The organism is Trebonia sp. (genome assembly GCF_030042015.1).
In the GTDB taxonomy this organism is placed as follows: Bacteria; Actinomycetota; Actinomycetes; order Streptosporangiales; family Streptosporangiaceae; genus Trebonia.
In genome coordinates this window covers 1-46,885 of sequence record NZ_JASIAL010000241.1, presented here as the reverse complement: position 1 = coordinate 46,885, position 46,885 = coordinate 1, and the positions used below count along the sequence as shown (strand labels likewise).

Below are 46,885 nucleotides of genomic sequence, written 5' to 3'. Positions count from 1 at the left end.
TGGGAGCGGCGCGGGGTGGGGGTGTCCGGCCAGGTCGGGTTTGTGGTAGGTACAGTTCAGTGAACCGCGATGCTTGTGGTTCCCCCTCTTCCCTTCCTGCCCGGCTCGGAGGTAAGCAAGGAAGCTAGGAAGCTCGGGGTTGAGCAAGGCAAGCGGGAAAGGAAGCACGGAGGGCAGGCAGCGACGATGACGGGCATGTGCGACGCCTCCCTCCCCGGGCCTGAGCTGATCGCGGTCACTGACCACATCCGCCTCATCCGGGCCGCCGCGACGGCCCGCCACATCTCGCTGGGGGCTTCGCTGTGATCATCGACTGTCACGGGCACTACACGACCGCTCCGGCGGCGCACACGCAGTGGCGGGAAAGCCAGCTCGAGGCGTTCCGCGCGGGCCGCCAGGCGCCGCCCTACCCGGCCATCTCCGACGACGAGATCCGCGAGTCGATCGAGGCCAACCAGCTGCGGATGCTGCGCGAGCGCGGCGCCGACATGACGATCTTCTCGCCGCGGGCGTCCGCCATGGGCCACCACGAGGGCGACGAGCGGGTCAGCGTCGAGTGGTCCCGGGCGTGCAACGACCTCATCGCGCGCGTGGTCGGGCTGTTTCCCGGCACGTTCATCGGCGTCTGCCAGCTGCCGCAGTCGCCAGGCGCCGACCTGAAGGCCTCCATCGCCGAGCTCGAGCGCTGCGTGCTCGAGCTCGGGTTCGTCGGCTGCAACCTCAGCCCGGACCCGAGCGGCGGCAGGTGGACAAGCCCGCCGCTGACCGGCCAGTACTGGTACCCCATCTACGAGAAGATGATCGAGCTCGGCGTGCCCGCGATGGTGCACGTCTCGGCCAGCGCCAACCCCGTGTTCCACGCGACAGGCGCGCACTACATCAACGCCGACACGACCGCGTTCATGCAGTTCATCCAGGGCGACCTGTTCGCGGACTTCCCCGGCCTGCGGCTGGTGATCCCGCACGGGGGCGGCGCGGTCCCCTACCACTGGGGCCGGTACCGCGGGCTGGCCGACATGCTGAACAAGCCGCCGCTGAGCGAGCACGTGATGCGGAACGTGTTCTTCGACACGTGCGTCTACCACCAGCCAGGCATCGACCTGCTCGTCAACGTCATCGACACCGGCAACATCCTGTTCGGATCGGAGATGGTGGGCGCCGTGCGGGGCATCGACCCGCAGACCGGCTACTACTTCGACGACACCAAGCGGTACATCGACGCGGCGGGCCTGTCCGAGGCCGACATGGCCAAGGTTTACGCTGGCAACGCCCGGCGCGTGTACCCGCGCCTTGATGCCGCGCTGCGCGCGCGGGGACTGTGACGGACGACAGATGAAAGGCCGCCGATGACCGTCACCTTCGAGCCGGACGCCGACTGGCTCGTCTACCTGGCGAACCCCCGCAAGCCGGACTACGTGCTGCCGACGGGCGCGGTGGACGCGCACTGCCACGTGTTCGGCCCGGGGAGCGTCTTCCCGTACGCCCCGGAGCGGAAGTACACGCCGGTGGACGCCCCCAAGGACAAGCTGTTCGCGCTGCGCGACTTCCTCGGCTTCGAGCGCAACGTGATCGTCCAGGCGACCTGCCACGGCGCGGACAACCGCGCCCTGGTGGACGCCCTGCTCGCGGCGGGCGACAGGGCCCGCGGCGTGGCCACGATCAGGCCGGGCGTCACCAGGGCCGAGCTCGCCGACATGCACGCGGCAGGCGTGCGGGGCATCCGCTTCAACTTCGTCAGGCGGCTGGCCGACCCCAAGCCGGACGCGTACTACCGGGGCCTGGTCGACCTGATCGCCGAGTTCGGCTGGCACATCGTCATCTACTTCGAAGCCCCCGACCTGGCCGAGCGCTGGGACCTGTTCACCCACCTGCCCACGACGATCGTCGTCGACCACGTGGGCCGGCCCGACGTGACACAGCCGGTCGACGGCCCCGGCTTCGCGCTCTTCCGCAGGCTCATGCACGAGCATGAGAACGTGTGGGCCAAGCTGAGCGGCGCCGAACGGCTGTCGGTCTCCGGACCGCCGGGGTACGACGACTTCGTCCCGTTCGCCAGGCACATCGCGCGAACGTTCCCCGACCGGGTGATCTGGGGCACCGACTGGCCGCACCCGAACATGAAGAGCCACATGCCCGACGAGGGCGACCTCGTCGACCTGATTCCGCGGATCGCGCCCACCGATGACCTGCAGCGCCGGCTGCTCGTCGGCAACCCGATGCGCCTGTACTGGGAAAGAGATGCCTCATGACGTCATACACCGCAGAGTTCGACGACATCCCTGGCACCCGGGTGTTCACGGCGGAGCGCGCGAAAAAGGGCTACGAGCTGAACCAGTTCTGCATGAGCCTGATGAAGGAAGCCAACCGCGAGCGGTTCAAGGCCGGCGAGCGCGCCTACCTCGATCAGACGAAGATGTCGGAGGAGCAGAAGCAGGCGGTGCTCGACCGCGACTACAACAAGATGATCGACCTCGGCGGCCAGATCTACTTCCTCGCGAAGATCTTCGCCACGGACGGGCTGAGCTACCTGCAGGCGGTCAGCACGATGACCGGGATGAACATCGACGACTACCAGCAGATGATGCTGCACGGCGGCCGTTCCCCGCAGGGCTGGCGCTCGATTAAGGACGGTGACTGAGCATGGCTCGCATCACGCACGGGCTGACCACGAGCCACATCCCGGCGGTCGGCGCCGCGATCGACCTCGGCAAGACCCAGGAGCCGTACTGGAAGCCGCTCTTCGACGGCTACGAGTGGACGAAGGCGTGGGCGAAGGAGAACGTGCCCGACGTCATCATCCTGGTCTACAACGACCACGCGTCGGCGTTCACCCCTGAGGTCGTGCCGACGTTCGCGCTCGGCTGCGCCGACGAGTTCCCGCCGGCCGACGAGGGGTACGGGCCCCGCCCGGTGCCGGTCGTGCAGGGCCGCGCCGACCTGGCGGCCCACCTGGCCGAAGGGCTCATCCTCGACGAGTTCGACCTCACGCTGATGTACGCCATGGAGGTCGACCACGGCCTGACCGTCCCGCTGTCGCTCGTCTACGGCCAGCCCGCCGCCTGGCCGGCCCGGGTCATCCCGTTCGCGGTGAACGTGGTGCAGTACCCGCCGCCCACCGCCCACCGCTGCTTCATGCTCGGCAAGGCGATCCGCCGGGCCGTGGAGCGGTTCGACGAGAACCTCAACGTGCACATCTGGGGCACCGGCGGCATGAGCCACCAGCTGCAAGGCCCGCGGGCCGGCTTCATCAACACGCCGTGGGACACCGCGTTCCTCGACCGGCTGGTCAAGGACCCGGACAGCCTCGCGCAGGTCAAGCACCTGGAGTTCGTGCGCGAAGCGGGCGCGGAGGGCATCGAGCTGGTCATGTGGCTGATCATGCGCGGCGCGCTCGGCCCGGAGTCGGAGGAGCTGTACCGCTTCTACCACGTCCCCGGCTCCAACACCGCGGTCGGGCACATCGTGCTGCAGTCCGCCGAGACCCCCCTGTAGGAGGCGCCGAGATGAGGATCGCGCTCGCCGGGACCGGTGCCTTCGGCATCAAGCACCTGGACGGCCTGGCCAACATCGACGGCGTGACCGTCACGGCCCTGGTCAGCCGCCGGCTTGAGCAGGCCGAGGAGGTCGCGAACAAGTACCAGGTCGCTTACGCCACGACCGACCTGGACGAGGTCCTCGCCCGCGACGACGTCGACGCGGTCATCTTGTGCACGCCGACCCAGCTGCACGCGCGGCAGTCGATCGCCGCGATGCGCGCGGGCAAGCACGTGCAGGTGGAGATCCCGGTCGCCGACAGCTGGCCGGACGCGCAGGAGGTCGCGCGCGTGCAGCAGGAGACCGGCCTGGTCTGCATGGTCGGGCACACCCGCCGGTTCAACCCCTCGCACCAGTGGGTGCGGCGGCGCATCCTGGCGGGCGAGCTGGCCATCCAGCAGATGGACGTGCAGACCTACTTCTTCCGCCGGACGAACATGAACGCCGCGGGCCAGCCGCGCAGCTGGACCGATCACCTGCTCTGGCACCACGCCGCGCACACCGTCGACCTGTTCCAGTACCAGACCGGCGAGCAGACGCAGATCGCCCACGCCGTGCAGGGGCCGATCCACCCCGAGCTCGGCATCGCGATGGACATGTCGATCCAGCTGCGGACCCCCTCGGCGAAGATCTGCACGCTCTCGCTCAGCTTCAACAACGACGGGCCGCTCGGCAGCTTCTTCCGCTACATCTGCGACAACGGGACCTACATCGCCAGGTACGACGACCTGGTGACCGGCCGCGAGGAGCCGATCGACGTGTCGCACGTCGACGTGTCCACCAACGGCATCGAGCTGCAGGACAGGGAGTTCGTCGCGGCGATCGGCCAGGGCCGCGAGCCGAACTCGAGCATCGCCAGCGTGCTCGGCTGCTACCGGGTGCTCGGCGAGCTGCAGACCCAGCTCGCCAGCCAGCGGTAACCGGCGGCGTCCCGCGGCCCGCGTGGACAGCGCCGCGCTCCGGGCGGAGCTGCTGGCCGGCATCGCCAGCCGCCGCCGGGAGTTCGAGGCCGCCGGTGAGCAGGCCGAAGAGCTGCGCACGCTGCCGCCGCAGACCGTGCGGACGCTGCGCGAGATGGGCGTGTTCTGGCTGAAGACGCCCGCCGAGCTGGGCGGGACGCCGCTGACGCCGCTGGAGTTCTGCGACGTGATGGAGGAACTGGGCTACGCCGACAGCGCGACGGCCTGGACCGCCATGGTCGGGAACGGCGGCACGGGGACGGCCGCCGGCTGGCTGCCTGACGCCGGGGCACGCCGCGTGTTCGCGCCCGGCCGCCCGCGCCCGCTCATCGTCGGGACCCCGGGGCCGCGCGGCACGGGACGGCCGGTGGCCGGCGGCTACGTGGTGAGCGGGCGGTGGGGGTTCGCCAGCGCGATCGCGCAGTCCGACTGGCTGATCGGGGGCTTCCGGGTGGCCGGGGACGAGGACCGCATGATGGTCTGCGTCGTCCCGACGCAAGCCGCCGAGGTCATCGACAACTGGCGGGTGGCGGGCCTGCAGGGCAGCGGCAGCTTCGATTTCCGGCTGGACGGCGTCTTCGTCCCCGCGGAGCTGACCTTCGAGCGGGCCGCCGGCGCCTGCCGCGGCGGCGCGCTGTTCCACCAGGAAGCGCACGTGTTCCTGTCCAACGAAGTGCCGCCGCTGTGCGTCGGCATCGCCCGCCGGGCGCTCGACCAGGTGACCGGCCTGGCCGCCCGGACGGCGCGGCTCCCCGGCGGCGCCACGCTCAGCGAGCGCGCGGTCTTCCATCAGGAGCTCGGCCGGGCGGACACCAGGATCCGGGCGGCCAGGCTGGTGCACCGCGACGCCGTCGAGGCCTCCTGGGCGGCCGCGCGCGCGGGAGACGCCACGCCCGACCGCGTGCACGCCGCCGTGGCCGCGGCTTCGGTCTACGCCGTCGAGACCTGCGCCGCCGTGATCGCCGACCTGTTCAGGTACGGCGGCGGCCGGGTGCTGGCGCTGTCCAGCCCGCTGCAGCGCTACCTGCGCGACGCGCTCGCCGCCCGGCAGCACATCGGGGTCGCCGAGGAGAACTACGAGCGGGCCGGGCGGGAGCGGATCAAGTCGCGGCGCAGCGGGGAATGAAGCGGGGCAGTCCGGGCAGAGCAGGCAGACCGGCCGGACCGGGCAGGCCGGCAGACAGGAGGGCACTAGCGTGTTCAGCGGGCTCGCGGGCAAGGTGGCGATCGTGACCGGGGGCGCCGGCGGGCTCGGGTCCGCGTCGGCCCGCCGGCTGTCAGGGGAAGGCTGCCGCGTGGTCGTCGTGGACCGCGACGGCGACGGGGCGCGCACGGTGGCGGAGAGCCTGCCAGGCGACAGCGCCTGGGTGGCGGCGGACGTCGCGCGCGAACGGGATGTCGACGCGTACCTGGGCGAAGCAGCCCGTGCGTTCGGAAAAATTGATTTTCATCACATCAACGCGGGGATTCCGGGATCGCCAGGCGGATTCCCCGACCTGGACGTCGCCGAGTTCGACCGGGTCATCGCCGTCAACGTGCGCGGGGTGTTCCTCGGGCTGCGCGGCGCGTTCCGCCGCTACCGCGAGCAGGGCACCGCCGGCAACGTCGTGCTCACCGCCTCGATCGCGAGCCTGCGCGGCAGCGCCGACCTGATCGCCTACCAGACGTCCAAGCACGCGGTCCTCGGCCTGCTGCGGGGCGCGGCCATGTACGGCGGGCCGCTCGGGATACGCGTGAACGCGGTCGCCCCTGGCATCGTCCCGACGAACCTGTTCCCGGCGGGCGAGTCCGCCCCCGGTGGCCGGGACGACATGCGGCAGCGGGCGGCCACCAGCCCGCTGCGCCGCGCCGGAACCCCGGCCGAGATCGCGTCGGTCGCCGCGTTCCTGCTCAGCGAGGAGTCGGCGTACATGACCGGCGAGGTGGTTTCCGTGGACGGCGGCGCGGCGATCATGAGCACGGTACGCCCCTCCGGCGGGGCCGGGGCGTGGGACTTCGCCTCGCTCGACCGCAGGACCTACCAACCCGGGAAGGAGTAGCACGTGAGCAGAAGACAGGTCGGCTTCGTCGGTCTCGGCAACATGGGCGGGCGGATGACCCGGCGCCTGGTCGGGGCGGGCATCGCGGTCGTCGGGTACGACGTGCGGGACGGCCAGGCCGCCGCCGCCGGCGCTCTCGCCGCCGGCTCGCCCGCGGAGGTCTGCGCCGGGAGCGAGTGCGTGCTGCTGTCGCTGCCGGACAGCACTGTGGTGGAAAGCGTGGTCCTCGGCGACGGGGGCCTTGCCGCCGCGGCCCGCTCCGGGCAGGTGATCATCGACCTCAGCACCGCGGCGCCCGCCTCCACCAGGCGCATCCACGCCGCCCTTGGCGCACTCGGCGTGGAGTACCTGGACGCGGGGATCTCCGGCGGGGCGGCGGCCGCGGAGCAGGGCACGCTCACGATCATGGCCGGCGGGTCCGCCGCCGCCCTGGACGCCATCCGCTGGGTGTTCGAGCCGATCGCGTCGAAGGTCGTGCTGATGGGCGAGTCCGGCGCGGGGCACAGCACCAAGCTGCTCAACAACTTCCTCAACGCGGTCAGCCTGGCGGCCACCGCCGAGGTGATGGTCGCCGCGCGCAAGGCCGGGCTCGACCTGGCGGCGGTCCTCGACGTGATCAACTCAAGCAGCGGGGTCAACTACGCCACCCTCAACCGCTTCCCCCGCATCATCAAGGGCGACTACCTCGAGGGCGGCCTCACCAGCGCGCTGATGACCAAGGACGTCGTGCTGTACGTCGACCACGTCAGGGAACTCGGCGTGCCGTGCCTGAACGCGGCGGGCCCGCTCGCCTCGTTCGGGGCGGCGGGCAACCTCGGCTACGGCGACAAGATCAGCAACCGGGTGGTGGACGCGATCGGCGACCTGGCCGGCGGCGTCCGGCTGTTCTCGCCGGCGGCCGACGGTGCGAAGGACGCGCGATGACCGCCCCGGCGACGGCCGAGCGCGTCGGGTTCGTCGGCCTCGGCAACATGGGCATGCCGATGGCCAGGCACCTGGTCGCGGCCGGGTATCACGTCCAGGGCTTCGACGCCTCGGCCGAGGTCATGCGGGTGATCGCCGGGCTCGACGGGTTCACCGCGGCGCCTGCGCTGACCGCGGTCGGCGCGGGCGCTGGCGCGGTCATCTTGATGCTGCCCGACTCCGACGTGGTCGAGCACGTGCTGCTGCCCGGCGGCCTGCTCGCCAGCCGTCCGCCGGGCAGCATGGTCATCGACATGAGCTCCTCGGACCCGGCGCGGACCAGGGACCTGGCCGAGCGGGCGCTGGCCGCGGGCGTGACGCTGATCGACGCGCCCGTGTCCGGCGGCGTCGCCGGGGCCAGGGCCCGGTCGCTCACGATCATGGTCGGCGGCCCGGAGGAGGCGTTCGCCGCCGCCCGGCCGCTGCTTGCCGCCATCGGCTCCCGTGTGGTGCGCGCCGGCGACGTCGGCGCCGGGCACGCGATCAAGGCGCTGAACAACCTGATGTCCGCGGCGCACCTGGCCGTCAGCTCCGAGGCGCTGATCGCGGGCCGCCGGTTCGGGCTCGACCCGGCGGTCATGCTCGAGATCATCAACGGCTCCAGCGGGCGCAGCGGCTCCACGGAGAACAAGTGGCCCAACTACGTGCTCACCGAGAAGTTCGACGCGGGCTTCAGCATCAAGCTGATGGTCAAGGACATGAAGCTCGCGCTGGCGATCGAGCACGCCACGGGCACCCCCGCCACCGTGAGCGAGGCGGCGACCGCCGCGTGGGAGGCGGCGGCCGCCGAGCTGCCGCCCGACACCGACCACACCGCGATAGCCCGCTGGCTCGACCGTTAGGTCATTATCCCGAACGGACGCGTGGCGCCTGCCGTGCCCTCGGCTCCGTCCGGCGGCCCAAAGCGGCGCGCCGCGGATCGTTGCTGCGCACAGCCGCCCATCGGCATCGGTCGAACAGCCTTGACGCGGCCGGGCGCGCCAGCCGATTCTGGCCTCACACGTGCGGCAGCGGCAGCGGCGTACGGTCGTGCCCGCGCACCCACCCGGGAGGTAAGGACGTTGACGAACGACGCACCGGCGCAGGAGTTCCTCGAGCTCGCCGGGGGCCGCGTCCACCTGTTCCGCGCCGGCGAGGGAGAGCCGCTGCTCTTCCTGCACGCCGCTGGCGGGGCGGGGACGTGGCCCGAGTTCCTCGGGCTGCTCGCGGACAGCGGGTTCGACGTGATCGCGCCGGACCACCCCGGGTTCGGGAAATCCGACGACTTCCCCGAGGTGGATGCGATCGACGACCTCGTCTACCACTACCTCGACGTGCTCGACGCGCTCGGCCTGGACCGGGTGCACGTGGTCGGGGCGTCGTTCGGCGGCTGGATCGCGGCCGAACTCGCCGTCGCCGCGCCGCACCGCACCGGGTCGCTTGTGCTGCTGAGCGCGGCCGGGCTGCGGCTGCCCGACCACCCCGTCGCGGACATCTTCCTCATGCCGCCGGCGGAGCTGGTCGCGACGCTCTTCCACAACCCGCCGCCTGCTCCGCCTGCGGCCGCCGAGCCGGCTGCACCGGACATCGACGCGGTGCTGGCGGCGTACCGGGACGCGACCGCGCTGGCCCGGTTCTCCTGGGTGCCCTACCTGAGCAACCCCAAGCTGGAACGCAGGCTGCACAGGATCGGCGCGCCGACCCTCGTCGTCGCGCCGTCGGACGACAGGCTCATCCCGGTCGCGCACGCCCGCCGGTACGCGACGCTGATCCCGGGCGCGCGCTATGACGAGATCGCCGACTGCGGCCACGCGATGTACTTCGAACGTCCCGCGGAGTTCGCCGGCGTCACGGCGGCCTTCCTGAGCGAGCAGCCCCTGGCCAAGAGCGGAGTCAGCCGGTGAAGTTCAGCTTCTTCCACCTGATGCCCTACCCGTACCTGCCCGACGACTTCGACGAGAAGTACTCCTCATCGTCGCTGACGTACCCGAACGCGAACTTCGACCCCAAGCTCGGCATCGCGCTGTACCACCGCTACCTGGACGAGCTGGAGTACGCGGACAAGCTCGGCTTCGACGGCATCGCCGTCAACGAGCACCACCAGAGCGCCTACGGGCTGATGCCGTCGCCGAACATCATGGCCGCGGCGCTCGCCCGGCGCACCGAGAACGCCAGGATCATGGTGCTTGGCAACGCGATCGGCATCCGCGGCAACCCACTGCGGGTCGCCGAGGAGATCGCGATGCTCGACCTGATCTCCAACGGCCGGGTGGACTCCGGGTTCGTCCGCGGCATCGGCTGGGAGTACTTCGGCCACAGCATCAACCCGACCAAGTCCCGTGCCCGGTTCAACGAGGCGCACGACCTTATCATCAAGGCGTGGACGGCGGAGGAGATGTTCTCCTGGGTGAGCCCGAACTACGAGTACCGGTACGTGAACATCTGGCCCAGGCCGGTGCAGCAGCCGCACCCGCCGATTTACATACCGGGCGCGGGTTCGACCGAGACGATGCGGTTCTGCGCGCTGCACCGCTACACGTTCATGTCGGTGTACGCGCCGACCCGGGTGGTCCGGATCTGGTTCGACGGGTACCGGCGCGCCGCCGCCGAGCTCGGGTACGTGCCGGACCCGGAGAAGATCGCCCTGTCGATCCCGGTCTACGTCGCCGACACCGACGCGCGGGCGCATGCCGAGGCGCGCCCGGCCGTGGAGTTCCTGTTCCGCAAGGCGCTCAAGACGCCCATGGAGATGGTGAACCCGCCCGGGTACGTGTCGCCGGGCTCGCTGCGCGGCATGCTGGCGACCGAGCGGAAGCCGTTTGGCGAACTCAGCTACGAGGAGCTGGTCGCCGACGGGTACGCGGTCGTCGGCAGCCCGGCCACGGTGGCGGCCCGGCTGCGCTCGATGTATGACGACCTCGGCGGCTACGGGCAGCTCATCGGGCTGTTCGCGATCGGCCCGAGCACGCACGAGCAGGTCATGCACAGCGCGGAGCTGTTCGCCGCCGAGGTCATGCCGGTGCTGCGCCCGCTGGGTGTGGCGGACGCGGCGTGAGCGGGGAGGCGGCGGCCGCCGACGGCGGCGCCCGCCGGGCGGAACTGGTTGAGGAGATCCGGCGCCGCCGCAAGGAGTTCGAGGCCGCGGGCGACCGGGCCGAGGAACTGCGCACGCTGCCGCTCGACACCGTCGCCGCGCTGCGCGACATGGGCCTGTTCTGGCTGAAGACGCCCGCGGAACTGGGCGGCACGCCGCTGCCGCCCGTCGACTTCTGCGACGTGATCGAGGAGCTCGCGTACACGGACGTGTCGACGGCCTGGGCGGCCATGATCGGCGCGGGCTGCTGCGGGCTGGCCGGCGGCTGGCTGCCCGAGGCCGGGGCGCGGCGGATGTTCACGCCGGGGACGGCGGGCACGGCGGGCACGGCGGACCGCGGGCTGCCCGTGGTCGCCGGGCAGCTGGCGCCGCGCGGGACCGGCAAGCCCGTGGACGGCGGGTACGTCGTGACCGGCCGCTGGGGCTTTTCCAGCGGGATCCTGCACGCCGACTGGCTGATCGGCGCGTTCACGGCCGAAGGCGCGGACGGCGGGGACGGCGGCGCTGCGGATACCGGCTTCGGCGCGATGGTCGTCTTCACCGTGCCCAAGAGCGACGCCGAGGTCATCGACAACTGGTACGTGGCTGGCCTGCAGGGCACCGGCAGCCTCGACTTCAAGGTCGACGAGCTCTTCGTCCCGCGCGAGCAGACCTATTCACTTGGCGCCGCCGCGGTGCGCGGCGGCGACCTGTTCCGGCTCGGGATGCCCGCCTTCGTCTCCAACGAGGTTCCCCCGCTGTGCGTCGGCCTGGCACGCCGCGCGCTTGACGACATGACCGAACTGGCCACCCGCACGGCCCGGTTCCCCGGCGGCCCGACGGTGAGCGAGCGGGCCGTCTTCCACAAGGAGCTTGGCCGGGCCGAGACGAGGGTACGGGCCGCCAGGCTGGTGCACCGCGACGCCATGCAGGCGTGCTGGGAGACGGCGCGCGCGGGCAGCACGCCGCCGGAAGACCAGCAGCTCGCCGTCACCACGGCGTCCATCTTCGCGGTCGAGACCTGCGCCGACGTGGTGACCGACCTGTTCAGGTACGGCGGCGGCCGGGTGCTTGCGCTGTCCAGCCCCATCCAGCGGCACCTGCGCAACGTGCTGGCCGCCCGCCAGCATCTGGCGCTGTCGGAGGAGAACTACGAGGCCGCCGGCCGCTACCTGATCCGCTCCTCGGCGAGCCGCCAGGCCTGACGGCCGGCCGGCTGCCCCGGATGAGCGGCCCGGCGGGTCCGCCGGCCGCGCGCGAGTTCGGTCGCCAGCGCGTCGAGCGGCTGGGTGAACGGCCCGAGCGGGTCGGCGAGCCGGGCCAGCCATGCCAGGGCGGCGTCGAGCCCGGCTCGATCGAGAGCGTAGATCCGGCGCGTGCCCATGGCGCGCACGCTCACGAGATCCGCCTCGCGCAGCACCTTGAGGTGCTGTGAGACGGCCGGCTGCGAGATCGGCATCCGGGACTGCAGCGCCGAGACAAGCGAACCTGTCGGCTGCTCCCCAGCCGCGAGTAGCTCAAGGATTACCCGGCGGACTGGGTCGCCGAGAGCCTCGAAGACCCCGTGCACCTAGCTTCCGGCCGCCTCGGGCGGGGTCGTGTAGAAGGCCGCCGTGCGCGCGGCCGCCTGCTGCGCCGGGCCGGGCGGGTCGCCGTCTGCTACGGCGGCGCCGGCCCACCCGGCAGCCGCCGACCTGATGAACTCCGCGCCGTCCGGCGAGGAGGAGAAGGCGGCAGTGACGGGCCGCCGGCCTGGTGCGGGCGGGCATCGCGCCCGCCCGCACCAGGCCCGGGACGGCGACTTTGCACACTCCATGACCATTTTTGGGTCCATTATGGGCGTTTTGTCCGTGCATGGAGTGTGCAAAGTGGACGGAAGGTGCCTGTGTGACGAATGATGTCAGGGCCGAGAGGCCGGGCTGGCTATGGGCTCAGTCGAAGTTGTTCTTGCGGCCCTGGCGGACGTAGTCGACGGTGGAGCGGATGTGGCCCGCACCGTGCACGGCGCGCTTCTTGGCGATGTGGCCGAACATCTGGATCCCGAACCCGCCGTCCAGGTCGCCCGCGATCCGCTGCTTCCACGGGCGGCGGACGATCTGCGTGGTCAGCCGGCGGACCGTGCGCGGCTGGGTCATGATGTGGTCGGCGATCTGGTAGGCGCGCGCAATCAGCTGGTCGCGCGGCACCACCTCGTTGACCATCCCCCATTCCAGGGCCTGCTCGGCGCTGATCGCCTCGCCGGTCAGCAGCGCGTAGGCGGCGCGCTTGACCCCGAGCAGCTCCTGGAAGGCGTTGTGGATGCCGTCGGCGGGCACCGAGCCGATGTCGTAGTGCAGGTCGAAGATCGTGGCGCCTTCCGCCGCGAGCGTGATGTCGCACATCAGCACGATCTCGGAGTGGAAGCCCGGCCCGTTCAGCAGCCCGATCGTCGGTATCTCGAGGTCGTTGACGAGGGCGTTCACGTTGATCCTGCCGTCCTTGTACGCGTACTCGTACGCCCAGTACTCCATGTCGGCCTCTTCGAGGGCGAACCCGTCGGGATCCGAGCCCATCATGAACTCCTCGCCCGAGCCGGTGAGGATGAGGATCTCGTTCTCGGGGTCCGCGCCGACCGTCTTCAGCATCTGCCCGAGCGAGCGGTGGTTCTCCACGCTGAGCTGGACGGGGCCGCCCATCGTGTGCGCCTCGACCAGCAGGACGCCGTCCGCGCGGCGGGTCATCGTGTAGAAGTCCCTGAACCGCTCGCTGTACTCCTGCAGGCGGGGCGTGGGGACGAATTCCTGAAGTGACATCGGCGTTCCTCCGGCACGGGTGTAGATACACGCAGGACATTAGCCGCATGGGGGTGGGGTGACGGCGGTGGCGTCCCGTGAGGCGGGTTCGCGATCTCGCGGGGGCGGGCCGCGCGGCGACTTCGATGTGGCTGAATTAGTGCTTTCCCGCAGCGCGCACCGCTGCTAATGTGCGCGATGCCAGGACGAAAAAGGGGTGACCCAGTGGCTGGGATGATCTTCTTTACCGACAATTATCAAGACCGCAGCACTGACGACGGATACCAATTCGAGTTCTTCTGCCGTCACTGCGGGAACGGCTACACGTCGTCGTTCCAGCACTCGGTCACCGGGTTCGGCGGACGGCTGCTGCGGATGGGCGGCGACATGATCGGCGGCAACCTCGGCGACCGGGCGGCCCAGCTCGGCTGGGATTCCGAGTTCATGCGCGACACCACGCGCGGCTCGACCCGCGACAAGGCGCTCGCGAAGGCCGTCGACGAGATGAAGCCGTACTTCAAGCAGTGTCACAACTGCGGGCAGTGGGTCTGCGAGCAGATCTGCTGGAACGCCGAACGCGGCTTGTGCGTGTCCTGCGCGCCCAAGCTCGACCAGGCGATCGCGGGGATGCAGGCACAGGCGCAGATCGACCAGCTCAACCAGAAGATCCAGGCGCAGGACTGGACCAAGGACGTCAATATCCGCGACCAGGGAACGGGCATATGCCCGTCCTGCGGGCAGGAAAGCGGCGGCGGGAAGTTCTGCAAGAACTGCGGCTGCGCGCTTGCCGCGGCGGAATCCGCGAAGAAATTCTGCGGGAACTGCGGAGCCGAGCTGACCGGCGCGAAATTCTGCGGCGAGTGCGGCACGCCGGCGGGTTAGCCACGTGAGCGCCGCCCAGTACCGGATCATTTCCCCGGCCGGGGAGGAGCGGGAGAGCGGAAACGGCGACGCGGCGGTCGCGGACGGGGCGCTGACGCTCACCCCCGCCGCCGGCGCCGTGCTGCGCGTCCCGTTCGCCCACATCGCTTCGGTCAGCGAACCGGAGCCGTTCACCGTGCGCGTCACCCTGGCCGACGGCAACGCCATCGAGCTGAGCCGGCTCGGGACGATGCGCACGCAGCTGCTCGCCGAACTTCGGGACGGGCGGGGGGACGACGCCGCGGCGGCCGCGGCGGCGGTGGGCAACGCCGCCACGTTCTCCGGGTGGGCGGGCGCCGAGCCCGCGGAAATCCGGGTCTACGAGGACGCGCTGATCGTCGTGGCAGGTAGCGCCGCCGAGCGGGTGAGCTTCTCCTTCATCGAATCGGCAGGCGCGCAGGATTACACGGTCACGGTGGCGGTGGCCGGCCGGGCGCCGGTCGTGCTGTCGCGGCTCGGGCGGCGCACCGGGGAGCTGGTGGCGCTGTTGACCGACCGGCTGCACGAGGCGCGCGGGCGGACAGCGGCGTTCCTCGGGGCGCTGCTGCCGGGGCTGGACCCGATGGCGCTGCGTTCGGCGGCCGGGCTCTTGCGGGACGGCGTGGCCGTGCCCGCGCGGGCGCTTGACGCCATCCACCCCGAGCTTTCCGGCACGCTGCTGCGGGTCGCCACGCTGCCTGACCGCGGCGCGGCGGTCGCGGAGCTGGCCAGCCGGACCGACGTGGCGCTCGGGTTCAAGCAGCTGGCCTCGGTGCGCCGGCCCGCGGCCGGCGGGACCCGCTGGCACGACCCCGCGGTCGCGCCGCACATCGGCTCGCACGACAGCCCCGGCGGGCTGTTCCAGCCCGGCCTGGCGGGCGCGATGGCGGCGGAAGTGGCGGAAGGGATGGGACCCGGCGGGGGGTACGGGCCCGGCGGGTTCGGGCCGGGCGGCTTTGGGGGCGGGTACGGGCCGGGCGGGTACGGGGGCGGGTACGGCGGGCCGTTCGGTGAGCTTGGCGGCGGGTATGGCGTGTACGGCGGCTTGTGGGCGCTGCGCGCGCTTGGCGCGGGGATGAACTCGGGCGCTTTCGGCGGTTCCGGCGGCTCCCGCCCGATGACGGCGCGGGCCGGCGTCACGCACGGACTGCTCACGCCGGAGACCGAGGACCTGTCGGCGCTGACCGTGCGCGGCGAGGACCCCACCGTGCTCGCGTTCGCGCTGTGCTGCCGGCCGCCCGGCGCCCCGGGTGGCGGCCGGGTCGCCTATGAGGTGCTCAACGTCGCCGAGCCGATGACCTTCGTCTACCGGACCGGCGGCGACGACAGCGACGGCGGTGATCGCCGCGCGGCGATCAACCGGGCACTCGATGACGCCGGGTTCGACGCGGCGGCCGTGCACGCCGCCGGCCTGACGGCCGCGGCCAGGCCGGATGCCCGCGCGTCCCTGCTCGCCCGGTCGCTGGCCGGGACGGCGGCGCATGACGCGGACTGGCCGCGCCGGATCGCCGAACTGCTTGGCGGCTAGCCACTGCCGGGCGGCAGGGAAAGGAGCACGATGGCGGAGCCAGCCGAGGGCATCCTCGCCTCCGACGCGGACAGGGACGCCGCCGCCGAGGCGCTCGCCGACGCGGTAGCCGCCGGGCGGCTGTCGCTGGCCGACCACAGCGCCCGGCTCGACGCCCTGTTCGCCGCCCGCACCAGGGACCAGGTGGTCGCGCTGACCGCCGACCTGCCCGCGCTCCCCGTCCGGCGCAGCGGGCTTTACCGCGCGGTGGACGCCCACCGGTGCACGGTGATCGGCGGCGCGGCGCAGCGGGCCGGCCGTTTCCCGATCGGCCGGTTCTGCACGGTGACCGCCGTGTTCGGCCAGGTCGACCTCGACCTGCGGGCCGCGGTGCCCAGCCAGCGGGAGATCACCCTGACCGTCTACGGCGTGGCCGGCCGGATCGCGATCACCGTCCCGGCCGGATGGGGGCTGACCAGCCAGGTCCTGGTCCTCGGCGCGAGCCGCACGGTGGCCGGCCACGACGGCGGTCCGCGCGACCCGCTGCTGCGGCTGCGCGGCACCTGCTGCGGCGGCTCGCTGACCGTGACGCGGGACTAAAGCCCTCCTACTCAGGCCGGCCGGCATGCGCTAACGTCGGTTTCGTGCCGCTGGTAGCAGGGATCGACTCCTCCACGCAGTCCACGAAGATCCTGCTCTGCGAGGCAGCAGACGGGACCGTGGTCGCGCAGGCATCGGCGCCGCACCCCGACGGCACCGAGTGCCACCCCGAGCACTGGTGGCAGGCGCTCGGCACGGCAGGACGTGACCTGCTCGACCGCGCGGACGCGGTCGGGGTGGCGGCCCAGCAGCACGGCATGGTCGTGCTCGACGAAGCGGGCGAGGTCATCCGCCCGGCCATGCTGTGGAACGACGTGAAGTCCGCGCCGCAGGCGCGCGAACTCGTGGCCGAGCTCGGCGGGCCCGCGGAGTGGGCGGCGCGCACCGGCAGCGTGCCCACGATGTCGTTCACCGTCACCAAGCTGCGCTGGCTCGCGGAGAACGAACCCGAACACGCGAGCCGGGTGCGCAGCGTGCTGCTCCCCCACGACTGGCTCACCTGGCGCCTGCGCGGCGGGCGGGTTGACATCGAGCCCACCACGGACCGCGGGGACGCCTCGGGCACCGGCTACTTCTCCCCGGCGTCCGACAGCTGGCTGCCCGCTTACGCGCAGGCCGCGCTCGGCAGGCCGGTCGCGCTGCCCCGCGTCGCCGCTCCCGCGGAGGTCGCCGGCCGGACGTCCTGGGGCGCGGCGGTGTCGGCGGGCACCGGGGACAACATGGGCGCGGCGCTCGGGCTCGGCCTCGCCGACGACGACGTGGTGGTGTCGATCGGCACGTCAGGCACCGCCTACGCGGTGACCGCCAAGCCGTCCGCCGACCCCACCGGCGCGGTCGCCGGGTTCGCCGACGCGACCGGGCGGTTCCTGCCGCTTGTGGCCACGGTCAACGCGGCCCGCGTGCTCGACGTCACCGCGCGGATGCTGGGCACAACCGCGGCCGGCCTGTCCGACCTCGCGCTCGCCGCGGCCCCGGGGGCGGGCGGGCTGACCCTGCTGCCCTACCTCGACGGCGAGCGCACCCCGAACCGGCCGACGGCGAACGGGGTGCTGCGCGGGCTCACCACCGCCAACGCGACGCAGGAAAACCTCGCGCGGGCGGCGGTCGAGGCCGTGCTCTGCTCGCTGGCCGACGCGATCGACCGCCTGGAGGCCTGCGGGATCACCCCGGGGCGGGTCGTGCTGATCGGCGGCGCGGCGCGGTCGGCGGCGATCCGGGCGATCGCGCCCGGCGTGTTCGGGGTGCCGGTCACGGTGCCGGAACCCGCCGAGTACGTCGCGCTCGGCGCGGCGCGGCAGGCCGCGTGGGCGCTGGCGGGCCTGGCGACGGGCGGAGGCGACGCGGGCGGCGGGGCGGCCGCCCCGCCGGACTGGCCCGCGCGCCCGGCGCGGATCTATACGGCGGTGCCGGTGCCGCACGTGCGGGAGCAGTACGCCGCGCTGCGCGAGGACGCCGCGGCCTGGCAGCTCGGTTAGCCGGGGGTACCCCGGGTCAGCAGACCCGGTACGCGCTGCCGGCGGGCACGGCGGGGAAGATGTCCGCGCCGGGCAGCGCCGCCAGGACCGCCTGGGCCACCTCGTCAGCCTGGTCCGTCGCGGTCAGCGCGATCGCGCTGCCGCCGAATCCGCCGCCGGTCATCCGCGCACCGTAAGCCCCGCCGCGCAGCGCCGCGGCGACCACGGCGTCGAGCTCCGGGCTCGAGACCTCGTAGTCGTCGCGCAGTGAGAGGTGGGAGGCGGTCAGCAGCTCTCCGGCCGCGCGCAGCCGCAGCCCGGACAGGTCACCGGCGGCGAGCAGGCTGACGAACTTGAGCACGCGCTCGTCTTCGGTGACGACGTGCCGCACCCGGCGTGCCGTCTGCTCGTCGAGCTCCCGCTCGGCGCGGCAGAGGTCCGCGACCGTCAGGTCCCGCAGCGCGGGCACGCCAAGCGTCCGCGCGGCCCGCTCGCACGCGGCCCGCCGGTCCGGATAGCCGGAGGCGCCGAGGTCGTGGTGGACCTTCGTGTCGAGCACAAGCAGGGTCAGGCCCGCCGCCGGCAAGTCAAACGGGTAGGGCGTGACCGCACCGGAGCGGGTGTCGATGAACAGGACCGCGCCGGCGACGCCGAAGGCCGCGGTGAGCTGGTCAAGCGGGCCGCTTGGCACGCCCACGTAGGCGTTCTCTGCGCGCTGCGCCAGGCGGGCCAGCATCGCGGGCGGCAGGTCCGCGCCGGCCAGCGCGGCGAGCGCGAGGCCGGTCGCGCACTCGATTGCCGCCGACGAGGACAGGCCCGCGCCGACCGGCACGGCCGAGGCGAACGCGAGGTCCGCGCCGCCGAACGAGCCGCGGTCAAGCACTCCGCCCTCAAGCAGTGCCCAGGCCACCCCCGCCGGGTACGACACCCAGCCGCGCGTTCTTCCCGGGGACAGCCCGTGCAGCGGCACTTCGGCGACGGGGCCGCGGAAGGCGCCGGCGCCGGAGAGCAGGCGCAGCAGGCCATCAGAACGCGGCGCGGCCGCGACCGCCGTATAGCGGTCGATCGCCATCGGCGCCGCGAACCCCTGGTTGTAGTCGGTGTGCTCGCCGATCACGTTCACCCGACCTGGCGCCGCCCACACGCCGGCCGGCGGTGCGCTGGGGGCGGAGAACCCGGCCGTTCTGAACAGTTCAAGGGCCTGTTGTGCGACGGACCTTGCCGGTGCCGCGGCGGTCATGCCGTCGCCGCCCGCAGCCTTTCAGCCGCCACCTCGGGCGGAATGTCGTCCATGAAGGCGCCCATGCCGGACTCCGTGCCGGCCAGGTACTTGAGCTTGTCGGGGGCGCGGCGGACCGTGAAGACCTCCGCGTGCAGCGCCACGCCCGGCCGCTCCCCCGGCGGGCCAGGGGGTGCCTGATGCCAGGCGGCGATGTACGCAGGCGGCAATCCGGGGAACAGGCGCACGAACCGCCGCAGCAGGTCCAGGTACGCGGCGGGGAACGCGGCCCGCTGTGCGTCGTCGAGCGCGGTGAAGTCGGGCACCCGCCGCTTGGGGTACAGGTGCGCCTCGTAGGGCCAGCGCGCGGCGAACGGGACGAAGGCGGCCCATTCGGCGTTCTCGAACACGACGCGGCCGCTGGCCAGCTCGGCGGAGAGCACGGCGTCGTGCAGGTTCTCACCCGTGCGCGCGAGGTAGTCCGCGCTTGCCGCCACGACCGAGCGCATCTTGGGGGTCAGGTACGGGAAGGCGTAGATCTGCCCGTGCGGGTGGTTGATCGTCACCCCGATTTCCGCGCCGCAGTTCTCGAAGACGTACACCTGCTCGATGCCGGGCAGCGTGGACAGGGTGGCCGTGCGGTCGATCCACGCCTCCAGGATCAGCAGGACCCTGGCGTCGTCAAGCGCGGCGAACGTCGCGTTGTGGTCGTCGGTGAAGCTGACGACCTCACAGCGACCGCCGCCGCCGCGCAGCAGGTGCGGCAGCGGCCCGACAAGCGAATCCCGCGCCGGCAGGCCGCCGCCCGCCAGCGAAGGGAAGCGGTTCTCGAACACCACCACCTCGTAGTCGGGCGCGGGGATCTCGGTGCGCCGCCGCGGCGTGGACGGGCACAGCGGGCACACGTCGGGGCCGGGGTGGTACGGCCGCTCCTGCCGGTTGCCTGCCACCGTGACCCACTCACCGAGCAGCGGGTCGAGGCGGGACTCCCCCGGCGCGGGCCCGCTGCCAAGCGGCCTGGTGTCGGGATAGGCGGCGCGGTCCCGGCCGGATGCGGCCGCTGAGTCGAAATAGATGAGCTCCCTGCCGTCGGCGAGGTGCGTGCTGGTCTTGCGCGCCGTCTGGTATGGCATCAGATCCCGCCGGCCAGCCGGTAATAGGCCGCGTTCCAGCGGATCTCGTTCTCGAACGCCCGCACGGTCGTCGCCTCGTCGATGACGAGCAGTTCCACGCCAGCCATCCTGGCATAGTCCGCGAAGGCCTCGGCGCCCACTGCGGTCGACATGACCGTGTGATGCGCCCCGCCCGCCTGCAGCCAGGCCGTCGCGGCGGTCGGGAAGTCCGGGGCCGGCCGCCACACCGCGCGCCCGACCGGCAGCCTGGGCAGCGGCTGCGAAGGCGGCACCACCTCGACCACGTTGGCGACCATGCGGAACCGGTCCCGCATGTCCGACAGCGCCACCACGATGCCCGGTCCCGGGTCGGCGGTGAAGACCAGCCGCACCGGGTCTTGCCTGTTCCCGATCGCCAGCGGGTGGATCTCCAGCCGCGGCCTGCCCGCGGTCAGCGTCGGGCACACCTCGAGCATGTGCGCGCCCAGGATCCGCTCATCGCCCGGCGTCAGGTCGTACGTGTAGTCCTCCATCAGCGACGCCCCGCCGGGCAGGCCCGCCCCCATCACCTTGGCCGCCCGCACGAGCACGGCGGTCTTCCAGTCCCCTTCCGCGCCGAACCCGTACCCTTCGGCCATCAGCCGCTGCACGCCAAGCCCGGGAAGCTGCTTGAGCGCGCCCAGGTCCTCGAAGTTCGTCGTGAACGCGCCGAAGCCCCCTTGCCCGAGGAAGGAGCGCAGGCCCGCCTCGATGGCCGCGCCGTCGCGGAGCGACTGCTGGCGCTCCCCGCCCGGCCGCAGCTCGGGCGCGACGTCGTACCGCTCCTCGTATTCGGCGATGAGATCGTCGATCTCCGCCTCGGTCACCTCGGCCACGGCCGCGGCGAGGTCGTTGACGCCCCAGGTGTTGACCTGGACGCCGAACACCGCTTCCGCCTCGGTCTTGTCGCCCTCGGTCACCGCCACGAAGCGCATATTGTCCCCGAACCGGGCGAGCCTGAGCGTGCGGGTGGCGGCCCAGCCGGCAGCGGCGCGGGTCCACGTGCCCACCTGGGCTGTCACCCGCGGGTCGGACACGTGGCCAACCACGGTCTTGCGCCGCACCCCAAGCCGGGCCTGGATGTACCCGAACTCCCTGTCGCCGTGCGCGGCCTGGTTCAGGTTCATGAAGTCGAAGTCGATCGCCGCCCACGGCAGCGCCACGTTCGCCTGGGTGTGCAGGTGCAGCAGCGGCTTGTCCAGCGACGCCAGCCCGGCGATCCACATCTTGGCCGGGCTGAACGTGTGCATCCACGCGATCACCCCGATCACGCGATCATCGCCGTTGGCCGCCAGCATCACCCGCCTGATGTCCTCCGGCCGGGTCAGCACCGGCTGCCACACCACCCGCACGGGAATGCCCGGCGACGACGCGAGCACGCCGGCGATTTCCCGGGACTGCTCCGCTACCTGCCGGAGCGTTTCATCGCCGTAGAGATGCTGGCTTCCGGTCAGGAACCAGACCTCAAGGCCATGCAGCGCCTCGGCGCTGTCCAGTGCGGCTGGTGCGGGCATTATTCACACGCTCCTTGGTCGCCGATGTGAGCGCTAACAACATACGGCGGCGGGAACCGTCGCAGTCAATACGCTCCGCCCCCTGGCGAAGTTTCCCGGATCCGCGCCCTAGGCTACGCGGCACGAACCAGGGACAGCGAGATCCCCTGCTTCGCCCGGCCTGGCCGGCGTGTCCGGCCCGCCCGAGCCTGTCCGGCTGCGGCCGGGCGGGCCGTCCGGACGGCCACCGCGGTTTCGAGTGCGGCCCGCCATTGGGAGCCGCCTGATGCGTTAACCGCGGTTGGTAACGCTAATGGCATGCCGCGGATGATAAGAGTGCCTCAGGCGCCTGGGCACGGAGCTTACCGTTAATCACGTTTCCCTATCGCGGCGAATCAGCGGCGATTCGCCGCATTGCCAGGTCCCGTGATCAGTGCTGCCTCGAGGCTATCGGCTATGACGCGATAAGTGCCGCCGCGCTCCGCTAGGCCTGACCATTTGCGTGCCGGCGGAACCCTGACCGGCCGCCAGTGCGGCCGGTCGATAGCCGCGCACTGAACCATGGCCGCTGACGTGCCGTGACGAATTACCGGCGAAGGCGCTCGCGGGGGGCGGGACCGTCGTCATGCGGCGTCAGGTGAGCCTGCGGCCTCATGCGCGGCGCGAATCACCCGCGGCCACCCCTATCCGCGGCCACCCGAAGCTGCTGCTTGGCTTAGCCCCCTCGTAAGGCATGGTTTAGCGCCATCCGGACCGCGCAAAGGCAGGCGATCAGGCGACGGAAAACGCATTCGTCAATGCCGCGCTGCAAACCGCCCAGGTGCCAGGCCGATGACGGCCGGCCGGTGTTCTCGCCGACGGCGGCGACCGGCTGCCGCCCCTGCCGCTGGTGCGCCGATGCCGGGCGGGAAGGCACGGTCTTGTCGCGGGACGTTAACGTTACCGAGACGTTAACCGCAATCGAGCACCTGGGACTTTCGTCCCGTTGACGAGTGAGGAGATCCTGGTTTAGCTTGCACAAGGAGGCTGTTGTTAACGCTCACAACCGGCGGCGTGTTCGGCCCCGTTAGGCCTGGCGAGCGCCTTGCAGCGCCGTGACGCGGGTCCTGCCGACAGGCGGGGCCGGCGGCCGGCGCGCACGGGTGCCCTGGGGCCTTTCCGGGCGGCACCCAGGAGACAGAGGCAAGCATGCACCTAGCTCGGAGGGCGGCGCGAACCCCGCGGCATGGGCGGAAGAGCCCCGTTCGTCCCGGCGGTCAGCATGGTGAACGCGGGCCGAGCCAGCGTCGGCCAGGCGCAACGGCGCGTGACTAGGTAACGATAGATAACCGGAGGTCCGTATGGGCAAGGTTGACCCGAAGGTCGACGAGGCAATCGAGACCCTCAACATGAAAGACGGCCCTACCCGCCGAAGACTGCTCGCCGGCACCGGCCTGGTCAGCGCGACTGCCGCCGCGTCAGCGCTGCTCACCGCGTGCAGTTCGTCGAGCAGCGCGTCCGGCGCGGTGAGCTCAAGCAACCCGTTCCCGTCGGTTCCGTCGTGGCACTTCTGGTTCGTCAACCACGTGACCACGAACAGCTTCTTCGTGCCGACCCAGTACGGGTTCGCCGATGCGGCCAAGCTGCTCGGGCTGCCGACGCCGAACTGGGTCGGCTCGACGAACTCGATCGCCTCGCAGATGGTCGCGCAGATTGACGCCGCGGTGTCGGCTCATGCGTCCGGAATCGCGACGACGCTGATCAACTCCACCTCGTTCACGACCCCGGTCGGGAACGCGATGAGCGCGGGCATCCCCGTGCTCAGCTACAACGCGGACGGCGACATCGTCAACGGCGTGCCCGACATCGGCTGCAACCGGCTGGCCTACGTCGGCCAGGCGCTGTACACCTCGGGCGAGCAGCTGGGCGAGCGGATCAAGTCGCTGGTCACCACCCCGGGCGACGTCGTCATCTTCATCGCCACCCCGGGTCAGGCGAACATCCAGCCGCGGTACGACGGCGCCGCCGCGGTGCTCACGCCGGCCGGCTACACGGTCGCCGAGATCGCGACCGGCGCGGCCACCGACGTCGAAGAAGGAAACATGGTGGCCTACCTGCTCGGGCACAAGTCGACCCTGAAGGGCGCGTTCGCCGTGGACGGCGGCTCGAGCTCGTTCCTCGCCCCGGCGCTCGCGAAGGCCGGGATCACGGGCCTGCCCAACGGCGGCTTCGACACCGAGCCGCTGACGCTGTCCAACATCGCCGCCGGCACCACCGATTTCACCATCTACCAGGACCCGTACCTGCAAGGCTTCCTGCCGACCCTGTACCTGTACCTGTACAACATCTCCGGCGGTACGCTCGTCCCGCCGGACACCGACACCGGCCTGAGCTTCATCACCAAGAGCAACCTGGCCGAATACAACCTAGCCAGCCGCTACCAGGGCTCGGGCACCGCGGAGAAGTACCTGCCGCGGCCGTCCGGCGCGATCTCGAACCCGATCGCCACCACGAGCAGCTGACCTGACATAAGCCGCATCCGGGCCCCCGGGCACGGGAGCGCACAGCCGGCGGCGGGAGACTGTACCTGCGGACAGGCAGGCCAGTCCCCCGCCGTCGGCACGCGACTGAGCGGATGAGGAGAACCGATGTGAGCGAGACAACCCAGCAGACCGGCAGGCTGATCGGTGAGCCAGGCGGCGGTCCCGGCCCGCAGAGCGCCACGATCGACATCCTGCGCGGGTGGCTCGGCATCTTCACCCGCCAGCGCGAGGCCACGATCCTGGTCGTCGCGGTCGCGCTGCTGCTGTACTTCGGCATCCACGACACCTCCGGCTTCGTCTCCCAGGCCAACGCCGTCGACCTGTTCTCGGCCCTCGCGGCGCCGATCATCATCATCGCCATCGGCGAGGTGATGCTGCTGATCTGCGGCGAGATCGACCTGTCGGCCGGCTTTATCTACTGCTTCGCGCCGTTCGTGATGTTCTTCATGAACGAGTACTACGGTGTGCCGGCCGTGCTGGCGATCATCCTCGCCCTGCTCTCCGGGCTGGTGGTCGGGTTCGTCAACGGCTTCTTCACGGTCACGCTCGGGGTTCCGTCGTTCATCACCACGCTCGGCACGGGGTTCATCCTCGCCGGGCTGGCGCTCACCTTGTCGCACGCCGAGCCCAAGGACATCCCGCCCGCCACCGTCACGATCGGGTCGTGGCTCGGCACCGACGCGTGGTCGCAGTTCATCTGGGCCGTCGTCCTTGTCGCGATCTTCCACGTCGTGCTGACCCGGACGCGGTGGGGCCTGTACACGGTCTCCACCGGCGGCAACCAGCTCGGGGCGCGCGAGGCGGGCATCAACGTGGGCCGGATCAAGTACGGCAACTTCATGATCACTGGCGTGCTCAGCGCGCTCGTCGGCCTCCAGGTCGCCTTCTACACCAACACGATCGACCCGCTGGCCGGCCAGTACCTGCCGATGTTCTACAGCGTGACCGCGGCCGTCATCGGCGGCACCGCGATGCTCGGCGGATCGGGCACCATCCTCGGCGCCTTCCTCGGCGCGATCGCGCTGGCCACCCTGATCGACGGCTTCGACGTCGAGGGGATCAACGCGAACTCGGTCCAGATCGTGTTCGGCGCCGCGATCCTCATCGCGATGGTCGCGAACGTGCAGCTAGCCAGGGCGCGCGGGAGAGGGAGGACGTCATGACGTCACAGCCGCTGGATCCGGGACCGGCCGCGCCCGGCGGCGACGGCCAGGCGCCCGGGGGCGACGTGCTGCGCGCCGAGCACATCGCCAAGCGGTTCGGCGCGGTCACCGCCCTCGTGGACATCAACCTGCGGCTCGGCCGCGGCGAGGTGCTCGGCCTGCTTGGCGACAACGGCGCGGGCAAGTCGACGCTGATCAAGATCATCTGCGGATTCCAGCCGCCCGACTCCGGCCGGCTGGTGGTCAACGGCCACGAAGTGGTGCTCAAGTCCGTCGACCAGGCCAGGGCGCTGGGCATCGACGTCGTTTACCAGGATCTCGCGCTGATCAACCAGCTCACCGTCTACCACAACATTTTCCTCAAGCGTGAGCGCATCCGGTGGCCGCTGCTGAACAACCGGTCGATGCGCTCGATCGCACGCCAGTATCTCGACGAAATGGGGATCAGCATCCCGTCGGTGGACGTCCCTGTCGCCAGCCTGTCCGGCGGGCAGCGGCAGGCGATCGCGGTCGCGCGTTCTGTCTACTCGAACGCCAAGATCCTGCTGCTCGACGAGCCGCTTGCCGCGATGGGCGCGAAGGAGGCGGCGATCATCCTGGACCTGGTCCGCGACCTGAAACAGCGGGGCGACGTGTCGGTCATCATGATCGCGCACAACTACGGCCAGGTGCTGGAGATCTGCGACCGGATCAACCTGCTGCAGCACGGCCAGATCACGCTGGACAAGGCCAGCAAGGACACCTCGGTGCAGGAACTCAACGACATCGTGGTGGCCGAGTACCGGCGGGCCATGGAGCAGCGCCAGCGCTCGGCCTAGCGCTGGCCGTACTCGTTCTGGTAGCGGCGGTACAGGGCGTCGATCTGGTCCCGCGGCAGCGGGGTGAGCTCACCACGGCTCGCGGCCAGGTGGACGGTGCAGGCCGCGTCCTCGCACATGACGGCCGCCTTCACCGCGTCGCGCGGGGTGGGGCCTACCGTGAACACCCCGTGACTGCGCAGCAGCACGGCCGGCGAGCGATGCCCGGACAGCGTCGCGACCACGGCGCGGCCGATCTCGTCGCCGCCGATCGGCGCGAACGGCCCGAGCGGTATCTCGCCGCCGAACTCATCGGCCATCGCGGTCAGCACGCACGGGATCGGCTCGCCGCGGGCCGCCCACGCGGTCGCGTACCTGGAGTGGGTGTGCACCACTCCCCCGACCTGCGGCATGTGCCGGTAGATGTAGGCATGCGACGCGGTGTCGCTCGACGGCGCCAGCTCGCCGGAAACCCGGGCGCCGGCCAGGTCGCAGACGACCATCGAGTCCGGCGTCAGGTCGGCGTAGCTGACCCCGCTCGGCTTGATCACCAGCAGGTCGGTGCCCGGCACCCGGCCCGACACGTTGCCTGACGTCCACACCACCAGTCCGTTGCTGACCAGGGCCGTGTGCAGTTCGGCGACGGTGTGCCGCAGCTCGCGGATGGCGGCGCTGACGGCGGGGTCCGCCAGGACCGCGCCGTCCGTCATGGCCGCACCCGGTCTTCTGCGCGGCCGGGGCTGATCACCCGGTCACGAAGGGCGCGGAGCCGGTGCATGACGTCGTTGGCGCCCCGGCCGAAGTAGTCGTGCAGCAGGACGTACTCGGCGTAGAGCTGGTCGTAGACGCCCGCGGCACGCGGGTCGGGGGTGTAGGCGACCCCGGTCGTGCGTCCCATGGCCGCCGCCGCGGCCGGCACATCGGGGTAGGCGCCCGCGGCCACGGCCGCGTGAATCGCGGAACCGAGCGCGGGCGCCTGGGCCGACTCGACCAGGTGCAGCGGCCTCCTGGTCACGTCGGAGTAGATCTGCATGAGGAACTCATTCCGCATCAGCCCGCCGGCCACGACCAGCTCGGTGACCGGCAGGCCGGCCGCCTCGAAGGCGTCGACGATCACCCGCGTGCCGAAGGCCGTTGCCTCCACGAGCGACCGGTATATGTCCGGCGCGCGGGTGGCCAGGGTGAGGCCGACGATCGCGCCGGACAGGCGATGGTCGACAAGCACGCTGCGGTTCCCGTTCAGCCAGTCCAGGGCGATCAGGCCGGACGCGCCCGGCGGCTGGCCCGCCGCCTGCTCCGACAGCAGCTCGTGCACGGTAAGCCCGCGGCCGGCCGCCGCGGCGTGGTACTCCGGCGGCACGGCGTGGTCGGCGAACCAGGCGAAGATGTCGCCGACCCCGGTTTGCCCGGCCTCGTAGCCCCACGACCCGGCGACGATCCCGCCGTCGACCGCCCCGCACATGCCCGGCACCTCGGCAAGCACGCCGGCGTTCATCACGTGGCAGTTGGAGGTGCCCATGATGGCCACCAGCTGACCGGGGGCGAGCGCGTTCGCCGCTGGCGGGGTCACGTGCGCGTCTACGTTGCCGACCGCGACGGCGATTCCCTCGGGCAGGCCGGTCCAGCTCGCCGCGCGCGCGGCGAGCGCCCCGGCCCGGCTGCCCAGCGCGAGGATCGGGTGCGCGAGCTTGTCGTCGGCGAATCCGGCGAAGCCGGGGTTGAGCGCCGCAAGGAAGCCACGGGACGGATAGCGCCCGTCCTGGAAGATGCCCTTGTACCCGGCGGTGCACGCGTTCCTGGTCTCGACGCCGGTCAGCTGCCAGATGATCCAGTCCGCCGCCTCGATCCACCGCCGGGCGAGCCCGTAGACGTCCGGGTCCTCCTCGAGGAGTTGCAGCGCCTTCGCGAACTGCCATTCGGCCGAGATCTTCCCGCCGTACCTGGCGAGCCACGGCTCGCCGCGGGAGCGGGCCAGCTCGTTGATGCGGTCCGCCTGGGGCTGGCTGGCGTGGTGCTTCCAGAGCTTCGGATACGCATGCGGCCGGTCCGCCAGCCCGGCGAACTCACACAGTGGCGTCCCGTCGGCGAGCACGGGCAGCACCGTGCAGGCGGTGAAGTCCGTGGCGATGCCGATGACCTGGGCCGCGGCGATGCCAGCCTCGGCCACTGCCGCGGGGACTGCCGTCCGCAGCACATCCAGGTAATCCGCGGGGTCCTGCAGCGCCCAGTCGGGCGGCAGCGGGCGGCCGGTGGCCGCTAGCGCGGCGTCCATGACGCCGTGCCGGTACTCATGGACGGCGGTGCCCAGTTCCGCGCCGTCGGCCACGCGGACAACCAGGGCGCGTCCGGACAGGGTGCCGAAGTCAACGCCGACCACGCAGGCATCCGGGTGGCAGATGTTAGCGTTCACATCCCGCATTCTCCGCCCTCCCGGCGGCCGATGCCATACCGGCCGACCGCGGGGGCGGCGGTCGCGGGCGTGGCGGGCGTGGCGGGCGTCGCGGCTAACCGCGGGGCGGCGGAGCCGAACTGAAACGCACGACGAGGTGCGGCATCATCGGCGAGGGCGACGGCTTGGTGCCCGCGTCGACCGTGATCTGGCCTATCAGCAGGTGCAGCGCCTGCTCGCCAAGCGCGCCGAAGTCCTGCCGCACCGTGGTGAGCGGCGGCCAGAAGTAGCCGGCCTCGGGGAGGTCGTCGAACCCGACCACGCTGATGTCCCGCGGCACGCGGCGACCGCGCTCCGCGGCCGCGCGGAGGAATCCGAGCGCCATCGAATCGTTCGCGCAGAACACGGCGGTCACGTCCGGGCGGGTGGCAAGCTCAAGTCCGATCTCGTACCCGGACCGCGCCGACCAGTCGCCGCGGAGCACCTCCGGTTCCGGCGCCCCTGCCGCGTGCAGCGCCTGCCGCCAGCCGTCGACCCGGTGCCTGCCGTCAAGCCAGCTGTCCGGTCCGGCGATCTGGTGCACGGTCCGGTGACCCAGGTCAAGGAGGTGCTGGGTTGCCAGCACGGCGCCGGCCACGTTGTCGATCTTGACTGACGGCAGCGGCGCGTTGGTGCCGCAGCCCACTGCCACCAGCGGAACGGTCGGCGCCAGCCCGGCCAGCGTCTCGACCGCGTCGCTCTGCGACGCGATCACGATGATTCCCGCGACGGCCTGGCCGAGGAACCGGTCCACCGCCTGGGCCAGCGACCACCGGTCGAGGGCAGACAGGCTGGCGACCGCGACGAAGTACCCCGGATGCGCCGCGCGCTCGATGCCGTAGAGCATGGAAGCCGGGCCATACAGCGTGGTATCGAAGCTGACCACGCCAAGCACGTTGGTCTTGCCTGTGACCAGGGTACGGGCCGCGATGTTCGGCCGGTAGCCGAGGTCGCGGATGGCCGCGAGGACATCGGCCTTGGTCGCCGGACTGACGTTCGGGTGGCCGTTCAGCACCCGGGAGACGGTCTGATGCGAGACGCCTGCCAGCCGTGCGACGTCCGCCATCACGGGCCGCCATGCCTGCGGATCTGCGGTCGCCGACACGCCGCCTCCAGTTAGCCCGCCGCCAGCACGCCAGTGTCCCGGCCGTTCTCTCAATGGTTGAAAAAAACTATATCCCACGTTGATGCCGGTAACGCTACCGTTCGGTCCCGCGGTCGGCCTGGCCCGCAGTGCGGCCCGCACCGCGGGCGCCGCGGTTCACGGCGTGACGATCACCTTGAGCCCAGTCCGCCGCTGGGCGGCGGCGAAGGCATCGGCCACATCGGTGAGCGGTGCCTGCCGGGACAGCAGCGGGTCCAGGGACACGACGCCCCGCGCGGCAAGGCCGATCGCGCGGGGGTACACGTCGTTCATGCGCCGCACCATGGCGATCGTCAGCCCTTTGCGGCGCGCGAGCGACGCGGGAAACGTCGTCATGTCCGCGTCCGGTATGCCGCCGAGCACCACCCGCCCGCCCGGCCGCACGGATTCCATGGCCCGCCGCACGGCCTCGTCGTTCCCGGCCATTTCGAACGCGACGTCGGCTCCGTACGCCGACAGGCCATCCGCGGGCGTCGAGATCTCGTCCGCGCCGCACATGCCCGCCGCCTGGCGGCGGTGCGCCAGCGGCTCGACGGCGAGGACCCGGCTCGCCCCGGCGGCCCGCAGCAGCTGAACGAGCAGCAGCCCGATCGGCCCGCAGCCGACCACCGCCGTTCGCCCGCCGAACCGCACATGCCCGAGGTCCAGCGCGTGCAGCGCGACGCCGAGCGGTTCGAGCATCGCCCCGGCGGCGTCGCCGACCTCGTCAGGCAGCGGGTGCAGCAGGCGGTCCGGCCACGGCATGAGCTGGCGCAGCATGCCGTCGGTCCCGCCGTGCCCGGCGAACCTGATCCGGTAGCACAAGTTCCGGTAGCCGTCACGGCAGGCGCGGCACTCCTCGCACGGGATGGCCGGGTCGATCGCGACCCGCTGCCCGCGGCGCGGCCCGGCCGCGATCTCGCCGGCGCCCTCGTGCCCGAGGACGAGCGGATGCGCCAGCGTCGCGTCGCCGATGCCGCCTTCGGTCCACCAGTGCAGATCGGACCCGCAGATCCCGACCGCGGTGACCCGCACCAGGGTCTCGCCGGCATCGGCCGCGGGCACCGGCTCATCAGCCACCCGGATGTCGCCGGTCCGGTAAAGTCGCGCTGCCAGCATGCTCTCGCCCATCACCAGCCAGGATATGCCTGCTCCGCGCTAGAGGCGGTCTCCCCTGGCGCCCCACCAGTCCCGGAAATGCCACTTTGGACACTCCATGTATGGACATTCCGGACATTCCGGGCGACAAAACGTCACGGAGTGTGCAAAGTGCACGCCAGATGCCCCTTGTGACCGATGGGGTCAGGAGGCGTCGTCGGGGAAGCGCCGTTCGGCTGGCCGCAGGATGCGACCCGACAGGCGCCTGCGCTCGTCGCGCTCGGCGTACAGCTGGGTCAGCCGCCTGAGCTCGTGCTCGCCCTCATCTGGCGGCAGGTCCCTGATGGACGCCTCGAGCGATTCGACCTCGCGGTCCAGCTCCGCGGTCGTGAGCTGCCAGGGCGGCATCGGGCTGGTCATGGCGACGTCGGCGGGGCGCGCGGGGCGACCGCTCAGCGGACGCCGTAGAGGTGTTCCATGGCGAGCTGGTCCAGGTGCTCGTAGCCCATCCCGCGGCGGCCGAGTGCGTCGGCATCCACGGTCACGTCGCGCACGTCGCGCCAGGTCTCCCCCGGTGCGAGCGTGGGCGCGGCGAGCTCCGGCGCGCGGGCGGCGCGCAGCGCCTCGGCAACCTCGGGGTCGGCCCGGAACGCGCGTACCTTCTCGCGCAGGATCAGGTAGTTCCGCATGCACGCGGCGGCCGACGCCCAGACGCCGTCGTCGTCCTCCGTGCGCGGCGGCTTGTAGTCGAAGTGCACCGGGCCGGAGTAGCCCCCGGCGAGCAGCGTGTCCACCACCCAGAACGCGCCCCGCACGTTCCCTGCGCCGAACCGCAGGTCCTGGTCGTAGCGCGGACCGTGCTGCCCGTTCAGGTCGATGTGGAACAGCTTGCCGTGCCACAGCGCCTGGGCGATGCCGTGCGCGTAGTTCAGGCCGGACATTTCCTCGTGGCCGACCTCGGGGTTGACTCCGACGAGCTGCGGGTGCTCGAGCGAGTTGATGAAGGCGAGGGCGTGCCCGACGGTGGGCAGCAGGATGTCGCCGCGCGGCTCGTTCGGCTTGGGCTCGACCGCGAACCGGATCTGGTAGCCCTGGTCGAGAACGTACTGGGTCAGCAGGTTCAGTCCCTCGGCGTACCGGTCGAGCGCCACCCTGATGTCCTTGGAGGCGCCGTGCTCGGCACCCTCCCTGCCACCCCAGAACACGTACACCCGCGCGCCCAGCTCGGCGGCCAGGTCCAGGTTGCGCATGACCTTGGCGAGGGCGAACCGGCGCACCTCGCGCTCGTTCGCGGTGAACGCGCCGTCCTTGAACATCGGGTGCCAGAACAGGTTCGTGGTGGCCGTGGTGACCACCAGGCCGGTCTCATCGAGCGCCTTGCGGAACGCCGCGATCCGCTCGTCCCGATCGGCTGCGGACGCGCCGAAGTCGAACACGTCGTTGTCGTGGAAGTTCACGCCATAGGCACCGAGCTCGGCGAGCTTGCGGACCGCGCGATCGGCCGGCATCGGCGGGCGGACCGCCGTACCGAAGACATCCGTCCCCTGCCATCCCACCGTCCATATCCCGAACGAAAAGTGGTCTTCCCTGGTCGGCACGTAACTGTCGGTCACGGGTAACTCCTCTCTGGGCACCCTCTGGCGCGCGCGGGTCAGTCCGCGGCAGGCTGCGCCGACCGGGAGACGACCTCGCACAGATCCCTATTCTCCTCGCAGTTGGCGAAGGCGAAAGACCCACCAAGAGCGACGCACTCGTCCTCCGGCGCGTCCGCGAAGCAGGCGGCGAACTCGCCGGACAGCGGCTCGGCGAAGCAGCTGTTCAGCACGAGCTGCAGCCACGGGAGCCGCGGAGCGGACGAAAGACCGTCCGTGCCCGGGATGGCTGCCTCGCTCATCGCGCCACTATTCCGCCCAGGCTGTTCATCACCTGGCGGCGCATGAACACGAACAGCACGAGCAGCGGCAGCACCGACAGCAGCACGCCTGCCATCACGGCAGGCACGTTGATCGAGTACAGGCCCTCCAGCCTGGTCAGGCCGAGCGGCAGGACCGCGACGCTGTTGCTGGTGGTCAGCACCAGCGGGAGCAGGAAGTTGTTCCACACGTTCAGCCCGTTGTAGATCGCCAGCGTCGCCATCACCGGCCGCGACAGCGGCCAGATGAGCTGCCTGAAGACGGTCCACTCGGTCCCGCCGTCGACGAGCATGGCGTTGATCAGGTCACGCGGGATGTCCCTGACGAAGCTCACCATGATGAGCACGGACACCGGGATCGCCGCCGCGCTGAGCGTGAGGATCAGCGCGAACAGCGTGTCGTACAGGTGCATCTTGTAGATGAGTATGTAGATCGGCACGATGATCGCCTGGATCGGGATCGCCAGCCCGAACAGCATGATCGTGAACGAGACGCCGACCGCCCTCGAGTTCCGCCGGATGATCCGGTACGCCGCCCCGAGCGAGAGCGTCGCGGTCACCGCGATGCAGACCGCCGTGAGGATCACGCTGTTCAGCGCGTACGTGCCGAGGCCGGCGGCGAATACCGTGCGGTACGAGCTGACGGACAGGCCGCCCGCCGGTATCCACGGGTTGGCGGTCAGGTACGTGCCCTGGGTGCGGAAGCTGGCCAGGATCATGTAGTACAGCGGCGCGACGACGATGACCAGCCACCCGGTGGCGAGCACGACCGGCACCGCCCGCCCGGGGCGCAGCCGCGACCACATCAGGCCGCTCCTTCCTGCTGGCTCGTCATCGACGCGAACCCGCTGAACCTGACCAGGCCGACCGCCACCGCGATCCCGATGATGCCGAGGACGACGGCGAGCACGCTGGCATACCCGTACTGGTCCTGCTGGAACGCGACGCTGTACATGTCGAGCGACAGCACGCGCGTCGCGTATCCCGGACCGCCGTCGGTCATGATGTAGATGATGTCGAAGTAGGTGAGCGAGCCGACGATCATCAAGATGCCCGAGGTGACGATCGTGTACCGCAACTGCGGGAGGGTCACCCGCCAGAACATCTGCGCCGGGCTGGCGCCGTCGATCCTGGCGGCCTCGTAAAGGACCGCGGGGATCTGCCGGCGGCCGACCGCGTACAGCAGCGTGTGGAACGGGATGAACTGCCACGCGATGATCGCGATTATCACGTACAGCGTCAGGCTCGGGCTGCCCAGCCAGTTCTGGGTGAGGAACGACAGGTGCCATGAGTTCGACAGCGAGGTGAGCGCGCCGAAGGTCGGGTCGAGGAACGACTCCCACATCAGCGCGATGCCCGCGGTGGACAGCAGCAGCGGGAGCACGAAGATCGTGGCGTACACCGTCCTGTAGCGCTGCCTGCCCGCTGTGAACAGGCCGAGCGCCATCGAGATCGGCGTCTGGATCGCGTAGCTCAGCACCACGACCTTGAGGGTCACTTCCACGGATGTGCGCGCCACCGGATCGTGGAAGAACTGCGCCCAGTTCGACCAGCCGGCCCATGCCGGGGTGCCGAGGCCGTTCCAGGTGACGAAGCTCATCGCGACGGCGAGGATCATCGGGATGACGATGAAGAGGCAGAACAGCACCATGGGCGGGCCGACCCCGACCAGGTCGGCCACCCAGCTGCCCTTCCGCTGGCGAAGCCTGCGCCCGCTCCGCGGAAGGGAGTGCGGAGCGGGCGCAGGGGTGGCGCCGGCGGAGCCTCCCGCGGCGGCTTGCGTGGTCACGAGGTCGACTTAGCCTCCGCGTTCAGAGTGGACTCGAACTTGGCCGGGCTCTCGGTGAGCGTGAAGATGTCCTCAAGGTTGGTGAGCATCACGGTCGCCACCGCCGGGGTCATCGCCTGGTCCCAGGAGTACTGGAAGCTCGGCGCCGACTGAACGGAATCGTAGATGGTCGTGTCGTAGGAGGCGAGCGACTGGCCGGCGAACAGCGAGGACGCGCCCGTCACGACCGGCACCTCGCCCGCCGCGATTTCGGCCTTGGCGTAGGCCTGCGAGGTCAGGTAGTCGGCGAAGAACTCCTCGGCGACGGTCTTCTGCGCCGCGGTCGCGTTGGCCGAGATCGCGACGTAGCTGGCCGTGTTGCCTGCCAGGTCGGCCGGGTTGCCCGTCCCGCCTGCCACGGTCGGGAACGAGGCCATGCCGTCGTAACCGTCCTTCACGAAGGACGGGTCCGAGCCGAGGATGCTGGAGATGTCCCAGTCACCCATCAGCTGCATGGCCGCCTTGCCGCTGTAGACAAGCGCGTCGGAGGCGCCGCCGCTGTAGTGCGTCGAGGCGTAGCCGGTCTGGAACGCTCCGGCCTTGACCAGATCCTGGATGTCGGTCAGCGCCTGCGTGACCGCGGGGTTCGACCAGCCGTTGGCCGCGTTGGACTGGAGCGCGTCGGCGACGGTCGGCCCGCCGATCCGGTCGGTGAGGTACTCAAGGAACATCAGGCCCGGCCACTGGTCACCCTCGGCGAGCGAGATCGGGATGACGCCGTCGGACTTCAGCGTGGCCACCGTGGACAGCAGCCCGCTCCATGTCGTCGGGAACGTGAGGTGGTACTTGTCGAAGATCTGCTTGTTGTAGAAGAAGTAGACCGGCTGGGTACCCTCGACCGGGACGCCGTAGACTTGGCCCTGGTAGGTGACCGCCCCGAGCGAGGACGGCAGGAAGTCCGACAGCCAGGAAGCGGTGCTCGTGGTGCCGAGCGAATCGACGTCGCCGGCCTTGATGTACTCCTGCAGCGTGCCGCCGCCCCAGGACCAGAAGATTGTCGGCTCGTTGTGGGCACCCATCGCGAGCTGGATCTTCGTCTTGTACGACTGGTTCTCGACGAAGTCGATGGTGATCTTGTCGCCAGGGTGGCTGTTCTCGAAGGACGTGACCAGGTTTTGTATCGCGGTGTTGGCGGGGCTCGGGCCTGTGGTCACCAGCCACATGGTGTCCGTCGCGACGGAGCTGGCGGGCGCGGTTGAGCTGGTGGGGGTGGTGGTAGTGGAAACGCTTGAGCTTGAACTTGAGCTGCCGCTGCTACACGCGGCGACCGCAGTTGCCGTGGCCACCGCGACTGCGATGGCGGCGAGTACCCGGCTGCTACGCATGGATGGTCATCTCCTGAGGGGTCGGCCCGAGGCAGACGGACGGCATTGCAGGCGCTGCTGCCGACCGGGCGTTTCGAAAGTTTTTAGCAACACTTTCGACGTGCCGTCATCGTAAAATCGCCGCGCTGCCGTGGTCAACCCCTCGTTCCCACTGTGTTACCTTCTTTTTTTCCGGGCTGGTCTCGGAGCTCTTGGTCAGCTTGGAGAGATTCCCATGACCAAGCGATTCGCGTACGATGCAGCATGGACATGGCGTCCCAGGGGGAGCATGTGCTGGCAGAAAGTTTCGGTTTGAACAGTCGAAAGGTGGCGCTGTGCGGCAACAGGAAGAGGGAACCGCGCGGCAGCAGCAGGGCGCAACGGCGCGGCGGCGCGACCCTCAGCGGCTGCTAGAGCGCAGGACCACGCTCGCCGCGATCGCCGCCGAGGCCGGTGTCTCGCTGCCCACGGTGTCGAAGGTGGTCAACGGCCGCCCGGACGTCGCCCCGTCCACGAGGGCACGGGTGGAGGAGCTGCTCGACCTGCACCAGTACGCGCGAAGCGGCCTGCGCAGGCGCCGCCGCTCAGGACTTGTCGACCTCGTGTTCAACGGGCTGGACAGCCCGTGGGCGGTGGAGATACTGCGCGGCGTGGAGGAATGGGGTGCGCTGCACGAGACGGCGGTCGCGGTCTCCTCGGTGCGGCACGGCGACGCCCGTCCCGCGAGCTGGACGAGCGCGCTGGCCAGCCACGACACCGACGGCGTGATCCTGGTGACGACCAAGCTGACCGACACCCAGCTCGGCCAGCTCCGCAGCGCGGGCATCCCGCTCGTGGTCATCGACCCGGCGAACACCCCGCCGCCGGAGATTCCGAGTGTCGGCGCGACCAACTGGGCGGGCGGCCTGGCCGCGACCGAGCACCTGCTCGGCCTCGGGCACCGCCGGATCGCCGCCATCACCGGGCCGATCGACTACCTGTGCAGCCTGGCGCGGCTTGACGGCTACCGGTCCGCGCTCGAGCGGGCAGGCGTGCGGTTCGACCCCGGGCTGGTGCGGTACGGCGACTTCCAGCACGAGGGCGGTTTCGCGCGCGCCGTCGAGCTGCTCGAACTCGCGCAGCCGCCGACGGCCATCTTCGCGGGCAGCGACCAGCAGGCGTTCGGGGTCTACGAGGCGGCTCGCCAGCACGGCCTGCGGATACCCGAGGACCTCAGCGTGGTCGGCTTCGACGAGCTGCCGGTTGCCCGCTGGGCATCCCCGCCGCTGACCACCGTCCGGCAGCCGCTCGCCGAGATGGGCAGCGCCGCCGCGCAGATGCTCGGCGAGCTGATCGAAGACCGGCCGCTGCGCTCGACCCGGGTCGAGCTGTCCACCGAACTCATCATGCGCGAGTCGACTGCCGCTCTCCGGGAGCGCTCGCAGTGACACAACCGCTGGACAAAACCGAACTATCCGAGATGCCGGAAGGGAGCGGGACGGGGGTGGCCGAGGGGGGCGCTACGGGGGTGGCGGAGCGCGACCGCGACGCGGAAGCGTGGCGCGATCCCGGCTGCCCGGTGGACGAGCGCGTCGCCGACCTGCTCGCCAGGATGACGCTGGCGGAGAAGATCGCGCAGCTCGGCAGCGTCTGGATGGGCGCCTCCGGTGACGGGGACGGCGTCGCCCCGTTCCAGGACCAGTTCAGCCACGAGCTGGCACCGCTGGAGGAGCTGATCTCCCTCGGCATGGGGCAGCTGACGCGGGTGTTCGGCACCCGGCCCGTGGACCCCGCCGCGGGGATGCGCGCGCTGGCCGCCCTGCAGGCGCGGGTGGTGGCCGCCAGCCGGTTCGGCATCCCGGCGGTCGCGCACGAGGAGTGCCTGACCGGCTTCGCCGCGTGGACCGCGACGATCTTCCCTACCCCGCTCGCCTGGGGCGCGACCTTCGACCCGGCCCTGGTCCGCGAGATGGCACGGGCCTTCGGCCTGACCATGCGCGCCATGGGCATCCACCAGGGCCTGGCGCCCGTCCTCGACGTGACCCGCGACCCCCGCTGGGGCCGCACGGAGGAGACCATCGGCGAGGACCCGTACCTGGTCGCGACCATCGGGACCGGCTACGTGCAGGGGCTGCAGTCCGCGGGCGTGCATGCGACGCTGAAGCACTTCGCCGGATACTCGGCCTCCCGGGCCGGCCGCAACATGGCGCCCGTGTCCATGGGCAGGCGTGAGTTCGCCGACGTCCTCGTGCCGCCGTTCGAGATGGCCATCAGGATCGGCGGCGCCCGGTCCGTGATGCCGACCTATGTCGCGACCGACGGCGTGCCCGCCACCGCCGACGCCGAACTGCTCGGGGCGCTGCTGCGCGACACGCTCGGCTTCGACGGCCTGGTCGTCTCCGACTATTACGCCGTCTCCTTCCTCGAGCTGCAGCACGCGGTCGCCGCGTCGCCCGCGGGCGCCGCCGCGCTTGCCCTGACGGCGGGCGTGGACGTCGAACTGCCAAGCGTGCGCTGCTACGGCACGCCGCTGCGGTCGGCGGCGACCGCCGGAGACGTCACGGTAGAGACCGTGGACCAGGCCGTGGCCCGCGTGCTGCGGCAGAAGTTCGAGCTCGGCATGCTCGACCCGGGCTGGTCCGCCGTCCCCGCCCTAGACCCCGCGGAAGACGGCGCCGCGGTGCCCGACCTGGATCCGCCCGCGCACCGCGGCATCGCCCGCCGCCTCGCCGAGGAGTCCGTGGTGCTGCTCGCCAACCCCGGCGGCGTGCTGCCGCTTGCCGGGCCGGCTGACCCGCGCCGCCAGGGGAAAGCCGCGAAGGTCGCGGTCGTCGGCCCGCTTGCCGACGACCCGCTGGCGTTCTTCGGCTGCTACAGCATGCCGCGGCACATGGCCACCAGCACCGATGGCGCCGGCGTGCGGGTCACCACCCTGCTGGCCGCGCTGCGCGAACAGCTGCCCGACGTGGTGTACGCGCCCGGCTGCGAGGTGCGCGGCACCGACAGGTGCGGGTTCGCCGGGGCAGTCGCGGCGGCCCGTTCTGTAGAAGTTGTTGTCGCGGTCGTGGGAGACCAGGCGGGGCTGTTCGGGCGCGGGACCTCCGGCGAGGGCTGCGACGTGACCGAGCTCAGGCTGCCCGGGGTGCAGGAAGACCTGCTGCACGCGCTCGCCGACACCGGCAAGCCCGTCGTCGCGGTGCTCGTCACCGGCCGGCCATACGCGATCGGTGGCGTGGCAGGCCGGCTCGCGGCCGTCGTGCAGGCGTTCTTCCCCGGTGAGGAGGGCGGGCACGCGATCGCGGACGTGCTGACCGGGCGCGTGGTGCCAAGCGGCAGGCTCCCCGTGGAGCTGCCCGGGTCGGCGGGGGCGCAGCCTTCGACGTACCTGCGGTCGCGGAACGCCGGGCGGCACGAGGGCAGTTCGGTCGACCCGACGCCGCTGTTCGCTTTCGGGCACGGGCTGTCGTACACGACGTTCGGCTACTCCGACCTCCTGCTGTCCCCGGACGAGGCACCGACCGACGGCACGGTGGAAATATCCTGCACAGTCCGTAACACCGGAACCAGAGCCGGCACGGAAGTCGTGCAGCTCTACCTCAGCGACCCGCAAGCCCAGGTCGTGCGGCCGGTCCGCTGGCTGGCGGGGTTCGCGCGGGTGCCGCTCGAGCCCGGGCAGGCCGGGCGCGTCGCCTTCCGGCTGCACGCCGACCGGACCGCGTTCACCGGCCTGGGCGGCGAGCGGATCGTCGAGCCCGGCGAGATCGGCGTCGCCATCGGGGGGGCCTGCGACGACCTGCCGCTGTCCGGGTCCTTCACGCTCACCGGCCCGGTCCGCGTGGTGGATTCCGGCCGGGTGCTTGTCACGCCGGTGTCGGTGCGCGACCTGCCCGGGTAGCCGTGTCGGCATGGTGCGTGCCTCTTGCCAGCGCGCCGGTTCGTGATCGAGGCGACTTACCCGCTCTGACGTAGCGGCTAACGGTATCGGCCGCTCCCGGCGTCATGCGGAGAGCGGCCTGCAGTATAGGCCTGGCCGCATCGCGCCGTGGCGGACGCCTGACGGCGCACGTCACGGAACCGCGCGGGTTGCTTGCCGCTGGAAGGTATCAGGAAACGAAGTGAAACGAGGTAAGCAAGGGATCCAGATACCGGAGGTACAGGCTGAATCCGTCGAAGGCAAGCCATGCCGGTGCTGGTAAGGCACCATAGGGCTGTGACCCGCCCGGTGCCTACCCCTGTGCTCCATATGACGCGGATCGAGCGACTTCCAAGCGTGATCGAGCACGGACTGCTGCCGACAATGCGTGCAGGCGACGACAGATCACTGGGGTTGAGATTGGGTATGACCATATCAAGCGGCGCCACGCCCTCCGCCTGGTGCCGTGCGGAGTCGGCGGCACCCTAGCTGACTACGTTCCCTTCTACTTCGCGCCACGAAGCCCGATGCTCTACGCCATAACGCGCGGCCTGGTCAGCGAGGAGGCCGCATGCACCGAACAGATCATCTACTTGGTGAGTTCCACTCAGACTCTGCGCAAGGCGGGGCTGACGGTGATTGCCAGCAACCGCCACGCGGAGCTGGGCTACGCGGAGATGACCGATCACGACGGGGACCTAGATGACGATGACTTCATCGATTGGCCCCTCATGACGGCGACGTACTGGAACAACACGCTGGACGATCCTGACCGCAAGGAACGCCGCCAGGCGGAGTGCCTCGTCCATCCGCGTGTTCCGTGGCAGGTCATCGAAGGAATCGCGACGAAGACCGGGCGTGCCCGTGCTGAGGTCGAGCGAGTACTGGGTGCGGCTGGTGTGTCGACCCCTGTCGTTGTCAGTGCCGAGTGGTATTTCTGAGGGATGCCGATGCCGATCACACGAGGTACTGGGAACCTCCTCACGCAGGACGTCGAGGCGCTCGTCAACACTGTCAACACCGAGGGCATCATGGGCAAGGGGATTGCCCTGCAGTTTAAGAGGGCGTGGCCCGCGATGTTCAAGGACTATGAGGCGGCCTGCAAGCGGGGTGAGGTCACGCTGGGTCACATGTATGTATGGGAGACCGGATCGCTGACTGGTCCTCGGTACATCATCAACTTCCCTACGAAGCGGCACTGGCGTGCCCGATCCAAGCTCATCGACATCGAGACCGGCCTCTACGACTTGACCCGGGTGATTCGCGAACTCGACATCACGTCCATCGCTATCCCACCCCTCGGATGCGGCAATGGCGGATTGGACTGGAGTGAGGTCGAGCCGCGGATGCTGCGCTCTCTCGAGCCGCTTGCTGGCGCTGTCGACGTACGCATCTTCGCTCCGAAAGGTGCTCCGAGCGCTGCCGAGCAGCCAAGCCGTGAACCGGCGCCGAAGCTGACGCCGGCTCGCGCCGCGTTGCTGGCGCTTATGCGGGAGTATGAGCGAGTTTCTTTTGAACCCCCTACGCTCGTTGAGGTACAGAAGCTCGCTTACTTCCTCCAGGTTAACGGGGAAGCGCTTCGGCTGGTCTTCAGCGCGGCTGTGTATGGTCCGTACGCGGACGAGCTGCGGAAATCGCTGCGCGCCATGGAAGGGCATTTCATCGTCGGTTTCGGGGACGGCTCATTGCCCATCACCAAGGCCGAGCCAATCCGGGTGAAGCCCGAGATCTACGAGGGACTGGATAGGTATATCGCCAGCCATCCGGCGACCGCCGCGCGGATCCATTCGGTACTAAGTGAAATCGAGGGTTTCGAGAGCACTTACGGATTGGAGCTCCTTGCGACAGTTCACTGGGTCATGACTCACGACGCCACAGCAATGGCGAATAGCGGTGTCGCCCACGAAGAGGTTCGCCGATGGAGTCAGCGCAAGTCCTCCCTCTTCACCCAACCGCACGTTGAGAGCGCCTGGCGCGTGGTGCATGAGCGAGGCCTTGCAGCAACCTCTTAGTGCCTAAACAGGACCCAAATCCCAAAGCCCTCGCCATGATCGTCGGCTCACCATCGAAGCGATGGGGTCCTTAGCGTCGAAGAACGCAATCGCGCTCTCCAGTTGGCGTCGGTACTCGCGCAACTCGAAAGTGGTCAGCGCTACCCTGCGTGCCGGATCACCGAGACCAGCCCGCAAGCCGCGCCCGGCCTGCTCGACCCCACCCAGGACGGCTACGACGACACCGACCACGACCCCGACCCCGACCGGCTCGAATCAATGTGGGATCTGGACAACCCCCTGGACGTGTCCGGCTAGGGCATGGCACGGCCCCTTGCCAGCGCGCCCGGCAAACATCAGAATTCACGGGAACCGGGAGAACCATCCCGTCCGCGGCCGCACCGGCGGCGACGGCGCGTGGTTAGCTCTGGGACACGGCTGACAAGGGAGTTCCCGCATGGCGCAGATTGTCCTTGACCACGTGGACAAGGTTTACCAGGGCAACGTCAAGGCCCTCGACGACCTGACCCTGGCGGTGAAGGAAGGCGAGTTCATGGTGCTTGTCGGGCCCTCCGGATGCGGGAAGTCGACCGCCCTGAGGTCGATCGCCGGGCTCGAGGAGATCACCAGGGGCACCATCTCCATCGGCAGCAAGGTCGTCAATGACCTGCCGCCCAAGGACCGCGACATTGCGATGGTCTTCCAGAACTACGCGCTGTACCCGCACATGACCGTGGAGGAGAACCTGGCGTTCGGCCTGAAGCTGCGCAAGACGCCACGGGCGGAGATCAAGCGGCGGGTCGGCGACGCGGCCAAGATGCTCGGTCTCGAGCCATACCTGTCCCGCAAGCCGGCCGCGCTGTCCGGCGGCCAGCGGCAGCGGGTCGCGATGGGCCGCGCGATCGTCCGCGAGCCGCAGGCGTTCCTGATGGACGAGCCGCTGTCGAACCTCGACGCCAAGCTGCGCGTCTCGATGCGGGCGGCGCTGAACCAGCTCCACGAGCGGCTCGGGACCACGACCGTGTACGTGACGCACGACCAGGTCGAGGCGATGACCCTCGGCAACCGGGTGTGCGTGCTGCGGGACGGCAAGCTGCAGCAGGCCGACACCCCGCAGACGCTGTTCGACTCGCCGGTGAACCTGTTCGTGGCCGGCTTCATCGGATCGCCTGCGATGAACTTCGCGCTTGCCGACCTCGTCCGCGACGACGGCCCTGCGGTGACCTTCGCCGGCTACCGGCTGCGGGTGCCCGCGTCCGTGCTCGACGCCAGGCGGGGCCTGGCCGACTACCTCGGCCGCAAGGTCATCCTCGGCATCCGGCCGTCCGACTTCGAGGACGGGTCCCTGGGTGACGCCTCGTGGGCGCGCCTGCCGGTCACGGTCGGGGTCACCGAGGAACTCGGCAGCGAGATCCACGTGATCTTCGCCATCGACGCGCCGCCCATCGAGCACGCGTCGATCACCAGCGCGGCGGCCGGCCAGGAGGACGAGGACGAGACGGTCGCGGCGCTCGCCGGGGGCAAGTCGCTGTGGACGGCGCGGGTGTCCGCGCGGTCTTCTGTGCGTCCGGGGCAGCCGCTCGAGCTCGCGGTGGACACCCAGCGACTGCACTACTTCGACCCCTCAAGCGGTGCGGCGATCGGGCACCCGCTGGCCGCCGAGGCCGCGATTCCGCGGGTTGGCGTTCCTGAATAGGCTGCACGCGACGGGGAACTTGAGGCCGCGGGATAGAAAGTGCGCTCCTGGGGGAGTGGCGGTCAGCCAGCGATGACGGGCGATGCGCTAGCGGACCAGAGTGGTGGTAGCATCGCAGCCCGCCCAGATCCGGCATGGTTGGTTGGTTCAGATTTTGCGGATGTTGCCGACGGCAGTTTCATAAAGATCGAAGTTGCGTTGTCCGACGAGTTCGACTAGCTCGGTCAGGGCTTGGTCGATATCTACAGTTTGTGTCTGGTCTGCGACGTGGTAGCAGTCGATTTTCGGGTTGAATGGATTGGGGTCCACGAGCAGCAGGTAGAGCCTTTCGAATTGTTCCTCGCGTCCCGCTGGATCCTGGCGTCCGGTGAACAAGCGAAGGCGGGGGAATGCGTTCTCGAAGGTGCTGCGGCGCTTGTCGGTGTAGTCATCGGCGGCTTGGGCGTCGAGGAAGAGCCAGCCTGACAGAACAGCGTAAGGGAAACGGCGGTGGAGAGTGACGGCTTCGACCGTGAGGTCACCGCGCCGGTTAGTCAGATTCTTCTGGAAATTTCCAGACTTGGAATCCCTGAACATAATGGTCTTGACGGAGCAAGCGAGCATTAGGCCGGATTCCTCGGTTGCCCAGGTGACGTCAACGCGTTTCGCCCCGATTCCGCCCGCGAGGCGGCGTTCTGCGCCGGAAAGGCCTATGTCCCCAGGGCCGGCAGGGCGAGCTTCGGTCATCCCACGGCGTCGCAATTCATCGGCGAAAGCGAGCGCGAGATTGTTGGACAGCTTCCCAACCCAAGGGTTTTTCTGGCCCTGGGGGGCATCGTCTGGAGGCTTGGGGCCAGCAGCTTTGATGGCCTGGGTCAGTAGGTCATCGATTTGTGTCACGGGGGCTGCTTCCCCGCGCAGTGCGACGCGCGGTCAGTTCGGCATGGGCTTCGCGGAGGTCCCGGACGGCGGCGCGGCTTAGGCCGAGTTCCCCGATGAGGATTACGTTGTCCACCAGTCGGACAGCCTCCATGAGGCGCGCGTTGCGTAGGTGCGTCGCCAGCTGAGGTCGCAGGGCGGTCAGTGCCGTGCACGTTGCCTCAATGAGCGCGGGTGAGGGGACAGGGAGGCGATCAGCCTCTTTCGGCTCGAGTTTGAGCATGCCGCCTCCGTAGGACCGGCCCACAGTCTCGGCTCCGAGCAAGGTCACCGTGTTAAGGGCTGCTAGCGGCAGAAGGTCGCGGCCGCGGTGGCGGAGCGCGGGATTGAGGTAAACGCCGTGGACGGAGTTGAGGTGGTGGGCTTTAGCTGAGTTGGCGCATAGACGAGGCGTATCCGCGTTCATGTAGGTGAGCAGCAGGTCAGCCGGGGGAACGAAGGGCGTTCGCCACCACGGGCTCCGGACTCGGCATTTGTACGCGCGGTCGACGCCGATGGCCTCGCCCTGCGCGATGTAGTCGCGGGCAGCAGGTGAGGGCTCGTCAGCGGGCCGGAAGAGCCACGTCGCCGAGCCAGTTTGCCCGAGTTCAGTGAGGGCTGATTGGGTGAAAGACAGGCCGCGGAGGTGACGTGACCCAGGTGGGGAAACGGGGATCAGGTCCATCGGCCGGAGCCGGAGGTCAGCGACTTTCTGCGGACTCAGCGCGAAGTATCGGTTGTTTCCAGTGACCATGCCGAGGGTGGTTTCTCCCCAGGTCTGGAGCGGCGAGAATTGTGCGCTAGCCGCAAGGTCTGCATAAGCAGTGAGGGCCTTGGCCGAGAGAAGGGATGGTGTCCACTTGCTCTCCGGAGCGTCTGGCCGCCATAGCCGTGGAAGGAGCGCCGTTGGGAGGTCGTCTGCATTGCGGGCCTGGTAGATGCGGCAATGCTCCGTCGGGCCGTTCGCGTAGTCGTCCGCCATCAGCAAAACGACTTCCTCGAGCACACCTGGGAAGACGCGCTCCTCGAAGAGCACCAGACCCACGCGAGCGAACTTCTCCATGAGCATTCGGCGGATGCCGGCCGCGTAGTTCACTGTAAGCAGCTCAGCGGGTAGCACTAGGGCAAGGCGTCCCCCAGGCTTTAGGAACAATGACGCGTGGACAGTGAAAGCTGCCCACGATGAGGCAAGGTTAGTCAGGGCGACGCCAGCGCGAAGGGCGGCTTCACGGGAGCGAGCGCGTGCGCCGCCAGTGAATTCCTGGTACCGGATGTAGGGAGGGTTACCTATCACAGCATCGTATGAAGCAGTCGGTTTCACGTCGAAGAAGTCGCCGACTTCAACGGATGCAGGGATCCCCGCGCTGTTAAGGAGGCTCAGCGCCCTCTGCGCGGATTCGGGGTGCAGTTCGATACCGTCAAGATGTGGAACAGCGACGCTATCGCGACAGGTATTGGCAAGGCCTGTGAGCTTGCTGGCTGCTGCGAGCAGGAAAGCGGCTTCACCGCAAGATGGCTCGAGAATAGCGTCGGCGGGTGACCTTATTGCCCAGTCTGTCAGGAAGCGGGCGAGCGGTTCAGGCGTGAAAAATGCCCCGCGCGCCTTCCGTGGGCTGGGAATACTGCTTGCGGAAGGCGTTGTCATAGTTCCGCAGTGTGTCACATGGGTCCGACAACCGGGGGCATATGGGACCGTGACGGGTGTGCGTCAGATTTGTAGGTAGGCAAGATCATCTTCGGGTGCGGGCATGTCAGGCGGCTCCTGTCTGGTTGTGACGGTGCTCGTAGAGGGCTTCGTGCTGGCTGCTGGCCTGCGCGCAGCGCAGGGTGATGATGGAGTCGGCGCCGTTGACGGTCCAGTGCATGCCGGACTGCTTGAGGCGCTGGCCGATGACGGCTTTGCAGCCTGCTTCGACGACGCCGGAGCCGACGAACAGGCCGCGTGAGCGGAACCAGTGGTAGCGCATGCGGGGTGCGTTGTTGAGGAAGTAGCCGAGTTCCCTGTCGGTCTCGTCCTTCTTGATGCCTTCGAGGGGGTATTCGCGGACGGCGGCGGCGATGCCGTCGATGTAGCCGTAGTCGAGGTCCTCGAGCCGGGCGGCAAGCCATTCGTCTTTGCGGTCGCCCAGCATGAACTCCAGGGAGCGGGTCAGGGAGTGCAGGTGCTCGCGGGCGTGGAACAGGTCGACGATGCAGGTGGCCTCGGGGAACGTGGCGGCGGCGAGGTTCCAGATCCAGGCGGCGCCGTCGCCGATGACGGTGAGCTGGCGGACGTGGTCCGCTCCGCGGCGGATGCCCTCGGCCTTGACCAGGCGCGCGAACGCGGCGGCGGGCTCAAAGGTGGCGATGTAGCTGGAAGACGCCCTGTCCCGGACCGGGTAGCCGTCGGCGTTCACCTTGTCCTGGGTGAAGAAGACGGCCATCTTGACCTCGCGGGTCCGCGCGCGGCCGTCCTCGCCCTTGCCGTCCCGCCCGGCGGTCTCCTTTGAGGTCACCGGGACGCCGGTGCCGTCGATCACGGCGTAGAGCTTGTCCGGCAGCGGGTCCGGCGGCAGCGGGACCAGCTTGCGCCTGGCGATGAGGCCGGCCCGG

43 protein-coding genes and 2 pseudogenes are annotated in these 46,885 nt (G+C 70.2%); 26 read left to right on the top strand and 19 right to left on the bottom strand.

Annotation, left to right across the window (positions count from 1 at the left end; all coding sequences use genetic code 11):
- Window positions 1-69 precede the first annotated feature (69 nt).
- The 13 genes from Q1N79_RS12895 to Q1N79_RS12835 all read left to right on the top strand — a co-directional run bounded on the left by Q1N79_RS12895 (window position 70) and on the right by Q1N79_RS12835 (window position 11,752).
- Window positions 70-306 carry a hypothetical protein gene (locus Q1N79_RS12895; RefSeq protein WP_300608722.1) on the top strand — a complete coding sequence of 79 codons (237 nt, stop codon included), beginning with the start codon at window positions 70-72 and terminating at the stop codon, window positions 304-306.
- A complete protein-coding gene (locus tag Q1N79_RS12890; RefSeq protein ID WP_300608720.1) occupies window positions 303-1,322 on the top strand; it encodes an amidohydrolase family protein in 1,020 nt (339 codons plus the stop codon). The genes Q1N79_RS12895 and Q1N79_RS12890 overlap by 4 nt, the downstream gene beginning before the upstream one ends.
- A 24-nt stretch (window positions 1,323-1,346) precedes the next feature.
- Window positions 1,347-2,249 (top strand): amidohydrolase family protein, encoded by a 903-nt coding sequence (locus tag Q1N79_RS12885; protein ID WP_300608718.1) that lies wholly within the window; start codon window positions 1,347-1,349, stop codon window positions 2,247-2,249.
- Window positions 2,246-2,638 carry a protocatechuate 4,5-dioxygenase subunit alpha gene (gene ligA, locus Q1N79_RS12880; RefSeq protein ID WP_300608716.1) on the top strand — a complete coding sequence of 131 codons (393 nt, stop codon included), beginning with the start codon at window positions 2,246-2,248 and terminating at the stop codon, window positions 2,636-2,638. The genes Q1N79_RS12885 and ligA overlap by 4 nt, the downstream gene beginning before the upstream one ends.
- Before the next feature lie 2 nt (window positions 2,639-2,640).
- Entirely contained in the window at window positions 2,641-3,492 is an 852-nt protein-coding gene (locus Q1N79_RS12875) for a class III extradiol dioxygenase subunit beta (protein ID WP_300608714.1), read from the top strand.
- Window positions 3,493-3,503: 11 nt separating this feature from the next.
- Window positions 3,504-4,454, top strand: a complete 951-nt coding sequence (locus Q1N79_RS12870; RefSeq protein ID WP_300608712.1) for a Gfo/Idh/MocA family oxidoreductase — start codon at window positions 3,504-3,506, stop codon at window positions 4,452-4,454.
- Between the two features lie 22 nt (window positions 4,455-4,476).
- Entirely contained in the window at window positions 4,477-5,619 is a 1,143-nt protein-coding gene (locus Q1N79_RS12865; RefSeq protein WP_300608710.1) for an acyl-CoA dehydrogenase family protein, read from the top strand.
- Between the two features lie 70 nt (window positions 5,620-5,689).
- Window positions 5,690-6,532 carry an SDR family oxidoreductase gene (locus Q1N79_RS12860; RefSeq protein ID WP_300608708.1) on the top strand — a complete coding sequence of 281 codons (843 nt, stop codon included), beginning with the start codon at window positions 5,690-5,692 and terminating at the stop codon, window positions 6,530-6,532.
- 3 nt (window positions 6,533-6,535) lie between these two features.
- Complete coding sequence (locus Q1N79_RS12855; protein WP_300608706.1) at window positions 6,536-7,456, top strand: NAD(P)-dependent oxidoreductase; 921 nt, start codon at window positions 6,536-6,538, stop codon at window positions 7,454-7,456.
- Window positions 7,453-8,337, top strand: a complete 885-nt coding sequence (locus tag Q1N79_RS12850; RefSeq protein WP_300608704.1) for an NAD(P)-dependent oxidoreductase — start codon at window positions 7,453-7,455, stop codon at window positions 8,335-8,337. The genes Q1N79_RS12855 and Q1N79_RS12850 overlap by 4 nt, the downstream gene beginning before the upstream one ends.
- 219 nt (window positions 8,338-8,556) lie before the next feature.
- Window positions 8,557-9,378 (top strand): alpha/beta fold hydrolase, encoded by an 822-nt coding sequence (locus Q1N79_RS12845; RefSeq protein ID WP_300608702.1) that lies wholly within the window; start codon window positions 8,557-8,559, stop codon window positions 9,376-9,378.
- Entirely contained in the window at window positions 9,375-10,529 is a 1,155-nt protein-coding gene (locus Q1N79_RS12840; RefSeq protein WP_300608700.1) for an LLM class flavin-dependent oxidoreductase, read from the top strand. Before Q1N79_RS12845 ends, Q1N79_RS12840 begins: the two co-directional genes overlap by 4 nt.
- On the top strand, window positions 10,526-11,752 hold the full coding sequence (locus Q1N79_RS12835; RefSeq protein ID WP_300608698.1) for an acyl-CoA dehydrogenase family protein: 1,227 nt from the start codon (window positions 10,526-10,528) through the stop codon (window positions 11,750-11,752). The genes Q1N79_RS12840 and Q1N79_RS12835 overlap by 4 nt, the downstream gene beginning before the upstream one ends.
- Here the strand turns inward: Q1N79_RS12835 and Q1N79_RS12830 are convergent.
- The 3 genes from Q1N79_RS12830 to Q1N79_RS12820 form a co-directional block, all read right to left on the bottom strand.
- Complete coding sequence (locus Q1N79_RS12830; protein WP_300608696.1) at window positions 11,716-12,117, bottom strand: helix-turn-helix transcriptional regulator; 402 nt, start codon at window positions 12,115-12,117, stop codon at window positions 11,716-11,718. The two genes, Q1N79_RS12835 and Q1N79_RS12830, sit on opposite strands and share 37 nt — an antisense overlap.
- Complete coding sequence (locus Q1N79_RS12825; protein ID WP_300608694.1) at window positions 12,118-12,363, bottom strand: hypothetical protein; 246 nt, start codon at window positions 12,361-12,363, stop codon at window positions 12,118-12,120.
- Window positions 12,364-12,478: 115 nt separating this feature from the next.
- Window positions 12,479-13,339, bottom strand: coding sequence for an enoyl-CoA hydratase/isomerase family protein (locus tag Q1N79_RS12820; RefSeq protein WP_300608692.1), 861 nt, complete (start codon window positions 13,337-13,339; stop codon window positions 12,479-12,481).
- Between the two features lie 213 nt (window positions 13,340-13,552).
- On the opposite strand from Q1N79_RS12820, the gene Q1N79_RS12815 reads away from it, so the two are divergent.
- Genes Q1N79_RS12815 through xylB form a run of 4 tightly spaced genes read left to right on the top strand, consistent with a single transcriptional unit; the run spans window position 13,553 to window position 17,800 of the window.
- Window positions 13,553-14,200: a hypothetical protein gene (locus tag Q1N79_RS12815; protein ID WP_300608730.1), complete on the top strand. Its 648-nt coding sequence runs from the start codon at window positions 13,553-13,555 to the stop codon at window positions 14,198-14,200.
- 4 nt (window positions 14,201-14,204) lie between these two features.
- Complete coding sequence (locus Q1N79_RS12810; protein ID WP_300608690.1) at window positions 14,205-15,746, top strand: hypothetical protein; 1,542 nt, start codon at window positions 14,205-14,207, stop codon at window positions 15,744-15,746.
- 30 nt (window positions 15,747-15,776) lie between these two features.
- A complete protein-coding gene (locus tag Q1N79_RS12805; RefSeq protein WP_300608688.1) occupies window positions 15,777-16,325 on the top strand; it encodes a DUF1707 domain-containing protein in 549 nt (182 codons plus the stop codon).
- 44 nt (window positions 16,326-16,369) lie between these two features.
- A complete protein-coding gene (gene xylB / locus Q1N79_RS12800; RefSeq protein WP_300608686.1) occupies window positions 16,370-17,800 on the top strand; it encodes a xylulokinase in 1,431 nt (476 codons plus the stop codon).
- A gap of 16 nt (window positions 17,801-17,816) precedes the next feature.
- Here the strand turns inward: xylB and galK are convergent, their stop codons facing one another.
- The 3 genes from galK to araA all read right to left on the bottom strand — a co-directional run bounded on the left by galK (window position 17,817) and on the right by araA (window position 21,663).
- Window positions 17,817-18,923, bottom strand: coding sequence for a galactokinase (gene galK, locus Q1N79_RS12795; protein WP_300608728.1), 1,107 nt, complete (start codon window positions 18,921-18,923; stop codon window positions 17,817-17,819).
- A 92-nt stretch (window positions 18,924-19,015) separates the two neighbouring features.
- Window positions 19,016-20,131 carry a galactose-1-phosphate uridylyltransferase gene (galT, locus tag Q1N79_RS12790; protein ID WP_300608684.1) on the bottom strand — a complete coding sequence of 372 codons (1,116 nt, stop codon included), beginning with the start codon at window positions 20,129-20,131 and terminating at the stop codon, window positions 19,016-19,018.
- The gene (gene araA / locus Q1N79_RS12785) at window positions 20,131-21,663 is read right to left on the bottom strand and encodes an L-arabinose isomerase (RefSeq protein WP_300608682.1); all 1,533 of its coding nucleotides are present in this window, start codon (window positions 21,661-21,663) and stop codon (window positions 20,131-20,133) included. The genes galT and araA overlap by 1 nt, the downstream gene beginning before the upstream one ends.
- Window positions 21,664-22,982: 1,319 nt before the next feature.
- On the opposite strand from araA, the gene Q1N79_RS12780 reads away from it, so the two are divergent.
- The 3 genes from Q1N79_RS12780 to Q1N79_RS12770 all read left to right on the top strand — a co-directional run bounded on the left by Q1N79_RS12780 (window position 22,983) and on the right by Q1N79_RS12770 (window position 26,145).
- The gene (locus Q1N79_RS12780; protein ID WP_300608680.1) at window positions 22,983-24,143 is read left to right on the top strand and encodes a substrate-binding domain-containing protein; all 1,161 of its coding nucleotides are present in this window, start codon (window positions 22,983-22,985) and stop codon (window positions 24,141-24,143) included.
- A 128-nt stretch (window positions 24,144-24,271) separates the two neighbouring features.
- Window positions 24,272-25,327 (top strand): ABC transporter permease, encoded by a 1,056-nt coding sequence (locus tag Q1N79_RS12775; protein WP_300608678.1) that lies wholly within the window; start codon window positions 24,272-24,274, stop codon window positions 25,325-25,327.
- A complete protein-coding gene (locus Q1N79_RS12770; RefSeq protein ID WP_300608676.1) occupies window positions 25,324-26,145 on the top strand; it encodes an ATP-binding cassette domain-containing protein in 822 nt (273 codons plus the stop codon). Before Q1N79_RS12775 ends, Q1N79_RS12770 begins: the two co-directional genes overlap by 4 nt.
- On the opposite strand, the gene Q1N79_RS12765 is transcribed toward Q1N79_RS12770, so the two are convergent.
- The 10 genes from Q1N79_RS12765 to Q1N79_RS12720 form a co-directional block, all read right to left on the bottom strand.
- Window positions 26,142-26,834, bottom strand: coding sequence for an L-ribulose-5-phosphate 4-epimerase (locus Q1N79_RS12765; RefSeq protein ID WP_300608674.1), 693 nt, complete (start codon window positions 26,832-26,834; stop codon window positions 26,142-26,144). The two genes, Q1N79_RS12770 and Q1N79_RS12765, sit on opposite strands and share 4 nt — an antisense overlap.
- Window positions 26,831-28,543: a ribulokinase gene (araB, locus tag Q1N79_RS12760; protein ID WP_300608672.1), complete on the bottom strand. Its 1,713-nt coding sequence runs from the start codon at window positions 28,541-28,543 to the stop codon at window positions 26,831-26,833. The genes Q1N79_RS12765 and araB overlap by 4 nt, the downstream gene beginning before the upstream one ends.
- 85 nt (window positions 28,544-28,628) lie before the next feature.
- Window positions 28,629-29,657, bottom strand: coding sequence for a LacI family DNA-binding transcriptional regulator (locus Q1N79_RS12755; protein WP_300608670.1), 1,029 nt, complete (start codon window positions 29,655-29,657; stop codon window positions 28,629-28,631).
- A 156-nt stretch (window positions 29,658-29,813) separates the two neighbouring features.
- Window positions 29,814-30,806, bottom strand: coding sequence for an alcohol dehydrogenase catalytic domain-containing protein (locus Q1N79_RS12750; RefSeq protein ID WP_300608668.1), 993 nt, complete (start codon window positions 30,804-30,806; stop codon window positions 29,814-29,816).
- Between the two features lie 171 nt (window positions 30,807-30,977).
- Complete coding sequence (locus Q1N79_RS12745; RefSeq protein ID WP_300608666.1) at window positions 30,978-31,193, bottom strand: hypothetical protein; 216 nt, start codon at window positions 31,191-31,193, stop codon at window positions 30,978-30,980.
- Window positions 31,194-31,225: 32 nt separating this feature from the next.
- Entirely contained in the window at window positions 31,226-32,386 is a 1,161-nt protein-coding gene (gene xylA, locus Q1N79_RS12740; protein ID WP_300608664.1) for a xylose isomerase, read from the bottom strand.
- Between the two features lie 38 nt (window positions 32,387-32,424).
- The gene (locus Q1N79_RS12735) at window positions 32,425-32,667 is read right to left on the bottom strand and encodes a hypothetical protein (RefSeq protein WP_300608661.1); all 243 of its coding nucleotides are present in this window, start codon (window positions 32,665-32,667) and stop codon (window positions 32,425-32,427) included.
- A complete protein-coding gene (locus tag Q1N79_RS12730; RefSeq protein ID WP_300608659.1) occupies window positions 32,664-33,491 on the bottom strand; it encodes a carbohydrate ABC transporter permease in 828 nt (275 codons plus the stop codon). The genes Q1N79_RS12735 and Q1N79_RS12730 overlap by 4 nt, the downstream gene beginning before the upstream one ends.
- Entirely contained in the window at window positions 33,491-34,366 is an 876-nt protein-coding gene (locus Q1N79_RS12725; RefSeq protein WP_300608657.1) for a carbohydrate ABC transporter permease, read from the bottom strand. The genes Q1N79_RS12730 and Q1N79_RS12725 overlap by 1 nt, the downstream gene beginning before the upstream one ends.
- 104 nt (window positions 34,367-34,470) lie before the next feature.
- Window positions 34,471-35,667, bottom strand: a complete 1,197-nt coding sequence (locus tag Q1N79_RS12720) for an extracellular solute-binding protein (RefSeq protein WP_300608655.1) — start codon at window positions 35,665-35,667, stop codon at window positions 34,471-34,473.
- A 557-nt stretch (window positions 35,668-36,224) separates the two neighbouring features.
- Between Q1N79_RS12720 and Q1N79_RS12715 the strand changes: the two genes are divergently transcribed.
- The 6 genes and pseudogenes from Q1N79_RS12715 (at window position 36,225) to Q1N79_RS12690 (ending at window position 43,396) form a co-directional block, all read left to right on the top strand.
- Entirely contained in the window at window positions 36,225-37,244 is a 1,020-nt protein-coding gene (locus tag Q1N79_RS12715) for a LacI family DNA-binding transcriptional regulator (RefSeq protein ID WP_300608726.1), read from the top strand.
- On the top strand, window positions 37,241-39,691 hold the full coding sequence (locus tag Q1N79_RS12710) for a glycoside hydrolase family 3 N-terminal domain-containing protein (protein WP_367185064.1): 2,451 nt from the start codon (window positions 37,241-37,243) through the stop codon (window positions 39,689-39,691). Before Q1N79_RS12715 ends, Q1N79_RS12710 begins: the two co-directional genes overlap by 4 nt.
- A 407-nt stretch (window positions 39,692-40,098) precedes the next feature.
- Window positions 40,099-40,650: pseudogene (locus Q1N79_RS12705) on the top strand (DUF4433 domain-containing protein); the annotation flags it as partial.
- Window positions 40,651-40,653: 3 nt separating this feature from the next.
- Window positions 40,654-41,721 carry a macro domain-containing protein gene (locus tag Q1N79_RS12700; protein ID WP_300608653.1) on the top strand — a complete coding sequence of 356 codons (1,068 nt, stop codon included), beginning with the start codon at window positions 40,654-40,656 and terminating at the stop codon, window positions 41,719-41,721.
- Window positions 41,722-41,823: 102 nt separating this feature from the next.
- A complete protein-coding gene (locus tag Q1N79_RS12695; RefSeq protein WP_300608651.1) occupies window positions 41,824-42,018 on the top strand; it encodes a hypothetical protein in 195 nt (64 codons plus the stop codon).
- A gap of 139 nt (window positions 42,019-42,157) precedes the next feature.
- The gene (locus Q1N79_RS12690; protein WP_300608649.1) at window positions 42,158-43,396 is read left to right on the top strand and encodes an ABC transporter ATP-binding protein; all 1,239 of its coding nucleotides are present in this window, start codon (window positions 42,158-42,160) and stop codon (window positions 43,394-43,396) included.
- 147 nt (window positions 43,397-43,543) lie between these two features.
- Here Q1N79_RS12690 and Q1N79_RS12685 read toward each other — a convergent pair whose 3' ends face one another.
- The 3 genes and pseudogenes from Q1N79_RS12685 to Q1N79_RS12675 form a co-directional block, all read right to left on the bottom strand.
- Window positions 43,544-44,275, bottom strand: a complete 732-nt coding sequence (locus tag Q1N79_RS12685) for a hypothetical protein (RefSeq protein ID WP_300608647.1) — start codon at window positions 44,273-44,275, stop codon at window positions 43,544-43,546.
- The gene (locus Q1N79_RS12680) at window positions 44,259-45,938 is read right to left on the bottom strand and encodes an N-6 DNA methylase (protein ID WP_300608645.1); all 1,680 of its coding nucleotides are present in this window, start codon (window positions 45,936-45,938) and stop codon (window positions 44,259-44,261) included. Before Q1N79_RS12680 ends, Q1N79_RS12685 begins: the two co-directional genes overlap by 17 nt.
- A 106-nt stretch (window positions 45,939-46,044) precedes the next feature.
- Window positions 46,045-46,885 (bottom strand): annotated as a pseudogene (locus tag Q1N79_RS12675) (ISKra4 family transposase); the annotation flags it as partial.

Excerpts from the sequence above, each read along its gene's own strand:
- araB (WP_300608672.1), bottom strand. The coding sequence starts at position 28,543 with ATGCGGGATGTGAACGCTAACATCTGCCACCCGGATGCCTGCGTGGTC.
- Q1N79_RS12700 (WP_300608653.1), top strand. The coding sequence starts at position 40,654 with ATGCCGATGCCGATCACACGAGGTACTGGGAACCTCCTCACGCAGGAC.
- Q1N79_RS12885 (WP_300608718.1), top strand. The coding sequence starts at position 1,347 with ATGACCGTCACCTTCGAGCCGGACGCCGACTGGCTCGTCTACCTGGCG.
- Q1N79_RS12875 (WP_300608714.1), top strand. The coding sequence starts at position 2,641 with ATGGCTCGCATCACGCACGGGCTGACCACGAGCCACATCCCGGCGGTC.
- Q1N79_RS12735 (WP_300608661.1), bottom strand. The coding sequence starts at position 32,667 with ATGAGCGAGGCAGCCATCCCGGGCACGGACGGTCTTTCGTCCGCTCCG.
- Q1N79_RS12870 (WP_300608712.1), top strand. The coding sequence starts at position 3,504 with ATGAGGATCGCGCTCGCCGGGACCGGTGCCTTCGGCATCAAGCACCTG.
- galT (WP_300608684.1), bottom strand. The coding sequence starts at position 20,131 with ATGCCATACCAGACGGCGCGCAAGACCAGCACGCACCTCGCCGACGGC.
- ligA (WP_300608716.1), top strand. The coding sequence starts at position 2,246 with ATGACGTCATACACCGCAGAGTTCGACGACATCCCTGGCACCCGGGTG.
- Q1N79_RS12770 (WP_300608676.1), top strand. The coding sequence starts at position 25,324 with ATGACGTCACAGCCGCTGGATCCGGGACCGGCCGCGCCCGGCGGCGAC.
- Q1N79_RS12895 (WP_300608722.1), top strand. The coding sequence starts at position 70 with ATGCTTGTGGTTCCCCCTCTTCCCTTCCTGCCCGGCTCGGAGGTAAGC.
- Q1N79_RS12690 (WP_300608649.1), top strand. The coding sequence starts at position 42,158 with ATGGCGCAGATTGTCCTTGACCACGTGGACAAGGTTTACCAGGGCAAC.
- Q1N79_RS12750 (WP_300608668.1), bottom strand. The coding sequence starts at position 30,806 with ATGGGCGAGAGCATGCTGGCAGCGCGACTTTACCGGACCGGCGACATC.
- Q1N79_RS12680 (WP_300608645.1), bottom strand. The coding sequence starts at position 45,938 with ATGACAACGCCTTCCGCAAGCAGTATTCCCAGCCCACGGAAGGCGCGC.
- Q1N79_RS12825 (WP_300608694.1), bottom strand. The coding sequence starts at position 12,363 with ATGGAGTGTGCAAAGTCGCCGTCCCGGGCCTGGTGCGGGCGGGCGCGA.
- Q1N79_RS12815 (WP_300608730.1), top strand. The coding sequence starts at position 13,553 with ATGATCTTCTTTACCGACAATTATCAAGACCGCAGCACTGACGACGGA.
- Q1N79_RS12745 (WP_300608666.1), bottom strand. The coding sequence starts at position 31,193 with ATGACCAGCCCGATGCCGCCCTGGCAGCTCACGACCGCGGAGCTGGAC.
- Q1N79_RS12820 (WP_300608692.1), bottom strand. The coding sequence starts at position 13,339 with ATGTCACTTCAGGAATTCGTCCCCACGCCCCGCCTGCAGGAGTACAGC.
- Q1N79_RS12765 (WP_300608674.1), bottom strand. The coding sequence starts at position 26,834 with ATGACGGACGGCGCGGTCCTGGCGGACCCCGCCGTCAGCGCCGCCATC.
- araA (WP_300608682.1), bottom strand. The coding sequence starts at position 21,663 with ATGCCCGCACCAGCCGCACTGGACAGCGCCGAGGCGCTGCATGGCCTT.
- Q1N79_RS12780 (WP_300608680.1), top strand. The coding sequence starts at position 22,983 with ATGGGCAAGGTTGACCCGAAGGTCGACGAGGCAATCGAGACCCTCAAC.
- Q1N79_RS12805 (WP_300608688.1), top strand. The coding sequence starts at position 15,777 with ATGGCGGAGCCAGCCGAGGGCATCCTCGCCTCCGACGCGGACAGGGAC.
- Q1N79_RS12850 (WP_300608704.1), top strand. The coding sequence starts at position 7,453 with ATGACCGCCCCGGCGACGGCCGAGCGCGTCGGGTTCGTCGGCCTCGGC.
- Q1N79_RS12730 (WP_300608659.1), bottom strand. The coding sequence starts at position 33,491 with ATGTGGTCGCGGCTGCGCCCCGGGCGGGCGGTGCCGGTCGTGCTCGCC.